Source organism: Nocardioides sp. Iso805N (genome assembly GCF_000364605.1).
GTDB lineage: Bacteria > Actinomycetota > Actinomycetes > Propionibacteriales > Nocardioidaceae > Nocardioides.
Map to the genome: position 1 here is coordinate 504,379 of NZ_KB822575.1, position 57,671 is coordinate 562,049.

Annotated in this window: 49 protein-coding genes (2 of these 49 only partly in view); 11 read left to right on the forward strand and 38 right to left on the reverse strand. The window is 70.5% G+C overall.

The features are described 5' to 3' along the window. On the reverse strand, positions 1-273 hold the 5' portion of the coding sequence (locus H036_RS0102410; RefSeq protein WP_017933177.1) for an acetoin utilization protein AcuC. 909 nt of this gene lie to the left of the window's left edge; 273 of the gene's 1,182 nt are visible here — the first part of the coding sequence; the start codon lies at positions 271-273; its stop codon lies off the left edge, out of view. Positions 274-456: 183 nt separating this feature from the next. Here H036_RS0102410 and trpS point away from each other — a divergent pair, with 183 nt between their 5' ends. Further along, on the forward strand, positions 457-1,410 hold the full coding sequence (trpS, locus tag H036_RS0102415; RefSeq protein WP_017933178.1) for a tryptophan--tRNA ligase: 954 nt from the start codon (positions 457-459) through the stop codon (positions 1,408-1,410). A gap of 75 nt (positions 1,411-1,485) precedes the next feature. Here trpS and proC read toward each other — a convergent pair whose 3' ends face one another. Genes proC through H036_RS0102430 form a run of 3 tightly spaced genes read right to left on the reverse strand, consistent with a single transcriptional unit; the run spans position 1,486 to position 4,076 of the window. Beyond that, positions 1,486-2,298: a pyrroline-5-carboxylate reductase gene (gene proC, locus H036_RS0102420; RefSeq protein WP_017933179.1), complete on the reverse strand. Its 813-nt coding sequence runs from the start codon at positions 2,296-2,298 to the stop codon at positions 1,486-1,488. Between the two features lie 35 nt (positions 2,299-2,333). Then, positions 2,334-3,110, reverse strand: coding sequence for a sugar phosphate isomerase/epimerase family protein (locus H036_RS0102425; protein WP_017933180.1), 777 nt, complete (start codon positions 3,108-3,110; stop codon positions 2,334-2,336). A 21-nt stretch (positions 3,111-3,131) separates the two neighbouring features. Next, positions 3,132-4,076: a Ppx/GppA phosphatase family protein gene (locus H036_RS0102430; protein WP_017933181.1), complete on the reverse strand. Its 945-nt coding sequence runs from the start codon at positions 4,074-4,076 to the stop codon at positions 3,132-3,134. A gap of 131 nt (positions 4,077-4,207) precedes the next feature. On the opposite strand from H036_RS0102430, the gene H036_RS0102435 reads away from it, so the two are divergent. The 3 genes from H036_RS0102435 to H036_RS0102445 all read left to right on the forward strand — a co-directional run bounded on the left by H036_RS0102435 (position 4,208) and on the right by H036_RS0102445 (position 6,473). After that, positions 4,208-4,972 (forward strand): hypothetical protein, encoded by a 765-nt coding sequence (locus tag H036_RS0102435; protein WP_017933182.1) that lies wholly within the window; start codon positions 4,208-4,210, stop codon positions 4,970-4,972. A 135-nt stretch (positions 4,973-5,107) separates the two neighbouring features. Beyond that, positions 5,108-5,764 carry a VOC family protein gene (locus H036_RS0102440; RefSeq protein WP_017933183.1) on the forward strand — a complete coding sequence of 219 codons (657 nt, stop codon included), beginning with the start codon at positions 5,108-5,110 and terminating at the stop codon, positions 5,762-5,764. Between the two features lie 10 nt (positions 5,765-5,774). Continuing rightward, the gene (locus H036_RS0102445; RefSeq protein ID WP_017933184.1) at positions 5,775-6,473 is read left to right on the forward strand and encodes a class I SAM-dependent methyltransferase; all 699 of its coding nucleotides are present in this window, start codon (positions 5,775-5,777) and stop codon (positions 6,471-6,473) included. A 6-nt stretch (positions 6,474-6,479) separates the two neighbouring features. On the opposite strand, the gene H036_RS21570 is transcribed toward H036_RS0102445, so the two are convergent. The 7 genes from H036_RS21570 to H036_RS0102485 form a co-directional block, all read right to left on the reverse strand. After that, complete coding sequence (locus tag H036_RS21570) at positions 6,480-6,854, reverse strand: hypothetical protein (RefSeq protein ID WP_157416945.1); 375 nt, start codon at positions 6,852-6,854, stop codon at positions 6,480-6,482. Between the two features lie 129 nt (positions 6,855-6,983). Further along, entirely contained in the window at positions 6,984-7,862 is an 879-nt protein-coding gene (locus tag H036_RS0102460; protein ID WP_017933186.1) for a carbohydrate ABC transporter permease, read from the reverse strand. Next, positions 7,859-8,878, reverse strand: a complete 1,020-nt coding sequence (locus H036_RS0102465; RefSeq protein ID WP_017933187.1) for a carbohydrate ABC transporter permease — start codon at positions 8,876-8,878, stop codon at positions 7,859-7,861. Before H036_RS0102465 ends, H036_RS0102460 begins: the two co-directional genes overlap by 4 nt. 1 nt (position 8,879) lies before the next feature. Further along, on the reverse strand, positions 8,880-10,262 hold the full coding sequence (locus H036_RS0102470) for an ABC transporter substrate-binding protein (protein ID WP_017933188.1): 1,383 nt from the start codon (positions 10,260-10,262) through the stop codon (positions 8,880-8,882). Between the two features lie 42 nt (positions 10,263-10,304). Next, complete coding sequence (locus tag H036_RS0102475; RefSeq protein WP_198289891.1) at positions 10,305-11,969, reverse strand: glycoside hydrolase family 13 protein; 1,665 nt, start codon at positions 11,967-11,969, stop codon at positions 10,305-10,307. A 125-nt stretch (positions 11,970-12,094) separates the two neighbouring features. Next, on the reverse strand, positions 12,095-13,108 hold the full coding sequence (locus tag H036_RS0102480) for a LacI family DNA-binding transcriptional regulator (protein ID WP_017933190.1): 1,014 nt from the start codon (positions 13,106-13,108) through the stop codon (positions 12,095-12,097). A 47-nt stretch (positions 13,109-13,155) separates the two neighbouring features. Further along, entirely contained in the window at positions 13,156-14,187 is a 1,032-nt protein-coding gene (locus tag H036_RS0102485; RefSeq protein WP_017933191.1) for a LacI family DNA-binding transcriptional regulator, read from the reverse strand. Positions 14,188-14,315: 128 nt separating this feature from the next. On the opposite strand from H036_RS0102485, the gene radA reads away from it, so the two are divergent. Together radA and disA are read left to right on the forward strand one after the other, a co-directional pair. Beyond that, the gene (radA, locus tag H036_RS0102490) at positions 14,316-15,725 is read left to right on the forward strand and encodes a DNA repair protein RadA (RefSeq protein ID WP_017933192.1); all 1,410 of its coding nucleotides are present in this window, start codon (positions 14,316-14,318) and stop codon (positions 15,723-15,725) included. Between the two features lie 52 nt (positions 15,726-15,777). Continuing rightward, positions 15,778-16,860, forward strand: coding sequence for a DNA integrity scanning diadenylate cyclase DisA (gene disA / locus H036_RS0102495; RefSeq protein WP_017933193.1), 1,083 nt, complete (start codon positions 15,778-15,780; stop codon positions 16,858-16,860). Between the two features lie 71 nt (positions 16,861-16,931). On the opposite strand, the gene H036_RS24160 is transcribed toward disA, so the two are convergent. Further along, positions 16,932-17,798 carry a hypothetical protein gene (locus tag H036_RS24160; protein WP_017933194.1) on the reverse strand — a complete coding sequence of 289 codons (867 nt, stop codon included), beginning with the start codon at positions 17,796-17,798 and terminating at the stop codon, positions 16,932-16,934. 79 nt (positions 17,799-17,877) lie between these two features. Here H036_RS24160 and H036_RS0102505 point away from each other — a divergent pair, with 79 nt between their 5' ends. Then, positions 17,878-18,771: an A/G-specific adenine glycosylase gene (locus tag H036_RS0102505; RefSeq protein ID WP_017933195.1), complete on the forward strand. Its 894-nt coding sequence runs from the start codon at positions 17,878-17,880 to the stop codon at positions 18,769-18,771. Positions 18,772-18,846: 75 nt separating this feature from the next. Here H036_RS0102505 and H036_RS0102510 read toward each other — a convergent pair whose 3' ends face one another. Together H036_RS0102510 and H036_RS21580 are read right to left on the reverse strand one after the other, a co-directional pair. Next, positions 18,847-21,405 (reverse strand): ATP-dependent Clp protease ATP-binding subunit, encoded by a 2,559-nt coding sequence (locus H036_RS0102510; RefSeq protein WP_017933196.1) that lies wholly within the window; start codon positions 21,403-21,405, stop codon positions 18,847-18,849. Between the two features lie 81 nt (positions 21,406-21,486). Further along, complete coding sequence (locus H036_RS21580) at positions 21,487-22,908, reverse strand: hypothetical protein (RefSeq protein WP_017933197.1); 1,422 nt, start codon at positions 22,906-22,908, stop codon at positions 21,487-21,489. A gap of 75 nt (positions 22,909-22,983) precedes the next feature. Between H036_RS21580 and H036_RS0102520 the strand changes: the two genes are divergently transcribed. Next, entirely contained in the window at positions 22,984-23,412 is a 429-nt protein-coding gene (locus tag H036_RS0102520) for a MarR family winged helix-turn-helix transcriptional regulator (protein WP_017933198.1), read from the forward strand. Positions 23,413-23,474: 62 nt separating this feature from the next. Here H036_RS0102520 and H036_RS0102525 read toward each other — a convergent pair whose 3' ends face one another. The 8 genes from H036_RS0102525 to H036_RS0102560 form a co-directional block, all read right to left on the reverse strand. Then, entirely contained in the window at positions 23,475-23,804 is a 330-nt protein-coding gene (locus H036_RS0102525; RefSeq protein ID WP_017933199.1) for a histone-like nucleoid-structuring protein Lsr2, read from the reverse strand. 94 nt (positions 23,805-23,898) lie between these two features. Next, positions 23,899-24,678: a type III pantothenate kinase gene (locus tag H036_RS0102530; protein WP_017933200.1), complete on the reverse strand. Its 780-nt coding sequence runs from the start codon at positions 24,676-24,678 to the stop codon at positions 23,899-23,901. Between the two features lie 2 nt (positions 24,679-24,680). Beyond that, positions 24,681-25,625, reverse strand: coding sequence for a carboxylating nicotinate-nucleotide diphosphorylase (gene nadC, locus H036_RS0102535; protein ID WP_017933201.1), 945 nt, complete (start codon positions 25,623-25,625; stop codon positions 24,681-24,683). Beyond that, entirely contained in the window at positions 25,622-27,277 is a 1,656-nt protein-coding gene (locus tag H036_RS0102540) for an L-aspartate oxidase (protein WP_017933202.1), read from the reverse strand. Before H036_RS0102540 ends, nadC begins: the two co-directional genes overlap by 4 nt. A gap of 22 nt (positions 27,278-27,299) precedes the next feature. After that, on the reverse strand, positions 27,300-27,722 hold the full coding sequence (gene panD / locus H036_RS0102545) for an aspartate 1-decarboxylase (protein ID WP_017933203.1): 423 nt from the start codon (positions 27,720-27,722) through the stop codon (positions 27,300-27,302). Beyond that, on the reverse strand, positions 27,719-28,627 hold the full coding sequence (panC, locus tag H036_RS21585) for a pantoate--beta-alanine ligase (protein WP_017933204.1): 909 nt from the start codon (positions 28,625-28,627) through the stop codon (positions 27,719-27,721). Before panC ends, panD begins: the two co-directional genes overlap by 4 nt. Then, on the reverse strand, positions 28,624-29,649 hold the full coding sequence (locus H036_RS0102555; protein WP_017933205.1) for a Rossmann-like and DUF2520 domain-containing protein: 1,026 nt from the start codon (positions 29,647-29,649) through the stop codon (positions 28,624-28,626). The genes panC and H036_RS0102555 overlap by 4 nt, the downstream gene beginning before the upstream one ends. 177 nt (positions 29,650-29,826) lie before the next feature. After that, complete coding sequence (locus tag H036_RS0102560) at positions 29,827-31,059, reverse strand: hypothetical protein (protein ID WP_017933206.1); 1,233 nt, start codon at positions 31,057-31,059, stop codon at positions 29,827-29,829. Positions 31,060-31,161: 102 nt separating this feature from the next. Between H036_RS0102560 and H036_RS21590 the strand changes: the two genes are divergently transcribed. Beyond that, entirely contained in the window at positions 31,162-32,592 is a 1,431-nt protein-coding gene (locus H036_RS21590) for a bifunctional cytidylyltransferase/SDR family oxidoreductase (protein ID WP_017933207.1), read from the forward strand. A gap of 87 nt (positions 32,593-32,679) precedes the next feature. Here the strand turns inward: H036_RS21590 and H036_RS0102570 are convergent, their stop codons facing one another. Beyond that, complete coding sequence (locus H036_RS0102570) at positions 32,680-36,237, reverse strand: bifunctional glycosyltransferase/CDP-glycerol:glycerophosphate glycerophosphotransferase (RefSeq protein ID WP_157416946.1); 3,558 nt, start codon at positions 36,235-36,237, stop codon at positions 32,680-32,682. A gap of 158 nt (positions 36,238-36,395) precedes the next feature. Here H036_RS0102570 and H036_RS24165 point away from each other — a divergent pair, with 158 nt between their 5' ends. Then, positions 36,396-39,500: a bifunctional glycosyltransferase/CDP-glycerol:glycerophosphate glycerophosphotransferase gene (locus H036_RS24165; protein WP_198289873.1), complete on the forward strand. Its 3,105-nt coding sequence runs from the start codon at positions 36,396-36,398 to the stop codon at positions 39,498-39,500. Positions 39,501-39,602: 102 nt separating this feature from the next. Here H036_RS24165 and H036_RS0102580 read toward each other — a convergent pair whose 3' ends face one another. The 9 genes from H036_RS0102580 to folP form a co-directional block, all read right to left on the reverse strand. After that, a complete protein-coding gene (locus H036_RS0102580) occupies positions 39,603-42,158 on the reverse strand; it encodes a bifunctional glycosyltransferase/CDP-glycerol:glycerophosphate glycerophosphotransferase (protein WP_017933209.1) in 2,556 nt (851 codons plus the stop codon). Between the two features lie 27 nt (positions 42,159-42,185). Beyond that, the gene (locus H036_RS21600; RefSeq protein WP_017933210.1) at positions 42,186-44,231 is read right to left on the reverse strand and encodes an acyltransferase family protein; all 2,046 of its coding nucleotides are present in this window, start codon (positions 44,229-44,231) and stop codon (positions 42,186-42,188) included. A gap of 27 nt (positions 44,232-44,258) precedes the next feature. Then, positions 44,259-45,227, reverse strand: a complete 969-nt coding sequence (locus H036_RS21605; RefSeq protein WP_017933211.1) for a hypothetical protein — start codon at positions 45,225-45,227, stop codon at positions 44,259-44,261. Positions 45,228-45,296: 69 nt separating this feature from the next. Next, positions 45,297-46,274, reverse strand: coding sequence for a hypothetical protein (locus H036_RS0102595; RefSeq protein ID WP_081615407.1), 978 nt, complete (start codon positions 46,272-46,274; stop codon positions 45,297-45,299). A gap of 130 nt (positions 46,275-46,404) precedes the next feature. Next, complete coding sequence (locus tag H036_RS0102600) at positions 46,405-47,013, reverse strand: hypothetical protein (RefSeq protein ID WP_026145728.1); 609 nt, start codon at positions 47,011-47,013, stop codon at positions 46,405-46,407. Between the two features lie 10 nt (positions 47,014-47,023). Beyond that, positions 47,024-47,494: a DUF3180 domain-containing protein gene (locus H036_RS0102605; RefSeq protein ID WP_017933214.1), complete on the reverse strand. Its 471-nt coding sequence runs from the start codon at positions 47,492-47,494 to the stop codon at positions 47,024-47,026. After that, positions 47,491-48,060: a 2-amino-4-hydroxy-6-hydroxymethyldihydropteridine diphosphokinase gene (folK, locus tag H036_RS0102610; RefSeq protein WP_017933215.1), complete on the reverse strand. Its 570-nt coding sequence runs from the start codon at positions 48,058-48,060 to the stop codon at positions 47,491-47,493. Before folK ends, H036_RS0102605 begins: the two co-directional genes overlap by 4 nt. Next, a complete protein-coding gene (gene folB, locus H036_RS0102615) occupies positions 48,057-48,422 on the reverse strand; it encodes a dihydroneopterin aldolase (protein ID WP_017933216.1) in 366 nt (121 codons plus the stop codon). Before folB ends, folK begins: the two co-directional genes overlap by 4 nt. Next, a complete protein-coding gene (gene folP, locus H036_RS0102620) occupies positions 48,419-49,264 on the reverse strand; it encodes a dihydropteroate synthase (protein WP_017933217.1) in 846 nt (281 codons plus the stop codon). The genes folB and folP overlap by 4 nt, the downstream gene beginning before the upstream one ends. Positions 49,265-49,408: 144 nt before the next feature. Here folP and H036_RS24170 point away from each other — a divergent pair, with 144 nt between their 5' ends. Further along, positions 49,409-51,571, forward strand: a complete 2,163-nt coding sequence (locus H036_RS24170; protein ID WP_017933218.1) for a methyl-accepting chemotaxis protein — start codon at positions 49,409-49,411, stop codon at positions 51,569-51,571. Between the two features lie 79 nt (positions 51,572-51,650). Here the strand turns inward: H036_RS24170 and folE are convergent, their stop codons facing one another. From folE to dacB, 6 genes are all read right to left on the reverse strand, one after another. Continuing rightward, positions 51,651-52,235: a GTP cyclohydrolase I FolE gene (folE, locus tag H036_RS0102630; protein ID WP_017933219.1), complete on the reverse strand. Its 585-nt coding sequence runs from the start codon at positions 52,233-52,235 to the stop codon at positions 51,651-51,653. Next, a complete protein-coding gene (gene ftsH, locus H036_RS0102635) occupies positions 52,232-54,295 on the reverse strand; it encodes an ATP-dependent zinc metalloprotease FtsH (protein ID WP_017933220.1) in 2,064 nt (687 codons plus the stop codon). The genes folE and ftsH overlap by 4 nt, the downstream gene beginning before the upstream one ends. Positions 54,296-54,417: 122 nt before the next feature. Beyond that, on the reverse strand, positions 54,418-54,969 hold the full coding sequence (hpt, locus tag H036_RS0102640) for a hypoxanthine phosphoribosyltransferase (RefSeq protein WP_017933221.1): 552 nt from the start codon (positions 54,967-54,969) through the stop codon (positions 54,418-54,420). A 10-nt stretch (positions 54,970-54,979) separates the two neighbouring features. Then, positions 54,980-56,059 (reverse strand): tRNA lysidine(34) synthetase TilS, encoded by a 1,080-nt coding sequence (gene tilS / locus H036_RS0102645; RefSeq protein WP_157416948.1) that lies wholly within the window; start codon positions 56,057-56,059, stop codon positions 54,980-54,982. A gap of 25 nt (positions 56,060-56,084) precedes the next feature. Then, the gene (locus tag H036_RS0102650; protein ID WP_017933223.1) at positions 56,085-57,146 is read right to left on the reverse strand and encodes a zinc-dependent metalloprotease; all 1,062 of its coding nucleotides are present in this window, start codon (positions 57,144-57,146) and stop codon (positions 56,085-56,087) included. A gap of 9 nt (positions 57,147-57,155) precedes the next feature. After that, positions 57,156-57,671, reverse strand: partial view of a D-alanyl-D-alanine carboxypeptidase/D-alanyl-D-alanine endopeptidase gene (gene dacB / locus H036_RS21620; RefSeq protein ID WP_017933224.1) — the final stretch only. It continues 825 nt past the right edge of the window; 516 of the gene's 1,341 nt are visible here — the last part of the coding sequence; its start codon lies beyond the right edge, outside the window — the gene reads right to left on this strand; its stop codon occupies positions 57,156-57,158.

Here is a 57,671-nt window from a genome sequence, read left to right on the forward strand (position 1 = left end):
GTCGGTGCCCAGCCCGTGGTCGAGGTCGGGGCGCATCGAGGCACCGGCCTTCTCGACCGCCTCGATGAACGCCGGGTCGTGCACCGTGACCAGCTGGTCGAGGGAGGCCATCGGGGCAGGGACCACATCCAGCCGATCGAGTACGCCGAGGTCTCCGGCCAGCCGCATCGTCAGCGACACCCGCAGCGGGGCCATCGGGTGATTGGGCCCGAAGTCGTACTCGCCCAGGCTGGAGTCATAGACGACCGCCGACCGCCCGGAGCACGCATCCATGGCCCTGACGGTACCGGGCCGGTGTGCCAGACTGTGGCTGTGCTCACGATCAAGACCCAGCAGTGGTGGCCCGCCTGATTCGGCGGCCCCACTGATCGAGCGCACCACCCCATCGGCCGCCCACGGGCGGCCGATCGTGTTCTGCACGGCACTCCTGTGGGCCCACCCCTCAGGAGGACCTTCATGAACACCCTCTCGCTGATCACCCCCTCCGGCCGGCTCACGCTGGGCAACCTGCTCGGCGCCCTCCGTCCGATGGCGGCCGCCGCGGGGCCCTCGTCGTACTTCGGCGTCGCCGACCTGCACGCGCTGACCACCCCGCACTCTCCCGCCCTGCTGCGCTCGCGGGTGGCGGAGATGAGCACGCTGCTGCTCGCGTGCGGCCTGGATGCCGCGACGCTCTTCGTGCAGTCACAGGTGCCCTCGCACCGCTCGCTCGCCTACCTGCTGGAGTGCGTGGCGAGCACCGGCGAGCTCAACCGGATGATCCAGTTCAAGGAGAAGGGCGCCGTCTCCTCGCGGGCCTCGCTCTACACCTACCCCGCACTGATGGCCGCGGACATCCTGCTCTACCGCACCGCCGAGGTCCCGGTCGGCGACGACCAGCGGCAGCACGTCGAGCTGACCCGCGACCTGGCGCTGAGGTTCAACCGGGAGTACGGCGAGGTCTTCACCGTGCCGCGGGCGGTGCACCCACCACGCGGCGCCCGGGTGATGGACCTGGCCGCGCCCGAGCGGAAGATGTCCAAGTCGGCCGGCGACGACCACAGCGGCTCGATCTTCCTCCTGGACCCGCCCGAGGTGATCCGGCGCAAGGTGATGCGCGCGGTCACCGACTCCGATGTCGGCGCCTCGGCCGTGCGATCCGATCGAGCGCAGAAGCCGGGCGTCACCAACCTGCTCGACATCCTGCAGGCGTGCGGCGGGTCGGCTGCGGGGATCTCGACGTACGGGGCGTTGAAGAAGGCCGTGGCAGACGCTGTCGTCGCCGAGCTGGAGCCGCTGCAGAAGCGTTACCGGGAGCTCGCCGCGGACCCGGCCCACGTGACGGCTGTCTATGCGGCCGGTGCGGCGGTGTGCCGGGAGGTCACCGCGCCGGTGCTGGCGGCGGCTGAGGCTGCGGTGGGGGTGGGCTGAGGCGCCGGGAGTGGCACGAAGTGGGTGGTGGCAGCAGCCTGTCCAGACGGGCTGCGACTCCCCCTGAACATCGTGTTACCCCTCGCCGCGCGCGATCTCCCGCGACCTGTCGCGGTTGGCCCGGGTGGCCTCGAGCAGCGTGCCGCGCAGCGCGGCGTTCTCGAAGACGCGGAGGGCGGCGGCGGTGGTGCCACCGGGCGACGTGACGTTCTCCCGGAGCACTGCGGGGTGCTCGCCGCTCTCCCGCAGCATCATCGCCGACCCGACGAGGGTCTGGTTGACCAGCTGCGCCGAGACCGCACGGCTGAGCCCGAGGTGCACACCGGCCTCGATCATCGCCTCGGCGATGTAGAAGACGTAGGCGGGGCCCGAGCCGCTGAGGGCCGCGGCCGCATCGATCTGCGCCTCCGGCACCACCGCCACCGCTCCGATGGCGCCGAGCAGCTCCTCGGTCAGGCTCACCTGCTCGGAGGTGGCAGTCGTGCCAGCGGAGATCGCGGACATCCCCTCGCCGATGGCCGAGGGCGTGTTGGGCATGACCCGTACGACGCCGACGCCGGCGGGGACGGCCGCCTCGATCGACGCGGTGGTCAGACCGGCGGCCAGCGAGACCACCAGCTGGCCGGGGCGCAGCGAGAGGCCGCTCAGCAGGTCGACGACCTGGTAGGGCTTCACCCCCAGCACCAGTACATCGGCGCGGGCGGCCGCGTCGGCCGGGTCGACAGCGTCCACGCCATAGGTCTCGGCGAGCTCGGTCGCCCGCTCGCGTCGGCGTACTCCGGCAATGACCGCCTCGGGTGCGTGACCCGCCTTGAGCAGACCGGCCAGCACGGCCTCGCCCATGTTGCCGACGCCGATGATGGCGGTGATGGACTGCGCAGTGTTCACGGGGGAAGGCTACGGCGTACGCCGGCGCCGCGTGCTCACGCCCGGAAGTGCTCGCGCGCGAACTCCAGCGACTCGCGCAGGTCCGCCTCCCGATCGGTCTTGGAGGCGGCCTTGCGGGTGTTGATCTCCAGCACGATCTCGCCGTCGAACCCGGTCGTGGCGAGGTGTCGCAGGAAGGCGGCGGCATGCATGTCTCCCCGACCCGGGACCAGGTGCTGGTCCTTGGCGCCGTCGGTGCCGTCGGTGAGGTGGATGTGCCGCAACCGGCCGCCGAGCCGGTCGGCCATCGCGATCACGTCGTCCTGCGCGATGGCGGCGTGGGAGAGGTCGATGGTGGTGTTGGCATAGTCCTCGGTCGAGGGGTCCCAGTGCGGCAGGTACATCTGCATCGAGCGCTTCGAGGCCCGCCAGGGATACATGTTCTCCACGGCGAAGAACAGGCCGGTGTTGGCCTCCAGCTTGGCGATCCCCTCGACGAAGCCCGCGGCGTAGTCCTTCTGCCAGCGGAACGGCGGGTGCACCACCACCGTGCCGGCACCGACCGCGTGCGCCATCTCGGCAGAACGCTCGAGCTTGCCCCACGGGTCCGTGCCCCAGACCCGCTGGGTGAACAGCAGGCACGGCGCGTGCACCGCCGAGATCGGTATGTCGTGGTGCTCGCTGAGCTGCTGCACCGCCGAGGTCTGCTGGGACAGCGCATCGACGCCGACCATCACCTCGACAGCGTCGTAGCCGACCGACTTCGCGTAGCCGAACGCGTGCGCGGTCGACTCGGGGTAGACCGAGACGGTGGAAAGGCCGATGCGGGTCATCGTCGAGTCCTCATGGTGTCCTCATCGGATCCGGACGCTCATCTGGTCGAGCCGCTCGAGGATCACGCCCTCGCGCAGCGCCCACGGGCAGATCTCGAGCTCCGGCAGGTCGAAGATGTCCATGCAGGCCTCGGCCACGAACGCGCCGGGCACGATCTGGTGGGCGCGGTCTGCGCTGACGCCGGGCAGTCCGGAGAGCTCACGGCGCGACATCCCCACCAGCTTGGGCACCCAGCGGCTCAGCTCCTCCAGCGGCAGCGTCCGGCGTACGAGCGGGCCGTCTCCGCTGGGGGCGGCGCCGCAGATCCGGGCCAGGCTGCGGAAGGTCTTCGAGGTCGCCACCGCCTTGTCGCACGCGCCGGCGCGGATCAGGTGGCCGGCATCCTGCGCGATCGAGGCACGGATCCGCTTGCGCAGGTCCCTGATGACGTCCTCGCCGGGGGCGTGGTCAGCGTCGGTGAAGTAGGTGCTGGCGAGTCGGGCCGCGCCCAGCGGCAGCGACCAGGCCACGTCGGGGCCCTCGTCGGTGCCGCCGGCCAGCTCCAGCGAGCCGCCGCCGATGTCGAACACCGCGAGCCGTCCCGCCGACCAACCGAACCAGCGACGCACCGCCAGGAAGGTCAACCGGGCCTCGTCCTCACCTGCCAGCACGTCGATCGTCACCCCGGTCTGCTCGCGCACGTGCTCCAGCACGGCGTCGGAGTTGACCGCGTCGCGCACCGCCGACGTCGCGAACGAGAGCATCTCGGCGCAGCCCTTGTCCTCGGCGACGCCGAGCGCCGCGGCGGTGAAGGTCGTCAGTGCATCGATCCCGCGCTGGGTGACGGCGCCGTGCTCGTCGAGGTGCTCGGCCAGCCGCAGCGGCTGCTTGTAGGAGTACGCCGGAAGCGGCGCAGCGCCGCCGTGGGCATCCACGACCAGCAGGTGACCGGTGTTGGAGCCGATGTCGAGCACGCCCAGCCGCATGGGCCCCACGCTACCGGGCGATCGTGGCCGGCACATTGCCTGCGCGTGTCGTCGGACGGCGTACGACGCCTCGTCCGGCTGGCGCCAGGCGCGGCACGACGAGTGCTGGCCCACGCCGTACGCTTCGGCTCATGCCCGAAGTACCCCTCGACTTCCCCCGCGCCTGGGTGGAGTTCGTCAATCCCGACGACGCCGAGGAGGTGCTGCGCTGCGACCTGACCTGGTTGACGTCGAGCTACAGCTGCATCTTCGGGCAGGGCTGCGCCGGCATCTACGCCTCGGCCCCCGATGTCGGCTGTTGCACCCTCGGGGCGCACTTCTCGGACGAGGACGACGAGGAGCGCGTCGCGGCGTACGTCGATCAGCTCACCCCCGAGCTGTGGCAGCTCAGGCCCGCCGGGCGCAAGGTCAAACGCAGCGACTGGGTCGCGAAGGACGACGAGGGTGAGCGCAAGACCCTGGCCGTCGAGGTCGACGGGCAGCAGGCGTGCGTCTTCCACAACCGCCCGGGATTCGAGGGCGGCGCCGGATGCGCGCTGCACATCCTCGCGCTGCAGCAGGGCCGCAACCCGCTGGAGACCAAGCCCGACGTCTGCTGGCAGCTGCCGCTGCGGCGTACGTTCCGTGACGTGGAGCGCCAGGACGGCACCACCTACACCGAGGTCAGCATCGGGGAGTACGACCGCCGCGGCTGGGGACCGGGTGGACATGACCTGGACTGGTACTGCACCGGCAATCCGGTCGCCCACGTCGCCGCGGAGCCGCTCTACCTGACCAGCCGCGCCGAGCTGGTCGCGCTGATGGGCGAGGCTGCCTATGCCGAGCTGGCCCATCACTGCGAGGCGCACCTGCGCTCGCGATCGCTGTTGGCGATCCATCCCGCCGATCCGCACTGAGGGTCGCCCCAGGCAGTTGTTCGCCAGTCGTTCGACCGTCCCTCGGCGGTCGGCGGGGGTGTCTTCACTGTCTCGATATCAAGACACCTCGACCCCCATGTTGGTGTGGAGCCAGGGTGTGTTCAGAATCAAGGCATGCGCCTGGACCATCTTTCCTACGCCGCCGGCCCTGACGGCCTGATCAGCACCGCGAAGCGGATCGGCGAGCTGCTCGGCCAGGACTTCGTCGACGGGGGCGTGCACCCTCGCTTCGGCACGCGCAACATGACGCTGCCGCTGCGCGGTGGGATCTACCTGGAGGTCGTCGAGGCGCTCGATCACCCGGCCTCCGACAAGGCGCCGTTCGGCCAGGCCGTCAAGGCCCGCTCCGCTCTCGGCGGCGGCTGGATGGGCTGGGTCGTCTCGGTCGAGGACATGGCGCCGGTCGAGGAACGGCTCGGCCGCCCGTGGGTCGACGGCAACCGCCACCTGCCCGACGGCACCGCGCTGCGGTGGAAGCAGATCGGCATCAACGGCCTGATCGCCGACCCGCAGCTGCCCTACTTCATCCACTGGCTCACCCCGGAGCTCCACCCGGGCAACGCCGGCTCGGACGTCACCTTGACCTGCATCGAGATCTCGGGCGAGAAGCAGCGCGTCAAGGACTACCTCGCCGACGAGTTCAAGGAGCGCACCGACCCCTACACCGGCCGGCCGGCCGAGGACGTCGCGATGCACTGGGTCGCCGAGCACGGCACCCCGGGCCTGCTCGCCGCGCAGTTCACCACGCCCAACGGCGACGTGCGGATCTGAGGCCAGGCCCTTGACCGGGCCGGCCGCGGGAGCGGTGCCGAGCCCGAACATCTGGCACCACACGGCGACCTACGAGCTGGAGAACCTCGCCGCCGACCCCGACGGGCGACTCTGGTCCACGCTGCAGTCGATCACCTCCTGGCAGGGCCGTGACGTGCTCGACCTCGGCTGTGGCAGTGGCTTCCACCTGCCCCGCTTCGCTGAGACGGCGCGCTCGGTCGTCGGAGTCGAGCCGCATCCCGATCTGGTCGCGCTCGCGCGCCGGCGTACCCGGCGTCTGGGCAACGTCTCTGTCCAACAAGGGGTGGCCCAGGCGATCCCGCTGCCGGACGCGTCGGTGGACGTGGTGCACGTGCGATGGGCCTACTTCTTCGGCCCCGGGGGCGAGCCCGGCCTCGCGGAGCTCGATCGCGTCGTACGCCGCGGCGGCACGGCGTTGGTGATCGACAACGACGCCACCCGCTCGACGTTCGGCCGGTGGTTCCAGCAGGGCTATCCCGGCATCGACGCGGCCGCGGTGGAGCGGTTCTGGTCGCTGCACGGCTGGGCGCGGAGCAGCGTCGACATGGGCTGGCGGTTCTCCTCCCGCGATGACCTGGAGGCGGTGGTCAGGATCGAGTTCGCCCGCGAGGTGGCCGACGCCGTGCTCGCAGAGCACCAGGGGCTCGAGGTCGACTACGCGGTCAACGTCTGGTCCAAGCGCTTCTGAGGCGACCTAGTCCGCGCGCTTCTGCTCCCATGGCGGCCGCATGCCGGCGGCGAGCCCGTAGATCCTGTCGTCGAGTCGAGCGATATCGGTCTTCAGATCGGTCCGCAGCTCCGCCATGTCCTGCTTCAGCTCGGTCCGCAGCTCCGCCATGTCCTGCTTCAGCTCAGTCCGCAGCTCCACCATGTCCTGCTTCAGCTCAGTCCGAGTGTCGGCGATCTCCTGCTTCAGCTCGGTCCGCAGCTCAGCGATGTCCTGCTTCAACTCCACCCGCAGCGAGCCCGTCTCACCCTTGATGTCGCGACGCAACGCGGCATACAGGCTGGCGGCGGCAGTGACCACCACGGCGAGCGAGACCCACGTGTCGAGCGACAAGGAGATCACCATCCCAGTGTGAGGGAGTCCGGAGGAATTGACCAGCACGCTAGCCACCCGAACGGGCGGCCGCGGCCAGAGACGGCCAGCCTGTGGAGGGTCCGCCCCGCCTGGCTCCCTGTGGAGGAATCCGACCTCTCAGCCCTTCACGGCGCCCTCGAGACCCTCGCTTCGCAGGAAGAAGCGCTGGAAGAACAAGAAGAACACGATCGGCAGCGCCGTCGAGATCAGCAGCGCGGCCAGGAAGGTGTCGATCGGCGTCACCGGGGCCAGCGACGGCAGCCGCACCGAGATCGGCTGCTTCTCCGGGTCGGGCAGCACGATCAACGGCCAGATGAAGTCCTTCCAGGCGGCGAGGAGCGCGAAGACCGACACCACACCGAGAACCGGCCGCGACATCGGCAGCACGATGGAGGTGAAGAGCCGCACCGGGCCCGCTCCATCCACCCGGGCGGCCTCCAGGATCTCGCGCGGGAGGTTGTCGAAGAAGCGCTTCATCAGGGCCACGTTGAACGCGCTCGCGCCGGCCGGCAGGAATGCTCCCCAGTAGGTGTTGACCAGGGAGGTGTGGATCAGCGGCAGCTTGAGCACGGTGAGGTAGAGCGGCACCAGCAGCACCACCGTGGGCACGAACATGGTGGCGAGGACGGCGCCGTACAGGAAGCGGCCGTAGGAGGGCCGCAGCACCGAGAGCGCGTAGCCCGCGGTGGTCGCGACCAGCATCTGCACCGCCCAGGAACCGGCCGCGATGATCAGCGTGTTCACCATGTAGTGGCCGAGGTGGAGGCCGTTCCAGGCGTCGCCGAGGATCGACCAGTCCGGCCCGTTCGGCCAGATCGCCATCGGCTTGCGCAGGGTGTCCTGAGCCGGTGTGACCGCCGACTTGGCCAGCCACAACAGCGGTCCGAGGGCGACCACCACCAACAGCAGCAGGATGACCACGTTGAGGATCCGCCGTGCCCAGCGGACGCCGGTACGTCGCAGGTCGGTCGTGGAGACGAAGCTGTTCTCGCTCATGAGTCGCTCCAGGAACGGGTGAGACGGAAGTAGATCCAGGACAGCAGCGCCAGGGCGAGCGCCAGCAGCAGACTCAGTGCGGTGGCATCCCCGTAGTCGCCGCCTCCGGTGGTGCTGCCGAAGGCGTAGTTGTAGATCAGGAGCAGCACCGTGAGCGAGGCGTTGTCCGGTCCGCCGTCGGTGAACAGATACGGCTCGAGAAACACCTGTGCGGTGCCGATGATCTGCAGGATCAGGGTGACCAGCATGATCGCGCGCAGGTGCGGCAGGGTGATGTGGAAGAGCTTGCGCCAGATTCCGGCACCATCGACCTCGGCGGCGTCGTACAGCTCCTTGGGGACCGACGTCAGCGCGGCCAGGTAGATGATCACCGTGCCACCGGCCGCTGCCCAGGTCGCCTCCATCACCAGCGAGGGCAGCACCCAGTGCGCGGAGACCAGCCATGGCACCGGACCGATCCCGAACCAGCCGAGCACGGTGTTGAACACGCCGTCGCCGCTCGCGTCGTAGAAGAACTGCCACAGCAGCACCGCGACGGCTGGTGGGACCACCACCGGAAGATAGGCCAGTACGGCGTACAGGCCACGGGCCCGGCGCAGGTCGCTCATCGCGATCGCCAGCAGCAGCGGAATGGGATAGCCGATCACGAACGCGAGGCCGGCGAAGACGACGGTGTTGCGTAGCGCGGTGGGCAGCAGTGGATCGCTCAGCACGCGGTGGAAGTTGGCGAAGCCGACCCAGTGCGCCGGCTCGACCAGGTTGGTCTGCTGGAAGGCCATCACCACCGTGCGGGCGATCGGCCACCAGGAGAACAGCCCGAAGACGAGCAGCATCGGCAGCAGGAACAGCACCGTGACGGGTCCCCCGCCGCGCCACCAGCCCGACACCCGGGCCAGCGCCCGCGCCGCCCGGCCGGTGTGGGGGCCGTGGGGATCGGACCCTGGCGAGGCGGGGGTCGTGTACGTCGGGCGGCGCCGGCCGGGCTGCTGCCCGGCCGGCGCCTGGATCTGCGTCATATCAGCCCTGGTCGATGATCTGCTGAGCCTTCTGGTTCGCCTGTTGGAGCAGGCTGGGGATGTCAGCGCCCTTGTCGCTGAGCACCTTCTGCACGACGGGGTCGAGGGCGCCGTACACACCCTGGGTCTGGACCGCCGGCTCGGCGACCAGCTTGAGGGCGAACATGGAGTCGGTGTAGCCCTGCATCTGGCCCAGCGGCACGTTGACGTAGTCCTTGATCCAGGTCTGGTAGTTCGTGTAGGAGGCCTGGTCGAAGATCGGGAACGTCGGCGTACCGACCGGCTGCTTGCTGGCGGTCTGCGCCTTCGCGTCGGCGACGGCGGCGTCCTGGTCGGTGTACTTCTTCACGCGGAAGAAGTCGGCCCACTCCACGGCGGCCTTGGCCTCGGTGGGGCTCGCCTTGGCGCTGACGACGTTGACCGAGCCACCACCGAGGGCGCCGGCGTCGGAGGAGTCGGTCAGCGGGATCGCCGTCAGGCCGTAGTCGTCGGGGTTGATCTTGTCGGTGGTCACCAGCGCGTTGTAGACGTCGGAGCCCGAGACGAACATGCCGATCTTGCCGGCGGCGAACGCCTGGTTGACGCCGGCCCAGTCGTAGGAGTTGTTCGGCGAGATCGAGCCGTCCTCCCAACGCATGTCGTGCAGCATCTGCAGCGCCTGCTCGGTGCCCGGGTTGTCGAGGGTCGCGGTCTTGCCGTCCTCGCTCTCGACCCGCCCGCCCATCGCGTAGGTGAGGGTCGTCAGGATCCAGCCGCCGGTGTTGGACTTGGTCATCTCACCGAAGCCGGCCTGGCCGGTCTTGTCGTGGATGGCCTTGGCGTCGGCGCGGACCTCGTCCCAGGTCGTCGGCGGCTTGTCCGGGTCGAGGCCGGCCTGCTTGAACAAGGTGCGGTTGTAGTGCAGCCCGTTGGCGTAGACGTCGCTGGGCAGACCGTAGACCTTGCCGTCGGTGCCCTCGGCCGCGGCCAGCACGTTCTTGTTGAGGGTGTCGAAGTACGGCAGTGCCCGGATGTCCTGGTCGACGTCGGCAACCTGGTGCCGCGCGACCAGGCCCTTGGTGTCGGTGAAGGGCACCCGGAAGGAGACCGGGAGGGTCCCGCCGGCGAGCTGCGCCGGGAAGGTGGCGGCGTTCCACTGCCACTCCTTGGGCACGATGGTGATGTCGGGGTGCAGCTTGTGGAAGGCCGCGGCCTGCTGCTTCACGTAGTCGATCGTGGCCTGCTGGTCACCAGGGCGCCAGCCTTCGACGCTGATGGTGACCGAGCCCTTGCTGGCGCTGGCGCCGTCGCTGTTGTTGGACGAGCCGCAGCCGGCGAGTGTTGCCGAGCCGAGCGCCACGGCGGTGATGCTGAGCGCCACGGCGCGCAGTCGGGTTGTCTTCATGGTGCCTACTCCTGGTCAGAACGGTGGTGGGGTGGAGCCTGGTTATGCCGAGGGGCGCAGCCAGGCCGTGGCGTTGGCCGGAAGACGTCCTCCTTCCAGGGGCGCACTGGTGAGCCAGATGCGCTCGTGGGAGGGCAGCTCACAGGGGTCGGTGTCGAGGTTGGTGATGTTGATGAAGCTGTCGCCGCGCTGGAAGGCGAGCACGCCTGGGGCGGAGGGGATCCACTTCATCGAGCCGTCGCCGAGATCGGGGTGGGTGCGTCGCACCATCAGCGCCATCCGGTACAGCGAGAGCATCGAGCCCGGATCGGCCGACTGCGCCTCCGCTGTCATCGAGGCCCAGTCGTCGGGCTGGGGCAGCCAGGTGTCGACGTCGCCTGAGCTGAACCCGTACGGCGGCTTCTCGCCGTCCCAGGGCAGCGGTACCCGGCAACCGTCGCGACCGGGGTCCACTCCCCCGCTGCGGAAGTGCATCGGGTCCTGGATCCGCTCCCGCGGCACCTCCACCTCGTCCAGGCCGAGCTCCTCGCCCTGGAAGAGGTAGTAGGCGCCGGGCAGCGCCATCGCCAGCATCGCCGCCGCTCGGGCACGTCGCTCGCCGAGCACCCGGTCGGACGGCGTGCCGTACCGCTTGCGGTCGAAGGCGAAGCCGGTGTCTGCCCGCCCGTACCTGGTGACCGGTCGGGTGATGTCGTGGTTGGAGAGCACCCACGTCGCCGGCGCACCGACACGGCCGTGCATCATCAGCGTCGTGTCGATCGAGGTGCGCAGCACCTCGGCGTCCCACGGCGCGGTGAGGAAGTCGAAGTTGAACGCCGCATGCAGTACGTCGGAGCGCAGGTAGCGCACGAACCGGTCCGGGTTGGGCAGCCAGATCTCACCGATCAGGGCGCGATCGCCGTCGTACTCCTCAGCGATCCGGCGCCAGCTCCGGTAGATCTCCTGAAGGTCATCCCGGTCGACGTAGGGGTGCTCGCCGGGAAGCGGCTGGATGGGGAGGTCCGGCAGCGCCGGGTCCTTGGCCAGCAGCGCCGCCGAGTCGATCCGGATCCCGGCGACGCCGCGGTCGAACCAGAACCGCAGCACGTCCTCGTGCTCGCGCCGCACGTCCGGGTGGCCCCAGTTGAGGTCGGGCTGACCGGCGGCGAACAGGTGGAGGTACCACTGCTCGGGAGTGCCGTCGGGGGCGGTGAGGCGGGACCAGGCGCGGCCACCGAACTCCGAGGTCCAACCGTTGGGCGGCTCCTCGCCGTTCGGCCCGCGGCCCTCGCGGAACCAGAACCGCTCCCGTTCCGGTGAGCCGGGTCCCGCCGCGATGGCCTGCTGGAACCAGACGTGCTGGTCCGAGACGTGGTTGGGGACCACGTCGATGATGGTGCGGATCCCGTAGCCGAGGGCATCCGAGATCAGCGCCTCGGCCTCCGCCAGATCGCCGAAGAGGGGGTCGATCGCCCGGTAGTCGGCGACGTCGTACCCGCCGTCGGCCATCGGCGACTGGTACCACGGCGTGAACCACATCGCGTCGATGCCGAGGTCGCGGAGGTAGGGAAGACGTGCACGTACGCCGGCGAGGTCGCCGGTGCCGTCGCCGTTGGCGTCGGCGAAGCTGCGCGGATAGATCTCGTAGATGGCGGCACCGCGCCACCAGTCACGATCCGCCGCCGAGTGCTGGCCGCTGCTCGCCTGCGACGGGCCGGCCCCTGGGATCTCGTCCACTTTGCTCCGATCGCGTGTGACGCCCGCCACACGGCGGGCGAAACCGGACGCTACGCAGCGGGACCAGATCGATGCAAGAACTTGACGCTATGTAATTAATTTCGTGACTTTGCGTTTCACAGACGCGACTTTGCAGTCCCGGTGGACCGTCTGACCACCAGTTCGGGCTCAAAAAGCAGTTCGTCGACCGGCCCCATCGTGTCGTCGATCTGGCTCATCAAGAAGTCCACCGCGGCCCGCGCCATCGCCTCGATGGGCTGTCGGATCGTGGTCAGCGGCGGGTCGGCGACGGCCATGAAGGCTGAATCGTCGTACCCGATCACCGAGACGTCCTCGGGGGTCGAGAGGCGCGCGCGGCGGACGGCTCGGACGGCGCCGAGCGCGAGCGGATCGCTCGCGCAGACGATGCCGGTGACGCCGTGCTCGAGCAGGCGGGCGGCCGAGGCCTGTCCGCTCTGCAGCGAGTAGAGACTGCGCACCACCAGCTCCTCGTCGAGCGGGTGCCCGGCCGCTGCGGCGACCTGGCGTGCTGCCGCGAGCTTCCGCTCCGAGGGGACGTGGTCGCGCGGGCCGAGCACGAGGCCGATCCGCTCGTGGCCCAGCGCGAGCAGATGCTCCATGGACTGTTCCATCGCGCTGGCGTCGTCACAGACCACCCGCGGAAACGGCAGCCGCTCGATGGCCGCGTTGATCAGCACCACGGGCAGCTTGCGGTGGATCAGCCGGTCGTAGTGGCGGTGGTCGGCGTCGCCCTGGTTGTAATTGCCGCCGGCGAAGACGACGCCCGCGACGTGCTGCTCGAGGAGGAGGTCGATGTACTCCGGCTCCTGCACGCCCCCGGCGGTCTGGGTGCAGAGCACGGGCGTGAGGCCGTGCTGCGCGAGGTTGGCGCCGAGCGCCTCGGCGAACGCCGGGAAGATGGGGTTCTGCAGCTCGGGCAGCACCAGGCCGACCAGGCGGGCACGCTCACCACGCAGCTTGGTGGGGCGCTCGTAGCCCAGCACGTCCAACGCGGTCAGCACCCGCGACCTGGTGGCCTCCGAGACCCCCGGCTTGCGGTTGAGCACGCGGCTCACCGTGGCTTCACTGACGCCGGCGCGCGCGGCGACCTCGGCAAGTCGATGACTCATGCCGCAAGACTAGGACTATTTCTTGCAAGAAGTATGCAAGAAATAGGTCAGGAACTGCCGCGGACCACGAGCCGTGGCTGCAGCATCACGCCATCAGCCAGGTACGGCGGGTTCCCCAGCAGCCCCTCGAGCGCCTTGACCACCGCGACGGCGGCGTCCTCCAACGGCTGCCGCACGGAGGTCAGACCCGGCGGCACCGTCTGCGCGACCTGGGAGTCGTCGAAGCCGGTGACCGCGATGTCCTCCCCCGGCCGCAGCCCGCGTGCGTAGAGCTCGTGCAGGACGCCCATGGCGAGCGTGTCAGACGCGCACACGAAGGCGGTCGGGCTGGCTTCGTCGAGCAGCGCGACGGTGGCCGCGCGGCCCGAGGCGATGGTGTCCTCGACGCGCGAGGCCAGGCCCGTGGTGGCCAGGCCGTGCTCGCGCATGGTGCGCGTCCAGCCCGAGCGGCGCTCCTCGCCGAGGACGGAGTCCTTCCTCCAGCCGATCCACGCGATCCGGGTGTGACCACGCTCGATCAGATGCCCGGTGGCCATCGCGGCGCCTGCGGCGCTGTCGATCTCGACCCAGGGATGGACCGAGTCGTGCTCGTCGTCCCAGGGCCGACCGAACGCGACGAAGGGCGCTCGGCGCGACCGCAGCCACGCCGCGGCCGGGTTGCCCATGAACGTGTCCGTCACGATGAACGCGTCGACGGCGGTCGACCGAAGCAGGTCGTCGTACCCGGCCACCGGGTCCTCGGCGTCGCCGGTGAACAGCAGGATGTGGTAGCCGGCCTCCCGCGAGGTGTCGACCAGTGCGTGCACGAACCGGTCCATCAGCGCGTTGGCGTTGCCCTCCTGCGCCGGTGCGATTCGCAGTCCGATCAGGCGCGAGGATCGGGTGCGCAGGCTGCGGGCGGCGCGGTTGGGCTGGTAGCCGAGCTGCTCGATCGCGGCCTGCACCCGCGCGAGGGTGTCCTCGCGGAGGAGGTCGGGGTTGTTGACCGCGTTGGAGACGGTCTGCCGGGAGACGCCGGCGAGCTCGGCGACGTCGGCGAGGGTCGGGGGCGCCGACAGCCGACCGATGACACGGTTCACCCGGTGCACCTCCTAGGCTCTGGATCGATCCAAGGATCGATCCCGGACAGCATATCGGCGAGGCCGGACCGTTGTGCGAGCAGAGTGTCCGCCGAGAACTGTCGGACCTCTCGCCTAGCGTTGCCGCCATGCCTGCCCGGACCGCCACCAAGCCACCCCGTCCTGCCTATCGCTGCAGCGAATGCGGCTGGGAGGCCGCCAAGTGGGTGGGCCGCTGCGGGGAGTGCCAGGCCTGGGGGTCGGTCGCGGAGGCAGCAGCCCCCACCGGGCGTACGCCGGCCGCACCCGTCTCGGCCGCCGCGGTCCCGATCGGCAAGGTGTCCACCACCGAGTCCGGCTTCCGCGCCAGCGGCGTGCCCGAGCTCGACCGGGTGCTCGGCGGCGGCCTGGTGCCCGGTGCGGTGATCCTGCTCGCCGGGGAGCCCGGCGTCGGCAAGTCCACCCTGCTGCTCGAGGTCGCCGCCCAGACCGCCAAGGGCCGGCGCCGCACGCTCTACATCACCGGCGAGGAGTCCGCCTCCCAGGTTCGACTGCGCGCCGACCGCACCGGGGCTATCCAGGACGAGCTCTACCTCGCCGCCGAGACCGATCTGGGCGCGGTGCTGACCCACATCGAGGAGGTCCGGCCCGAGCTGCTCGTCGTCGACTCGGTGCAGACCATCGGCGCAGCCGACACCGACGGCGTGCCCGGCGGGGTGACCCAGGTCAAGGAGGTCGCGGCCGCGCTGGTGCGGATGGCCAAGACCCGCAACATCACCACGGTGCTCGTCGGTCACGTGACCAAGGACGGCTCGATCGCCGGCCCGCGGGTGCTCGAGCACCTGGTCGACGTGGTGCTGCACTTCGAGGGCGAGCGCGACTCCCGCTTCCGGATGGTCCGGGCGATGAAGAACCGCTACGGCCCTGTCGACGAGGTCGGCTGCTTCGACCTGTCGGCCGAGGGCATCGTCGCCGTCACCGACCCGACCGGGCTGTTCATCGAGACCCAGCACGTCTCGGTCCCCGGCACGTGCGTGGCGGTGACCCTGGAGGGCCGTCGGCCGCTGCTCGCCGAGGTGCAGGCGCTGGTGGCGCCGATGATCGCCGAACGGCCGCGGCGTACGACCTCGGGAGTGGACGGCTCCCGGCTGGCGATGATCCTCGCGGTGCTGCAGCGGCATGCTCGGATGCGCCTGCACCAGCGCGACATCTTCGTCTCCACGGTCGGTGGGGCGAAGTTGATGGATCCCGCGAGCGACCTGGCGATCGCCGTCGCCATCGCCTCCGCGGCCTGCGGCCGGCCGAGCCCGCGCGGGGTGGTGGCGATGGGCGAGATCGGCCTGGCCGGCGAGCTGCGCCGGGTCCGCGGGTTGGAGGCCCGGCTGGCCGAAGCGGCTCGGCTCGGCTTCGAGGTGGCGGTGGTGCCGCCTGCCGAGCGGACCCAGCCCGGTGGCTGGATCAGACCCAGCGAGCGCATGGTGGATGGGATGAAGGTCTATGAGGTGCACGACCTCGCCACCAGCATCGCGATCCTTCGTCTCACCGGAACAGAGACCTGAGGAGCCTCTCCACCGATAGACTCTGTCCCTGTTCGCCGATGAAAGGATCGCCGTGGCCAACGAGCGCCCAGAGGAGTCGCTGCGTCTGCGCGAGACTCTGGCCCTGATCGCCCCCGGGGCTCCGCTTCGCGACGGGCTCGATCGGATCCTGCGCGGCCGCACCGGTGCCCTCATCGTGCTCGGCTACGACAAGACCGTGGAGGAGATCGCCACCGGCGGCTTCGAGCTCGGTGTGCCGTTCACCTCCACCGGCCTGCGCGAGCTCGCCAAGATGGACGGCGCAATCATCATCGACGGCGGCATCAGCAAGATCATGAAGGCAGCGGTCCACCTCATGCCGGACCACAGCATCCCCTCGACCGAGACCGGCACCCGGCACCGCACGGCGGACCGTGTCGCCAAGCAGACCGGCTTCCCGGTCATCTCGGTGTCGCAGTCGATGCAGATCATCGCCGCCTACGTCGGCGCGACCCGGCACGTGCTCGAGGACTCCGGCCAGATCCTCTCGCGCGCCAATCAGGCGCTGGCGACCCTCGAGCGCTACAAGATGCGACTCGACGAGGTCGCCTCGACGCTGTCCGCGCTGGAGATCGAGGACCTGGTGACCGTCCGCGACGTCGCCGTGGTGGCGCAGCGCCTCGAGATGGTCACTCGCATCGCCCGCGAGATCGAGGACTACATCGTCGAGCTCGGCACCGATGGCCGCCTGCTCGCCCTCCAGCTCGAAGAGCTGATCACCGGCGTCGACGCCGAGCGCGAGCTGGTCATCCGCGACTACCTGCCCCGCGGCCGCCGCGCCCGCAGCCCCGAGGAGCTGCTCGCCCAGCTCGAGGCACTCTCCTCCACCGAGCTGGTCGACCCGGCCGCGGCCGCTCGCGTCCTCGGGCTGTCCAGCGGCGATGCGCTCGACGGAGCCGTCACCCCCCGCGGCTACCGGCTGCTTGCCAAGGTGCCGCGGCTTCCCGGTGCCGTCGTCGACCGACTGGTCGACCACTTCGGCACCCTGCAGAAGCTGCTCTCGGCGTCGATCGACGACCTGCAGGCCGTCGAGGGCGTCGGGGAGCTGCGCGCCCGCTCGGTTCGCGAGGGTCTCTCCCGCCTGGCCGAGTCCACGATCCTCGAGCGCTACGTCTGATCCCGTGCACACCTGACGGTTGCGCAAGGGCCTCGCCGAGCAGCGAGACCAAGGGCCTCCGGTAGATGCGGTCAGTCCTGGATCTGCTTCTTGTGCTTCTTCTTGGCAGTGGCGGTGCCGCTGCTGCTCGGGGTTGGTGAGGTGGTGACCGCCTTACCCGTCGGTGTGCTGCTCGGGGTGCTGCTCGGCGTACTGCTCGGGCTCGCACCCGGCGTCGCGCTCGTGCTCGTGCCGCTGGTCGGCTGCGCGACCGGCGGAGCGGCAACGTGGGGGCCGAGGGTGAAGGTGGCCTGGTCCGGTACGCCGCCGAGCGCGACGCCCGTCACGCTGTAGCTGCCCGGGTTGGACCACCGGGTGTGCGTGGAGCACTCCGCGTCCGAAGGACGGGCCGACCAGGTCACACTCACCTGGGTCGGGACGTCCTTGTAGACCACCACATCGCTGTTCGCGATCGCGGCCGGGCACTGCACCGTCGACCACACGTCGGCACCTCCGGCGGTGCTGACCTTGACCTGCATCGTCTTGTGGCCGACGTGCCACGTGCAGGCCGGGGTCGAGAACGTCTGCAACCTCAGCACGATCGCGACGTTGGCACCGGCGGCGGCGCCGGTGACCGAGGGCGTCACCGAGAGGTCGCTGGGCGCGCAGACGCCGGTAGGGGTGGGCAGCACCGTCGGGGTCGGCGTGGGCGTCTCGCTCACGCTGGGTGTCGTCGACACGCTCGGCGTGGGCGTGGTGGCCTCGGCCGAGGTGCTCGGCTGAGGGCTCGACGTCGTCGATGAGCCGGTCAGGTCGGCAGCGGCCGACGGCTTCTTGTCACCGCCACCACCGAAGACGTGCAGCGCGCCCCAGAGCAGCAGCAGTGCCACCGTGAGGAGGATCAGGCGCCGTCGCCAGTAGACCGACGGCGGGAGCGGTCCCCGAGTCAACGCTGGCATGCGCACACCGTAATCAGTCACCGCCGCCGGATCCGGGTGCCACTCCGCACCACGGCAAGCACTCAGGGACAATCGTCGGGTGAGCGACATCTCGGCGGGCTCGACGCATCGGCTGCACGAGCCCCTCCTGCGCTGGTACGACGCGAACGCGCGCGAGCTGCCCTGGCGCACGGAGTCGGCGACCCCGTGGTCGGTGCTGGTCAGCGAGTTCATGCTGCAGCAGACGCCGGTCGCTCGGGTGCTGCCCGTGCACGAGGCCTGGTTGCGGCGCTGGCCGACCCCAGCCGCGCTCGCCGCGGAGCCTCCTGGCGAGGCGGTCCGGGCTTGGGGACGTCTGGGCTACCCGCGCCGCGCGCTGCGGCTGCACGCCGCAGCGACAGCGATCGTGGAGCAGCACGACGGCGAGGTACCCGCCGCGCACGCCGACCTGCTCGCACTGCCGGGCGTAGGCGACTACACCGCCTCGGCGGTGGCGGCCTTCGCCTTCGGCCAGCGCCAGGTCGTGCTCGACACCAACGTGCGGCGGGTCTTCGCCCGCGCCGTCACGGGGGTGGAGTTCCCCGGCACCTCGGTGAGCCGGGCCGAGCGCGACCTCGGTGCCGCGCTGCTGCCCGACGACGAACCCACCGCCGCCACCTGGTCGGTCGCGGTGATGGAGCTGGGCGCGCTGGTCTGCACGGCCGCCACACCGGCGTGCCCGACCTGCCCGATCGCTACAGCGTGCGCCTGGTCAGCGGCCGGGCGGCCCGCCTACGCCGGACCGCCGAGGAAGGTCCAGACCTGGGCCGGGACGGACCGGCAGTGTCGGGGACGGCTGCTCGCCGTACTGCGGGACGCCGACGGGCCCGTGCACCGCAGCGCCCTCGAGGCTGTCTGGGCGGATGTCGCCCAGCGCGAGCGCTCCCTGGCCGGCCTGCTCACCGACGGACTGGCCGCTCAGGTCGGGCCGGACACGTTCGCCCTGCCGGGATAGTCCTGGACGAAACGGCGGCGAAATGAGAAGCGCCCCGGCCCACTCACGTGGACCGGGGCGCCTATCTTCAGTGCGTCACTCGGCGGGAGCCGCGTCGCCCGGCTCCTCGCCGGTCGAGACATCGCTCTCGCCGACGCCAGCCGCCTCGAACGGCGGCACGTCGGGCAGCGACTCGACCTTCTGGCCCTTGAACGTGAACGACGCGCTCGGGCCCTCGCCCTCGACGTCGACCAGCACGATCTGACCCGGGCCGACCTCGCCGTAGAGCATCTTCTCCGCGAGGACGTCCTCGATCTCCCGCTGGACCGTACGACGCAGCGGACGTGCGCCGAGGACCGGGTCGAAGCCCCGCTGGGCGAGCAGCGCCTTGGCGGCGACGGTGAGCTCGATGCCCATGTCCCGGTCCTTGAGGCGCTTCTCCACCGCGGCAACCATGTTATCGACCATCGAGATGATCTGCTCCTGCGACAGCGGCGGGAACACGATGATCTCGTCGACACGGTTGAGGAACTCAGGCCGGAAGTGCTGCTTGAGCTCGTCGGAGACCTTCGCCTTCATCCGGTCGTAGGAGCCGGCTGCGTCACCGGAGTTGAACCCGATGCCGACCGACTTGCCGATATCGCGCGAGCCGAGGTTGGTCGTCATGATGATGACGGTGTTCTTGAAGTCCACGACCCGGCCCTGGGAGTCGGTCAGGCGACCTTCCTCCAGGATCTGCAGCAGGCTGTTGAAGATATCCGGGTGGGCCTTCTCGACCTCGTCGAAGAGGACGACCGAGAACGGCTTGCGGCGCACCTTCTCGGTGAGCTGGCCGCCCTCCTCGTAGCCGACGTATCCCGGCGGCGAGCCGAAGAGCCGCGAGACTGTGTGCTTCTCGCCGAACTCCGACATGTCGAGCTGGATGAGCGCGTCCTCGTCGCCGAAGAGGAACTCGGCCAGCGTCTTGGACAGCCACGTCTTACCGACACCGGACGGACCGGCGAAGATGAACGAGCCGCCCGGACGCTTCGGGTCCTTCAGACCCGCACGAGTACGCCGGATGGCACGGGAGAGTGCCTTGACGGCCTCGTCCTGCCCGATGACGCGCTTGTGCAGCTCGTCCTCCATCTTGAGCAGTCGGGTGGACTCCTCCTCGGAGAGCTTCACGATCGGGATGCCCGTGGCGACCGCCAGCACCTCGGCGATCAGCTCTTCGTCGACCTCGGCGACCTCGTCCATGTCGCCGGAGCGCCATGCCTTCTCCCGCTCGGCCTTCTTGAGCTGGAGCTGCTTCTCCTCGTCGCGCAGGCGCGCGGCCGCCTCGAAGTCCTGGCCGTCGATGGCGGCCTCCTTGCGCTGGCGCACCTCGGCGATCTTCTCGTCGTACTCGCGCAGGTCGGCCGGGGCCGTCATCCGACGGATCCGCAGGCGCGAGCCGGCCTCGTCGATGAGGTCGATCGCCTTGTCCGGCAGGAACCGGTCGGAGATGTAACGGTCGGCCAGCGTCGCCGCGGAGACCAGCGCCTCGTCGGTGATGGTGACCCGGTGGTGCGCCTCGTAACGGTCGCGCAGACCCTTGAGCATCTCGATCGTCTCGGCGATCGAGGGCTCGGGGACCTGGATCGGCTGGAAGCGACGCTCCAGCGCGGCGTCCTTCTCGAGGTACTTGCGGTACTCGTCGAGCGTGGTCGCACCGATGGTCTGCAGCTCACCACGAGCCAGCATCGGCTTGAGGATCGAGGCCGCGTCGATCGCGCCCTCGGCCGCACCGGCGCCGACGAGGGTGTGGATCTCGTCGATGAACAGCACGATGTCGCCGCGGGTCTTGATCTCCTTGAGCACCTTCTTCAGGCGCTCCTCGAAGTCACCGCGGTAGCGGCTGCCGGCCACCAGGGCGCCCAGGTCGAGCGTGTAGATCTGCTTGTCCTTGAGCGTCTCGGGCACGTTGCCCTTGACGATGTCCTGGGCCAGGCCCTCGACGATGGACGTCTTGCCGACGCCGGGCTCGCCGATCAGCACCGGGTTGTTCTTGGTACGGCGGGAGAGCACCTGCATGACCCGCTCGATCTGTGGCGCTCGTCCGATGATCGGATCGAGCTTGCCCTCTCTCGCGTCCTGGGTGAGGTTGCGGCCGAACTGGTCGAGGACCAGCGACGAGGACGGTGCCTCGCTGCTGCCGCCGGCGGTCGCCGCAGCGGCCTGGCCCGACTCCTTGCCCTGGAAGCCCGAGAGCAGCTGGATGACCTGCTGGCGGACCCGGTTGAGGTCGGCGCCTAGCTTCTGCAGCACCTGGGCGGCAACGCCCTCGCCCTCGCGGATCAGGCCGAGCAGGATGTGCTCGGTGCCGATGTAGGAGTGGCCGAGCTGCAGCGCCTCGCGCAGGGACAGCTCGAGCACCTTCTTGGCGCGCGGGGTGAAGGGGATGTGACCCGACGGCGCCTGCTGGCCCTGGCCGATGATCTCCTCGACCTGGGCACGCACGGCCTCCAGGGAGATGTCGAGCGACTCCAGCGCCTTGGCGGCGACGCCCTCACCCTCGTGGATGAGACCGAGCAGGATGTGCTCGGTGCCGATGTAGTTGTGGGAGAGCATGCGGGCCTCTTCCTGGGCCAGCACGACCACCCGGCGGGCTCGGTCAGTGAACCGCTCGAACATGCGCATCGCTCCTCTTGCTTGGCTGTGGACCTGGCCGCCAGAGCGGGAAGGTCCGTCGAGGTCTACAACCTCGCTGACAGCCTACGCGTTCCGGCCCGAGGCAGGTTTCCCGTGCGCTGAGAGCGAACACGCCCGATCCAGGCTCAGGATCGGGCAGCCGAGCGCGCACCCGCGCCGACCGGCTCGACCCAGTCGACCAGGACGACGTCGTGCCGCACCCGCGGCTGTCGACGATGGACCACGACGGTGGCGATCTCGGGCTCGGCGTGCGGCGCCACCACCGCCACGTGCAGCGCACCGGACGGCACCTCCTCGATCGTGTACCGACCCGTCGGTGCCGCTGCTCGCACTGGCCACCCGTGCTCCCGAGCCGTCCACGGCGATGACCGTCGCGCCTGCCAGCGGCGTACCGCTCGTGCTCACGATCGTGCCGGAGAGCACGTGGCCGCGCTCGGGTCCGGCTCCCGCCTCCGCTGTCGCGGCCGCCGCCTCGCGGGCGTGGCCGGCGGCGAGCACGCGCTGCTGCGCGACGCCGCGGCGGCGGTGCATCGCCAGCATCAGGGCCGCGCCCAGGAGCAGCCAGCCGAGCAGGATGAGGAGCGGGCGCAGCGTGCCGTGCCCGTCGAAGTACGCCGCGGCCCGCGCCAACGACACGGTCTGGGCCAACGGCATGAACGCGTTGAGCCACCGAGTCGGCCCCGGCAACAGGTCGCCCACGACGGTCCCACCGGCCGAGGGCACGCCGAGCGCGAGCACGAAGGTCATCGCCACCGCCACGAAGTACTGCTTCACGAAGGGCGTCATGCCGGTCGCGATCCAGCCGATCGCCTGGGTGAGCATGAAGCCGTAGACCAGCAGCAACGGCTGTGCCGGGAGCACGCTGGTGGCCACGGCGATAGCCCAGACGAGCACGCTCGACACAGATCCGATAACGGCGATCGAGGCCGCCTTGCGCCAGGCCGGCCAGACCGCGAACTGCAGCAGCAGGATCGCCGTGACCATGCCGACCACCATCAACGGCAGCGCCCAGAAGAAGACGGCGTTGCCGGTCTGGTCCCGCGCGCGCAGCGGGACCACGTCGCGCACGGTGAGCGCCGATCTCCAGCCCTCCTCGGTGAGCACGCTCGGCAGGGCCTTGACCAGGTAGCTCACCCTCGTCGCTCCGCCAGCGCTGGCGACCACCAGCTCGGGGCGGTCGCCGAGCACCACGGCCGCCGAGACCGCCTGGGTGCGCACCGCCGTCGCCGCCTGCTCGGAGGTCGCGTACGGCGTGGTGCGGAACCCGGCCGGATGGTCGCGGTCGAGCCGACCCGCGAGCGCATCGACCTGCGCCTGCGATCCCACGACACCGAGCCTGAGCTGGTGGGCCGCAGGGTGGGTGAAGGCGCCGAGCGCCAACGCTGCGAACAGTGCCGCGAACACGATCGGGAACCACAGCACCGACGCCGCGCGGCCGAACGTCGGCTGCGAGCTGGGCGAGGCGGGCGAGCTGGAGCGGGTCATGTCGTCCTCTGAGTTGATGTGTCAACCCAGAGTCGTCGCATTGTGTTGATGTGTCAATTCAGTGAGACTTGCCGCATGGACCCACACCTCCTGCCCCGCGCGGACCGCGAGCTCTGGCGTGGCTTCCTGACCTGGTCCGGCGATGTCACCGCCGCGGTCGGCCGCGACCTGGCCACCCACTCCCGCCTCTCGGTGCAGGACATGGAGATCCTCGGTCGGCTCTGGGAACGCGACGGGCGACTGGACCAGCAGGAGCTGCAGTCGTGGCTGCGATGGTCCGCGTCGCGGCTCTCCCACCAGCTGACCCGGATGAGTGAGCGGGGCCTGCTGAGGCGCGAGACGGCGGGCAGCGGGCGGCGGATGGTCGTGAGCCTCACGCCGGCCGGGCTCGAGCAGACGACCGCGGCGATCCCCCACCTCGCCGACGCCGTACGCCGTCATTTCCTTGCCGACCTCAGCGAGGCGCAGAAGGCACTCCTACGCGCATTGGTCGCTCCGGAATAGCACAACGGCGGGCATGTCACACCATGACATGCCCGCCGTTATCTCTTGACTAGCGCGCTACTTCAGCGCGCGGCGTCGAACGCATTGCGGACCTCGGCCGGAATGCGGCCGCGCTCGGGCACCGTGAAGCCGTTGGAACGTGCCCACTCACGGACCTCCTTCGCGCTCACGCCACCGGCGTTCGCCACAACGGATCGACGTCCGCGACGCTGTCCGCCACTGAGCTTGCGGGCGTGACCGAGGAAGGGCGCAAACGCGTCGCGCAGCTTCTCGGCGTTGGCGTCGTTCAGATCGATCTCATAACTCGTGCCATCGAGCGCGAACGTGACCGTCTGCGTGGCCTCACCGCCGTCGATGTCGTCCTCGAGAACGATCTGCACCTTCTGCGCCATACGAATTTCCCTCCACGGAATCAAAACTCACCTGAAATGGCGCGACCATCAAACCACGCTCGTATGTGGAAATCCACGACCACCCCAACGGTAGTCAGGAATTACGGAGGAAAACCAGCTCCAGACCGAGGAGGGTGAGCCAGGGCGAGTTGTCGGTGAAACAACCGCATTCGCCGGTGACGATATCCGCGAGATAACCGGTGGAGATGACCCGCACCTCGGTCTCTTCGACCCCGAGGGCGGCGATCATCCGCGCCACGATCCCCTCGACCTGGGCGGCCATTCCGAAGACCATTCCGGACTGGACGGCCTCGACGGTGTTCTTCGCGATCACCGACCGCGGCCGGGCCAGCTCGACCTTGCGCAGCTGCGCACCGCGCCGTCCGAGTGCCTCCAGGGAGATCTGCAGGCCGGGCGCGATCGCGCCACCGACGTACTGACCCTGGGGTGAGACCACCTCGAAGGTGGTCGCGGTGCCCCCGAAATCGACCACGATCGCCGGCCCGCCGTAGATGGTCACCGCGGCCAGGGCGTTGGCGATCCGGTCGGTGCCGACCTCACGGGGGTTGTCCATCAGGATCGGTACGCCGGTGCGCACCCCCGGCTCGACCACGACCGAGCGCACGTCGGCGAAGTGGCGGCCGAGCATCTCGCGCCATTCGTGCAGCACCGCCGGGACCGTCGCACAGACGGCGATCCCGTCCACCTCCTCGAGCCGATCGCCGAGCAGCCCGCGCAGCAGCACCGGCCACTCGTCCGCGGTCCGACGCTCATCCGTCGCCACCCGCCACACCTGGAGCACCTCGCCCGCGCGGACCAGCCCCAGGGTGGTGTGCGAGTTGCCGATGCGGGCGCAGAGCAGCAGGTCGGTCATCGCTACCCCTCGACAGGCTCGGGGGACGCCTCGACAGGCTCGGGGGACGAGCTGCGCAGGTCCAGGCCGATGTCGAAGACGTGGACCGAGTGCGTCAGCGCTCCGACCGAGATCCAGTCCACGCCGGTCTCCGCGACCGCGCGGGCCCGTTCGAGCGTCAGCCCTCCGGACGCCTCCAGCACGGCCCGTCCGGCGGTCAGCACGACCGCCTCGCGCAGCGTCTCGGGGGCCATGTTGTCCAGCAGGATCCGGTCGCAGCCGAACTCCAGCAGCTCCCGCAGCTGGTCCAGCGAGTCGACCTCGACCTCGACCGGAAGGTCCGGGTACGCCGCGCGCACCGCCTGGTAGGCCGGCACCACTCCTCCGGCCGCCACCACGTGGTTGTCCTTGATCAGCGCCATGTCGGCCAGCGAGAACCGGTGGTTGTGCCCGCCACCGCAGCGAACGGCGTACTTCTGCAGCGCCCGGTAGGTCGGCAGCGTCTTACGCGTGTCGAGCACCTTGGCGCCGGTGCCCTCCAGCGCGTCGACCCAGCGCGCGGTGGCGGTGGCGATGCCGGACAGGTGGGTGGCGTAGTTGAGTGCCGTGCGCTCCGCTGTCAGCAGGCCCCTCGTCGGGCCGGCGACCGTCATGACCACGTCACCCGGCCGCACGCGAGTGCCGTCGTGGCTGCGATCGCGGACCACCACGTCGTCACCGAGGACGGCCCGGAAGACCAGCTCGGCGATGCCGAGGCCGGCCATGACGCCCTCCTCCCGAGCCGCGAAGACGCCGAGCCCGCGCGCGTCCGCAGCGATGGTCGCCGCCGAGGTGACGTCCACGTCGTGGGGCTCCGGCAGGTCCTCGTGCAGTGCGCGGATCACCTCGCGGTAGAGGTGCCACGGGTCGAGGCCGCTCGAGCGCAGCTCCTGGAGGAGCCCGGCGGGAAGGTCGTCGTACGGGGTCATCGGGGTCCGTCCGTCGCAGGTGAGGGTAGGAAGTCGAGGTCCACGGCGCCGTCGATTACGGCCGCGTCGCAATGTCCGGCCCACCGCGCATCGTCGCGGTCGGGGAAGTCCTCACGCCAGTGCGATCCGCGAGTCTCCTCGCGCAACAGCGCCGATCCACTCAGGGCGGCGGCGATGGTGACCAGGTTGGTCACCTCCCAGGCGTCGGGGCCGACCTCCTCGGTGGTGACCCCGGCGAGCTTGTCGAGCAGCTCGACCGCCTCGGCCAACCCGCTGGCCGAGCGGAGTACGCCGACGCGCGAGCTCATCGTCTCCTGCAGCTCCTTGCGGACACTGCCGCAGATCGCGCCCACCGGGCGACGATCCGGGGCCGGTGCGGCCAGCGGCCGCAGCTCGCCCGGCAGCACCTCAGCGATCCGGCGGGAGAAGACCAGACCCTCGAGAAGGGAGTTCGAGGCGAGCCGGTTGGCACCGTGCACGCCGCTGCAGGCGACCTCACCGGTGGCATACAGACCCGGGATGGATGAGCGGCCCCACAGGTCGGTCCGCACCCCGCCGGAGGCGTAGTGGCACGCCGGGGCGACCGGGATCAGGTCGGTCGCCGGATCGATGCCGTAGCGCTCACAGGAGGCCAGGATGTTGGGGAAGCGCCGCTCCCAGAACGCTCGGCCGAGGTGCCGTGCGTCGAGCCACATGTTCGGGTGGCCGGTCTCCAGCATCCGCTTCATGATCGCCTTGGAGACCACGTCGCGGGGCGCGAGGTCGGCGAGCTCGTGCACGCCCTCCATGAATCGCACACCGTCCCAGTCGACGAGGAACGCGCCCTCACCGCGAACGGCCTCGGAGATCAGCGGCTGCTGGCCGCGGGAGTCGGGCCCGAGATACATCACGGTCGGATGGAACTGGACGAACTCCAGGTCCCGGAGCCGTGCCCCGGCGCGCAGCGCCAGGCCCATCCCGTCGGCGGTCGAGACGGCCGGGTTGGTGGTCTGGGAGAACACCTGCCCCAGGCCACCGCTGGCCAGGATCACCGCCCGGGCGTGCACCAGGCCGACCCCGTCGCGCTCGCCCTCCCCCACCACGTGCACCGTCAGGCCGGCGACAGCGCCGTCCTCGGCCAGCAGCAGGTCGAGGACCATCGTGTGCTCGTAGACGATGATCTCGGGCGCGCGCCGTACGGCTTCGTTGAGAGCCCGCTGGATCTCGGCACCGGTGGCGTCGCCGTGGGCATGGGCGATCCGGTCCCGGTGGTGGCCGCCCTCGCGGGTCAGCGACAGGTTGCCGTCGGGGTCGTGGTCGAACTCGGTGCCCCATGCGATCAGCTCGCGGACCGCCCCGGCCCCCTCTCCCACGAGCACGCGTACGGCGTCGAGGTCGCACACGCCCGCGCCCGCCACCAGGGTGTCGTGCTCGTGCTGCTCGGGGGTGTCGCCCGGACCGAGGGCCGCGGCGATCCCGCCCTGGGCCCACTGGGTGGAGCCGTTGCCGACGATGTCCTTGGTGACGACCAGGATCCGGCCCACGCCGCCGTCACCACCGCGCAGCCGCAGCGCAGCGGTCAAGCCGGCGATGCCCGAGCCGACGATGACGACGTCGACCGTCTCGGACCAGCCGGGCTCGCCGGCGCTGAGCCGACCCGGGAGCGCATGCATGGGCCGCACGCTATACCGACCGTCAGCGACCGGGAGTGGCCAGGTCGCCACGCCTCTGGTCGGTGCCGGGGACCGGCTCGGCCGCGTCGTCGCCGAGCGCGACGATCCGGTTCGCTGCGTCGACGTGGACGACATGTGGACGCAGCGCGCGGGCCGCCTCGGTGGTCATCTGCTGGTAGGCGATCAGGATGGCCAGATCGCCGGGGTGGACCAGGTGCGCTGCGGCTCCGTTGATACCGAGCACGCCGGAGCCGCGCTCACCCGCGATGGTGTAGGTCTCCAGCCGGGCGCCGTTGGTGATGTCGACGATGGCCACCAGCTCACCCGGGAGGATGTCGGCGGCCTCGAGGAGGTCCTCGTCGACGGTCACCGAGCCGACGTAGTGCAGGTCGGCCTGGGTCACCGTGGCGCGGTGGATCTTGCCGGTCATCATCGTGCGCATCATGAGTCGGATCCCGATCCTGTCGTCGAGCCGATCGTCAGGCTCATGTTGTCGATCAGCCGAGTGCTGCCCACGCGGGCGGCGACCAGGATCCGGGCCTCGGTGCCCGCCGGGGGCGCCTCGGGCAGCTCACCGAGGTCGACCGCCGTGACGACCAGGTAGTCGATGTCCACGGACGTGGCGCGGCGCACCTCGGCGTGGGCGGCATCGAGGGCGGCACCCGCGCCGTACGCCGCTGCGTCCTGGGCGGCGAACAGCGCACGGGAGAGGTGCACTGCCTCCAGCCGCTCCTCGGGGCCGAGGTAGCGGTTGCGGCTGGAGAGGGCGAGCCCGTCGCGCTCGCGCCGGGTGGGAGCGCCGACGACATCGATCCCCAGGCACAGGTCCTCGACCATCCGCCGGATCAGGGCGAGCTGCTGGTAGTCCTTCTCGCCGAAGACGGCGACGTCGGGGCCGACGAGGCCGAAGAGCTTGGCCACCACGATCAGCATCCCGGCGAAGTGACCGGGACGGGTGCTGCCTTCGAGGATCGCGCCCAGCGGACCGGGATCGAGCGTGACCTGCGGCTGTCCCGATCCCTGCGCCCAGCCCGGGTAGACCTCCTCGACCGAGGGCGCGAAGACGATGTCGACATCCTCCTGCGCGGTGATCGCGAGGTCGGCCTCGAGAGTGCGCGGGTAGCGGTCGAGATCCTCGCCGGCACCGAACTGCAGCGGGTTGACGAAGATCGAGACGACCACCTTGCCGTCCGCGCCGACCTGCTCGCGGGCCATCCGCATCAGCGAGGCGTGGCCCTCGTGCAGCGCCCCCATCGTCGGGACGAGGCCGATCCGCTGCCCGGCTCGGCGCGCGTCGGAGAGCAGGGCCGCGAGCTCGGAGCGAGTCGAGGCCAGGACGGGTGCGGTCATCGGCGCAGCCCTGGCAGGCTGCCGGTGATCGCCCGGGTTGCGGGATGCGCTGCGGGCTCGGCAGGCTGGGCGGACTGGGCAGGCTGGGCGGCCTGGGCGACGGGTGCGGGCGGGGTGGCAGCAGAGCCGGGCGCCGTGGTCGCGACCGCGGGGTCGTAGCGGTCGAGCAACCGGCCGATCTTCTGCGCCCGCAGCGGCACCAGTCGACCGTCAGCGACCGCTCGGGCGAGGGTGGCGCGGGCCAGTGCGACGTAGGAGCCGAGCGTCTGCGGGGCGTTGGCGTCGATGTCGGCCAGGTGCGCGGCCACCGTGCCCGCGTCACCGCGCACGATCGGGCCGGTCAGTGCGGCGTCGCCCTGCTCCAGGGCATTGTCGAGGGCGGCGGTCAGCAGGGGGCGCAGCGTGCCGGCCGGGTCGGCCGCACCGGCGGCGGCGAGGATCTCCATCGCCTCGGTGACCAGGGTGACCAGGTGGTTCGCGCCGTGCGCGAGCCCGGCGTGGTAGAGCGTGCGCATCTCTTCGGGCACCCACATCGGGTGGCCGCCGAGGTCGAGCGCGAGTGCTTCGGCGACGGCGCGGTCGGGGCCGGTCGCGGTCAGCCCGAAGACACAGCCGGAGAGGCGGTCGAGGTCGACGGCGGTCCCGGTGAACGTCATTGCCGGATGCAGAGCGATCGGATGCGCGCCGACGGCCACGGCGGGCTCGAGGACCTCGAGACCATGGCGACCCGAGGTGTGCACGACGTACTGGACCTCGTGCAGCGCGCCCGCGTCGGCCAGCGTCCGGACGACGTTGCCGAGCATGTCGTCGGGCACGGTCAGCAGCAGGACGTCGCACGCGCGGGCGACGGCGGTCGGCTTCGCCACCGGCACGTCGGGAAGCAGGGCGGCGATCCGGCCGCGAGAGGCGTCCGACTCGCCTGCGACGGCCACGATCTCGTGACCGGCTGCGCGGAGGGCGGCTGCCAGGACGGCGCCGACGCGTCCAGCGCCGACGACGCCCACCCGGTAAGGGTGGAACATGCGGTGACCTTTCGTTCCAGTCCCGCCGACCACCTCCCACGCGGGAGGCCGGAACGGGTACCAGACGGTGTGTTCACAACAGAAGCACTGCCAACCGTACGTCGGCCTCCCGGGGCGGCGGAATGGCTTCGCCTATGGCCTGGCTCACACTGGTCCGGCGTGCCCGACGACGCCAGGTCAGTCCTTGACGCGCGTACGACGAGCCCGCTGACCGACCCGCTTGCGCAACTCGGCGGTCAGCTCGCGCCAGCTGAGTCCCTCGAGCACCTCGGCGCGGCTCGGGCCCGGGGCAGGAGCAGGAGCAGGCTTCGGCTCGCCGAAGTTCCAGGACCGGCGGCTGGCCTGGGAGAGCACGCCGGCGATCGCCTGCGCGGCGGCCTCGATCGGCACGTCGGTGACCTCGGTGTGCGCAGGCTCGTCCTCCCCGCGCAGTCGCGGCGTACGGGCGAGCATGTCCAGGTCGCCCACGACCCGGACACCACTGCCGGCGATCTCGCGGACATGCCGGGCCATGTCGTCGACCACCGTCTCCAGCGCCCAGGCAGGCAGCGCGAGTCGCTGCTCGTCCGCCGCCGGCTTGCGGGCCTGCAGCATCCGCAACGCGGCGCCGTTGGCGAGATAGCGCTGGTAGTTCGGCCAGGCCACGTCGTGCTCGCGCAGCACCATGTTGGTCTGACGCAGCATCTCCAGCTCCGGGACGGAGAGGCTGCGGTTGGAGCGGGACAGACCGCCTGACTCGAGGAAGCCGACGGGCAGGCCGAGCATCCGCTCGAAGACCTCGAACACGAAGCCGTGGTCGGCCGGGTCGAGCACCACCACCGTGACGTTCTCCGGGCCTGCGGCCTCGGCCCATCGGCGAACGAGCATGCCCTGGTCGTGCCGGACATGCACCCGGTCGACAACCTCCTGCGGGCGCGGACGCTGGAGCACGCGTTGCAGCCACTCGTCGAAGACCCCGACGTTGCCCGCCTTGTTGTACTCCTGCCAGATCGAGGGCAGCATCGAGCCGTAGTCGCGCAGCGTGATCACCACGTGGGTCCGCTCCCCGATCGCATCCACGAAGCGCTTGGCCATCGCATCGTCGGATCCTGCGGCGTACTCGTGCCCCATCAGGATCCGGCGTTCGTGGTCCGCCTCGACCTCCGCCATCAGCGCGTCCCACTTCGCGCGGTCCGGCGCGGGGTTGGACCCTGGAGCGCCTACCCAACCGATCGGGCGGCCGACGAAGGAGGCGACCTCGTGCCGGTGCGCACGCCGGGGACCGGGATAGCGCACGCCGTGCGCCAGCAGCTGCTCGCGGTGGTCGGCGGCAGCGGCTTGAAGGGTCGTGGAGGCGGTCTTGGGCGGCCCGATGTGGAACAGGCGAGCCCGCGACGGCAGCAACAGGTTGTCAGAGAGATTGCGGCTCATCGGGGTCGACCCTAGCCATGATTCCTGTGAAGTGCCCGCGAAGGCCTGTGTGGGAAACTTGCCCGCGGTCTCGGACGACGGGGCCCGACCATGAGGAGTGAGATGTCGAAGCTGCGCAACGTGGCCGTGCTGCTGGCCGGAGGTGTCGGCACCCGCGTCGGCCTCGACCTGCCCAAGCAGCTGATCAAGGTCGCGGGCATGCCGATCATGGAGCACACCCTCGGCATCCTGGACGCACACCCCGAGGTCGACGAGATCATCATCATGATGGCGCCGGGCCACCTCGACGCGGTGCACGCGATGACGCGCAGCGGCCGCTACCCCAAGGTCACCAAGATCCTCGAGGGCGCCGGAACCCGCAACGACACCACCCAGGCCGCGCTCGCGGCGCTGGGACCGATCTCCGGGGGGGAGGAGGACTGTAACGTCCTGCTCCACGACGCGGTCCGCCCGCTGCTGAGCAACCGGATCGTCAGCGACTGCTTCCAGGCACTGGAGACCTACCAGGCCGTCGACGTGGCCATCCCGAGCGCCGACACGATCATCGAGCTCGCCGACGACAACACCATCGCCGAGATCCCGGACCGCTCCCGGCTGCGCCGCGGCCAGACGCCGCAGGCCTTCCTCGCCTCGGTGCTCAAGGCGGCCTACGACAACGCCAACCAGGACCCCGACTTCAAGGCCACCGACGACTGCTCGGTGGTGCTGCGCTACCTGCCCGGCGTCAAGATCTGGGTCGTCCCCGGCGACGAGCAGAACATGAAGGTCACCGAGCCGATCGACGTCTACCTCGCCGACAAGCTGTTCCAGCTCAACGCGCACCAGCCGCTGCCGGACAACACCGAGGACGACTACCGCGCCGCACTGGCCGGCAAGACGATCGTCATCTTCGGCGGCTCCTACGGCATCGGCGCCGACATCGCCCGGCTCGCGCAGGAGTACGGCGCGAACGTCGCCTCCTACTCCCGCTCGGCGACGGGGACCGACGTCGCCCGTCGCGCCGACATCGCGGCAGCGGCCGCCGACGCCCTGGAACGCTTCGGCCGGATCGACTTCGTGGTCAACACCGCCGGCGTGCTGCCGATCGCCGACCTGGTGGACACCTCGGAGGAGACGATCTGGTCGGCGACCGAGATCAACTACATCGCCCCGATCCTGATCGCCCAGGAGTTCCACCCGCACCTCAAGGCGACCCAGGGCTCACTGCTTCTGTTCACGTCCTCGTCCTACACCCGCGGACGCAAGGGCTACAGCCTCTACTCCTCGGCCAAGGCCGGGACGGTCAACCTGACCCAGGCGCTGGCCGACGAGTGGGCCGAGGACGGCGTCCGGATCAACGTGGTCAACCCGGAGCGGACCGGCACCCCGATGCGCACCAAGGCCTTCGGCGACGAGCCGGCCGACTCACTGCTGCAGTCCGAGGCAGTCGCGCTGGCCTCCCTGGACACGCTGATCGGCAAGGGCACCGGCCACGTGGTGGACCTGCGCCGGCTCGACCCGATCGCCGCAGCGCTGGCCAGCGGGCTCGAATAGGGGATTTTGCAGGCTCGAATCGGGACTTTCGCAGCCCTCACGGCCGCAAAGATCACGACTCGAGCCTGCAAAAGGCACGACTCGACGTCAGTCGGTGAAGAAAGCCTCCACGACGCGCGCGGCGGCCCGCCCATCGGCCTTGTAGTTGTACTTCGCGTTGAAGGCGGCGATCCGAGGAGTCCACTCGCGGGCCAGCGCGTCGAGGTCGGCGAGCGCGTGGATCACCTGGTCGGCGGTGTCGAGCAGCGGGCCGGGGGCGGTGTCACGGTAGTCGTAGAGGAAGCCGCGGATGCCGCCCGTGTAGTCGGCCAGGTCGGGCACGAGGAACACCATCGGGCGGCCGGTCAGGGCGAAGTCGAAGCGCAGCGAGCTGTAGTCGAGGACGGCCGCGTCGGAGGCGACGATCAGGTCGTTGATCTCCGGGTAGCTCGTGACATCGATCAGGCGAGCGCCCTCGGAGCGCTTCAGCACCGCCGCGTGGAAGCGGTGGCCGCGCATCAGCACCACATAGTCATCGCCCAGCCGCCGCGAGGCCTCCGCGACGTCGAGGTGGTGCACCGCCTCGGCCTCACGCCAGTTCGTGGCCTGGTCGTCGCGCCACGTCGGCGCGTAGAGGATCACCTTCTGGTCGGGCCGGATGCCGAGCCGTTCGCGTGTCGCCTGCCGCCGGAGAGCAGCACCAGCGTCGACGATCGCGTCGTCGCGTGGATAGCCGTCGGAGTGGATCGGGCCGTCGTAGCGGTACTCGGTGCGGTAGTGCACGTCCATCTCCGGGGCCGGCGTGAGGATCAGCGTCCAGTCCCGCGAGGTGCGGTCGAGCTCGAGCTGGATGCGGCGCTCGGTGAAGCCCTTCGCCGTCCACATCCGCACCCCCATCGACTTGGCCGGATAGCCGTGGAACGTCTGCAGCATCTTCTGCCCCGGCCGCGCCCTGAACCAGCGGTCGGGGTCGACATTCATGCACAGGTACTTCGCGGTGGTCATCGCCCGGTAGTACGCACGCGAGAACAACACCACCGGGACGCCACCCTCCGGCACCCACGACGAGGAGTCGAAGACGCCCCAGTAGATGGTCAGCTCGGGCCGGGTACGGCGCAGCTCCTCGTGCAGCGCGAGCTGGGAGTCGGTGGCCGAGGCCCCGGCGTAGGCCTGGAAGTAGACGGCGTTCTCGTCGAGGGGACCGGGCCCGTCGGCGCCCACCCCGGCCGCCCAGTCCTGGAGGCGACCCTGGTTGAACGGCCCACGCTCGTCAGCGCCGAGCGGGCGGATCAGCCAGATCCCGGGCTCCCCGGAGCGGACGCTGGTCAGGTAGCGGAAGCCGCCCCACACGCCCTGCTGGTCGAAGACGGCGATGAGACGCTCGCCGTACACGACGTGGCCGGCGCCACCGTCGACCGTCGCCTCGAGGGTGTAGTAGCCCTGCGGGATCGCGCGCTCGCCCAGCCGCCACTCATCCCACCGCGTACTGATCCGGGCGGTGACCTCGCTGGCATCGCCCTCGAGCAGAGCGCTGGGGCTGACCCGCTCGCCGGCCAGCGTGATCGTGGCTGCCGTAGGAGTCGCCCCGAGCCAGCGGCCGCGCACGGCGATGGCGCCATCGACGAGCTGCAGCTCGTCGAGCACCACGGTGCGGGCGGCCTCGACCACGTTGACCCCGCCGTCGAAGCTGCGGCCCAGAGCGATCGCGCCCTGCCCCGTCGCCGCCCACTCCTCGGCGGCGGTCCAGGCGATGCCGACCTGTCCGGTGGCGGTCTCGGCGACCAGCTTCCAGCGCAGGTGCTCCTTGCCCTCCCACGGCGCAGGTACGTCGAGGGTGAAGCTCCCGTCGGCCGCCACGTCGGCACGGCCCGAGATGCCACCCATCTCGACGCGGACGCCCTTGGCCGGCGCACCCGCGAGCAGGCCGGAGACCCGGCGCCCGGATACCTCGGCTGCCACCAGCCGGACGACGTACTCGGGCCTGGCGACCACCGCGAAGAGGCTGGCGTCACGGCCGACCACGCCGATGCGGGCGGTGCCGTGCCTGCCGGCCACCTGGCGCAGCGGGAGGTGCGGGGTGCCGACCAGGTCGGCGATGTCGCGGTCGTCGATCCGGGTCACCGGGCCGACGCGCGTCAGCCCCTGGGTCTCGAGCGACACCTCGAGGGTCCAGGAGACGCCGCCCTCCTCGGTGCCCCGATCGGCCAGGTCCGCGGCGTCGACGCTCACCGTGAAGGTGCCGAGCGAGACGTCCTGGTAGCGACGGCCGTCGAGCCGGCTGTCGACCGAGCGGTCCTGGTACTGCCGGACCGGCAGCTCGATACGCCCACGCGCGCTGCTCAGCTCGACGCTCACCTGCGGGGGCTCGGGCAGGTCGACGAAGTCGGGGTAGGCGAGCAGGTCGATCTCGATCGTGGCCGGGTCGGCCCAACGGGCCGCGCGCACCTCCACGACCAAGGGCGTCTCCGTGTCGGGCATGACGTAGCAGTCGTCGGGGACGCCGATCTCGGGGTCGCCGCGGTAGGGCAGGTCCGCGACCACGACCCCGTCGGTGACGCTGGTACGCCGCTCGCCGCGCTGGAAGAGCCGGCCCACCACCATCTGCTCCAGCTCGGGGCGCAGTCCCTGCCGGACCAGCCAGAGCTTGACCTTGGACTCGGCCTGGAGGGTCTGCCACATCGCGTCGCCGGCGAGGTCGAGGAGCAGGTCGACGTTGTCGCGCAGTCGCGCCCACTGCTCGTCGGTGGCGCGCTCGGCGTCATCGACGAACGGGATGATCGCGGTGTCCAGCACGCCCCACAGCCAGGCGTCGGTGACCGCCTGGCGCCCGAGGCGCTCCAGCTGCTCCTGGGTGGCACGGTGCTCGGTGAGCCAAGACTCGAGGGTGCCGAGGATGTCGAGCGCGCTGCCGACGGCGATGCCGTCGCGCCGATCGGTCGGGATGTAGACGTCCTCCGCCATCAGGTCGAAGGTGCCGGCTGCATAGGAGGCCAGAGCGACGTCGGTACCGGAGGGACGGCGCGGGTCGAAGCGGATGCCGCTGGACTCCCAGAAGCTCCGGCGCCACATCCGGTTGCCCAGGCCGAGGTCGGTCGCGGCAATCGGCGCATCGGCGAGCGTCACCGCCGTACGGTGCACCTGGTGCGCGGCGCCGAAGGGCGAGTCGACCACCGGCAGCGGTGTCTGCGGGGTGCGCATCCGCCCCACCGCAAGGCCCGAGCCGCTCGACTCCAGGCACCGGACCAGCCGGGCGAGGCCGTGCGGCGGCACGTTGTCGCCGCCCTTGGGGAAGATCACGTAGTCGCCCTTGGCCGCGGACGCGCCTCGGTTGCGCGCGCTGGAGGCATCGGCGGAGACGGTGCGCGAGAGAATGATCCGCCAGTCGGCGTCGGCGTGCTCGGCGGCGACGGCCCCGACCGCCTCATGCCTGCCCCACGGCTGCAACCGGACCTCGAGATTGCGGTGGGACTGGTTGCGCAGGTCCCACAGCATCGGGCCGATCTTGGTGGTGTCCTCGTCGCTGATCGCGAGCACCACCGTGACCAGGGGTCCCCGGAAGCCACCGCGGAACCGCCGGGAGGCTCGGCCGATCGGTCCCTTGATGCTGCGCGGAGAGGCCTTTCCGGCGTCGCGCAGGGCTTGGATCACTCGCTGCCGCGAACGCACGTGCAAGGACTCCTTCGTCGTGGCCAAGAACGTGGCCGATGCTACCTGCGGCCGCCCTCTAAGATCGCCTCGTGGCCCGGCTGAAGAATCGACTCGGTGCACTCGGAGCTCGACTGAGCGATCGCCTGGGAGGCAACCGCACTCCTCCCGAGCCCGTCTTGTCGATCGTCGTCCCCGTCTACAACGTGGCGGCGTTCCTGCCCGCGTGCCTAGACTCCCTGCTCGGCCAGTCCCTGGCCGAGGTTGAGGTGATCTGCGTCGACGACGGGTCGACCGACGACTCGCTCCGGATCCTGCAGGAGTACGCCGCCCGCGACCCACGGGTGCAGGTGCTGCAGCAGGCCAATGCCGGCCAGGGCGCCGCCCGCAACACCGCGATGCCGCTGGTGCGCGGGGAGTTCCTGACCTTCGCGGACAGCGATGACGAGGTGCCGTCCGACGCCTACCAGGTGATGGTCGAGACGCTGCGGCGGACCGGGTCGGACTGGGTGCTGGGCGGCGCGCAGCGCTACACCCACGGGCAGATGCTGGAGGTGGTGCGCGGCGCGGCGGTGCACGATCGCGACCGGCTCGGGGTCCGGCTCGACGACTTCCCCATCGCGATCCAGGACATCATCCCGGGCAACCGGCTGTTCCGGACGGCGTTCTACCGAGAGCAGGTGCCGGCGTACCGGACCGACGTGAAGTACGAGGACCAGGTGCCCTGCCTGGCGGCGTTCGTCCGCGGTCGCTTCGACGTGCTGGAGCGGGTGACGTATCTGTGGCGCATCCGCGAGGACGCCAGCTCGACCACCCAGCAGAAGACCACGCTGCGCAACCTGCTCGACCAGGTCGCGGTGATGCGGGAGGCACGCGAGCTGATGCGCGCCGACGCCTCGCCCATCGGCTACGACGCCTGGGTCGGTCGGATGATCGGGGTCGACCTCAACGGCTTCGTGCAGCCGGCGCTGGGCGCCGACGAGGAGTTCCGCGACGTGCTGCGTGCGGCATACCGGGAGGTGCTGCCGGAGGCGACGCCCCACGCGCTCGCTCACGCGAGCGTCTCCTCGAAGGTACGTGCCGCCCTGATCGGTGCTGACGAGGCCGACTGGGACGGCGTGCGCTCGTTCGAGGAGTACGCCCAGGTGCACGGCCGGGTGCCGCCCACCCGGGTGGTCGACGGACGCGTCCTGGCCGACCCGGGCCGCGAGGAGCCCTGGCCGCGTGTCCCGGAGTCGATGTGGGAGCTCGGGGCCTACGAGACGCCGCTGCGCGCTGCCGTGCACGACGTCGCCGTCTCCGGTCAGGATCTGGTCGTGCGCGGGTACGCCGGAACGGGCGCGATCGACTCGCTCACCTATCCGCCTCTCGTCCATGCATGGCTCGGCGACGTGGCGCTCACCGTCGACCTCCGCCGGGACGCGAACGCGGACCTGTGGGCGAAGGACCTCAACGCGAGCTTCGCGAACGGGGCCTTCGCCGCACGGGTGCCACTGGCTTCCCTGGCGCCCGGCACGTCGGTGCTGCGGCTGCGGGTCGAGCAGGCCGGACTGGTCCGCGAAGGCACCGTGCATGAGGTCGCGGAGCACTCCGGGGCCGCACAGCTCACGCCGCTCGGTGCCGGCGGACGGGTGGTGACACCGGTACTCGGGGACCACGGGTTCGCGGTCTCCGTCGCCCCAGGCGACGCGCCGGGACCCGCGGGTGGCGCGCAGCTGTGGATCACCTCGCTGGCCGTGCGGGACCGAGTGCCGGATGCCGTCACCGGCACCATCGAGATCGGGGTGCGGTTCTCCGGACTCACGACCGAGGAGGTCACCCGCGCCGAGCTCGGCACGCGCGACGTGGTGGTCGCGCGGGCCACGTCGTTCACCACCGTCGACGAGGGATCCGGCATGCTCCGCTTCCCCACCCGGACCAGCCGCCCCGGCGCGCCTTCGGTCGCGCTGGAGCAGCGCGCCGGCGGACTCTGGGTGCCGCGTGCGGGCCAGTCGCCGGTCGCCGCAAGACCCGCTCCCGAGCTGCAGGCTGACTTGCCGCTGCTCGCCACCGGCGCTGACCTGCGGCTGCACCTTCGCCGCCGGCCGACCGGCCAGGCCCAGCTGGTCCCCCGCGGTCCGCTGCGGCTCGAGGAGGTGACCCGCTTCGGCCGGGGTCGGCTGCGGGCGGCGTACTTGTCGGCGGAGGGGGTCGCCCCCGACGTGCCGTCACCCTCGGTGCTGTTCTGGAGCGACGAGGGCCACCGGGCCGGCGACGCGCTCGCCGCGGTCGACGCCCGGCTCGCGCAGTCCCGGCCCGACGTGGCCCGGCTCTGGGCTGTGCAGGGCCACGACGTTGTCGTCCCGGACGGTGCCGTCCCACTCGTGATCGACTCCCCCGACTGGTACGACGCCCTACGCTCGGTGCCGGTCCTGGTGGCAGACGCGGCGCTGCCGGAGTGGTTCGTCAAGCGTCCGCACCAGCGACTGATCCACGTCGCCCCGGGCTGGCCGGTGGTCTCGATCGGGGCCGCGCACGCTGTGGAGCGCGGCCTTGCGGTCGGACTCGCTGCGCTGCTCTCCGACCAAGTGCAGGCCTGGGACCTCCTGGTCGCACCCGGCAAGGAGGCCGCCGAGACGTACCGGCGCGAGACGGGATACGCGGGTGAGGTGCTGCTGGCCGCCCCCCAGACCGACGCACTGCTCGCCCACCAGGACGGCCTGCGGGCCAAGGTCCGCAGCGAGCTCGGTCTCGCCCCCGATGCTCAGGTGGTGCTCTACGCACCGACCTACCGCGACTCGCGATCAAGCCGGGTCGAGGCCGCCCCGATGTACGACGGCCTGGATCTCGCGGTGCTCGCCGAGAGACTCGGACCCGGCTACACCGTCATGGTGCACGCCCACCGGCACGACGCCCGGGCCGCGGAGAGACGGGCACGGAGCGCATCTGTCATCGACGTCAGCGTCTATCCACGAGCCTCCGAGCTGCTGCTGGCCGCCGACGCCGCGGTGCTCGACTACGGCGCCGAGCGGATCGACTGGGCACTGACCGGCAAGCCGGCCGTCTTCCTGACGCGCGATCGCGACGCCTACTTCGCCGTACGCGCGCCGCTGCTCGACTACGACGCCACCCTGTGCGGCCCGACCGCCGGCTCGACGCAGGAGGTAGCGGAGCTGTTCGCCGACCTGCCCGCACTGGCCCAGACCTGCCGGCCGCTGGCGGCGCGTGTCGTCGAGCGGTTCCACGGCGAGAGCGACGGGCGGGGTGCGGCACAGGTGGTGGCGGGGATCGTGAGCTGGCTCTGACCCCTCGGGGTCGGATCCTTGCACCGCCTCAGCGCCGGTGCCGTGCCCGATCGCCAACGCGACGGAAGTCCGGTGCTGGTGCAGCACGCAGTCCGAGCGGCCTCAGCCGTGGATCGGCGTCACCGCATCGGTGACCGGTCGCGCCGAGGCCAGGATCGCCTGGGTGACCCGCTCGCAGCAGCCGCCGTCTCGGACGGGGAACGTCGCCGCGTTGCGGGCGGCGTACTCCGGCGCGGGGTCGACCCCGGCATCGAGCTGGGCCACTGCCGCCGCCACCGCCTGCTCCGGCGAGACGACGACCGGGCCGAACCCGTCGCGCTCGTAGTCGAAGTACCCACGATCGCCAACATGGTCGCCGGAGAGCACCCGCTCTGCGTCGAACTGGTAGTAGAGCACCGGGCGGTCGATGTAGGCGGCGTTGAACGCCATCGAGGAGTAGTCGGTGACCAGCAGGGCCGAGCGCGCGACCAGGCGCCGCACGTCGGTGCCCTCGAAGCGCAGCGCCTCGACGTGGTCCGGGAGCGAGAGCAGGGGCAGTGCCTGCTGCAGGTTGGGATGCGGCAGGAAGCCGATCCGCAGACCGTGTCGCCGACACGCCGCGGCCAGCTCGGGCGAGCTCAGGAAGTCCGTCCAGCGGCGCACGAACTCCGAGTCCAGGAAGCCCGCCTCGACACCCTCACGACGCTGATGCTCCGTCGCCTGCGGCGGGATCAACCAGAATCGCCAGGTCGGCGCGACCAGCACCAGGTCACGCTGCGCCGTCTCACGCCCGACCGCGAGCAGCCGGTCGAAGCGCGGCAACCCGGTCATGACGGCCTCGAGCGAGGTGTAGGTGTAGCCGGTGTGGTCGCCGACGATCGACTCGTGCTCGGCCGGCGTACTGGTGACGAAGACGTCCAGCGGGCGCCGGTTGAGCCAGCCGGACAGGTCGTCCTTGATGACGCCGTGCTGCAGGAAGGTGGTCCGCCACCCCGGCGCAGCGAAGGCCAGCGTCGGCGGACGCGAGACGGCCGTGTCGGGATGGCTGCTGACCAGGTGCTTCGCGTTGAGCATGAGCAGCTTCCACTCTTCGCTGCCGAAGGCGACCAGCCGGTCCTTGTGGCTACGGCGCAGGCGCTCCCAGTCGGCTGTGCCCTGCTCCAGCACGAACCAGGCATTGATATCCGGATGGTTCGCCCGCAGATGGTGGAACAGGTGCTCCGCGGAGTCGTCGGCGTCGTGGATGCGATCGATGAGGACCCAGGCGTCGGCGTACTTTCGGGCCTTGCGGCCGCGCGCCGCCTCCAGCAGCCGAGCCTCGGCGGGCGTGGCCGCCCGCTCCGGGCCCGGGAGCACCGGCGAGGGCGTCGGCTCGAGCATCCGCTGCAGCTGCAGCGGGCGCACCGTCGGGTGGGTACGCCGCCGGGGCTCGGGCAGGATCTGCACGTCCCGCCCCTCGAGCTGGAGCCGCGCCGAGACGTTCGTCGGCACCCACAGGAGTCGCTCGTGGACGCGGACCTGGTCGTGGGAGACGTGGTCGCGGATCTTGGCGTACCGCGGCCGCACCTCGGCGCCGCCGACCAGTAGCCGCTCGCTGGGCGCCGCACCCGTGTAGAGATAGGAGAGCCGCATCAGCTTGCGGTCGCGATCGACCTTGTCGATCACGGCCTCGGTCGCGTGCCATGGCTGATCGTCGTAGCCGTGCAGGAGCAGCGCGCGGTTGTGCGGCTTGAGCTGCCGCCAGGCGAAGCCGTCGATCACGTCGTCGGGGAGCAGGGCCACGATCTGCGCCAGGATCCGATGGAACTCCTCGGCCACCTCGCCCTTGGCAGCGGTGCGGCCGTCGCGGGCGTCGTGCAACGACAGGTACCAGGAGAGCTCGTAGACGATCAGTCCAGCCAGCCAGCGCGGTACGCCGCCGCTCGCCGCTGCGCGCTGCAGCGCGTCGAGGTGGCCGTAGCGCAGCGCGTCGGTGTAGCGACGCGGATCGCGCAGGCTCTTCTGCATCGTCGATGAGCCGTCGTCGCGCTTTCGGTAGAGATAGTGCGCCGAGCGGACGAACCCGACACGCGGCTGCGGCAGGTCGAGCAGGTAGAGCGCGGTGAAGTGGCCGTCCTCGAAGTTGGGCCGGATCCGGGTGTCGAAGCGCAGGCCCAGCTCGTCCAGCCGGGAGCGCCGGAAGAAGCCCGCGTGGGCGCTGCCGAAGAAGTAGTCGCCGAAGACGCTGAGGTCGCGGAGGGTGTCGCCGTCGTTGAACCTGGCGCGCAACGGATGGGTGTTGCTCAGCTCGCTTGTGGCGTCGTTGAGCATCCAGAACGCGGCGGCCGCGACGTCGGTGTCCGGATGCTGCTCGAGGAACGCCGCCATCGTCGCGAAGTAGCGCTCATCGAGGCGGTCATCGGGGTCGGTGAAGGTGACCCAGTCGCCGCTCGCGTGGTCGAGGCCGAGGTTGCGGGCCGAGGCCTGGCCGCCGTTCTCCTTGGCCAGCACCACGACCTCGAAGCTGCCCTCGGCCGCCCAGCGCCGCAATCGGGCCAGCGAGCCGTCCGTCGAGCCGTCGTCGACGGCGACGACCTGGATCCGCTCGTGCGGGTAGGTCTGTGCCTCGAGCGAGTCGATGAACTCCTCGAGATACCGCTCCACGTCGTAGACAGCGGTCACGAGCGAGAAGGTGATCACCGCCGCAGGCTACCGGTGGAGTGCTGCCTAGGCATGCCGGAGGGCGGCGCTGAGTGCAGGCGCCAGATAGGGCGCGAGCGTCTGTGCATAGGTCGCAGTGAGGTGCGAGCCGTCGACGTAGACGAGCACTCCGCCCACCACTGCCTCGCATCGCTTCTCTCCGCAGATGTGATCGTTGAGGTCGAGCACCCGCACGTTGGTCAGGTCGGCTGCGGCCGCCACGACCGGGTCGGTCGGAACCCAAGCCGACCGGTCGGCGCCACAGTGTTTCCACTCGTGCAGGTGAAGGGCCACACAGTTCGGGATCGAGATCCGGCCGCCGTCCTTCGGCGCTGGAGTGTCCCTGAGTGCGACCACTGGAATGCGGTGCCATCGTGCGAGGATCCGGTGCAGCCCTGCGGCATACAGCGGCTGGCTCTCTGCAACGGTATGCCCGACAGCCGGAGACGAGACCCGGTTGGCGAAGACGACGGCGTCCGGCGCATCCGCCTCGACCTTCGCCGCGGTGCTCGTCGCCCATCGCCGACACGCCTCGGCAGCGCCCGCGCCTGGGAACTCCTGAAGCAGATCGGCCATGGAGCAGCCTTCGGCGAGATAGGTCGTGATGTGCCAGCCTCGCTGGCCGGCGAGGCGCTGCAGCGCGGGCAGCCACTGGCCTGCATGCGAGTTGCCGACCAGCGCGACGGTGATGCCGCTGTCTCGACGACCGAAGTCGCATACCCGCATGACGAACGTCGGATAGCTTGCCCAGCAGTCAGATCCCGCCGTCTTCGTGTACGCGTCCTGCTCCTTGGCAGCCAGCGCTGGTGCTGGCACCGGGTCTGCAGAGGACGGCGGGCAGGCGCGACCGGGGTCCAACGCCTGGGCACCGAAGCATCGGTCGTGCCCCGTGAGCGCCGCAGCGAGCCGGGCCGCCTCGACGTCCTGGCGGTGGCCGACCTCAGCGGTCAACGCGGCGGTGAGGGCGACCACCACCGTCATGGCGGCCGCGCCCAGTGCGTAGGTGCGCCGCGTGCGCAAGGTCCACGCCCGCCCTCGGAAGGGATCCTCGACCAGACGTTTGGTCGCCGCGGCCAGAATCAGCGTCAGGATGACGATGACCACGTCGTCGACACGGCCCCGAGCCGCGCCGAGTGCGGCGGGCAGCAGCACGATCAGCGGCCAGTGCCAGAGGTAGACCGCATACGAGACGTCCCCGAGCCAACGCATCGGGCGCAACGCGAGCAGACGCACAGGCGACCACCCCATCAGGTCGGCGTCGGCGGCGATCACGACAACGGTCGCCAGCACCGGCACCGCCGCCCGCCAGCCCGGGAAGGGCGTGGCGGCGTCGAAGGTCGTAGCGACGAGGGCCAGGACCGCAAGGCCGCCGAACACCATGCCTCGGCGCCACCCCATCGGCAACCGGGGCGAAGCGAGTCTGGTCTGACCCAGCGCCAGCAGACCACCGGCACCAAGTTCCCAGACACGGGTGGTGGTGACGAAATACGCCGCCGCGGGGTTCGAGGCAGTCAAGTGGATCGACCAGCCGAACGACGCGGCCACCACGAGCCCAAGGCCGAAAGCGAGCACCGTTCCGGAGCGCCGCACGCGGAGCCCCAGCCAGCCCAGCACCAGAATCAGCACCGGCCAACCGAGGTAGAACTGTTCCTCCAATGACAGCGACCAGAAGTGTTGCACCGGCGAGGCGGCGTTCGCGGCGGCGAGATAGTCGACGGCATCGTGAGCCAATCGCCAGTTCACCGAATAGAGCGCCGCGGCCTTGACCTGTGCGGCAGTGTCGGCCCAGCGTGTCTCGGGCAGAAACAGCCGGGAGGCGACGAGAGTGACTGCCAGCACCAGCAACGACGCGGGCAGAAGACGCCGGATCCGGCGCCCTAAGAACGCGATCAGGTCACCGGTCCGGCGTGGTGGGCGGGCGAGGAGGTGGCTGGTGATGAGGAAGCCCGAGATGACGAAGAAGACGTCGACGCCCACGAATCCACCGCTGAGTCGCTGAGGCAGCAGATGGTAGAGGACCACGATGCCGACAGCGATCGCGCGCAGACCTTGGATGTCGGCACGCGGATTCATCGGTCGATAGTCTGCCAGCAGGGCCCGTTATCCCGCGATCGGCACAGACGCGAGTGCCGCCAGATTCCCAAGCACGCGGGCGCCCGACGCGGCGATCGCGGCGGCGCTCGCGGCCGCCCGCTCGTCGGCCCTAGCCCTCGCCGGCTCGCCCAGGGCGAGCCGGCGGGCGTCGGGGGCCGCGTCGAGCTGCCGCAGCTGATGGCACAGTCGCCAGGCCAGCCGCACGGTGTCGCTGCGACTGGCCCCGGCCCGGGCGGTGATCGTGTGCCACTCCCGCACCAGTTCAAGCTCTGGCACGGTCAAGGAACGGTTGGCCCGGTCGGCGCCCATCCGAGCGGCGAGGGTACCCGCCCGCAGCGCCAGCAGCTGCTCGAAGGATCGGGCCAAGAACTCGGGATCGCGACGGTCGACGACCACCACGGTGAGATTCTCCTGACCGACGAGGGCGCCCCAGCGGCGGACCTGCTCGTCGTGACTGTGCCGCTTCCAGAACATCCTGACGGTGCGGTCGTCGGTGTCGCCTGACAGGACTGCCTCGGCCCATTCCTCGAACGGCATGGCGCACAACCCCCGCTGGACGAACTGGCTGTACTGGCTGGGGATCAGCTCGGCGACCGGACGGGCGCTGACCACCACGTGCAGCCTGGTGCCGTCGGCGGTGAGGTCGCTGACGACCCGGCGGGCACGACCGTCGCCGGCATTGGCGAAGGTCTCCTTGCTGAAGACCCGGCGCGGCACCGAAGCGTCGATCAGGTCGGCGCGGATCGCGGCCCACGCGGCGCGGGCCGCCTCGACTCCGTGCATGAGGTTAAGCCCGAGGGCGTGGCGAGCGCCCTCGGCATCTCCGCTCCCCCGACCGGCCAGCCGGACGCCCTGCTGCAGCAGATCGGTACGCGCGAGCCGCAGCGCGTGCTGAAGAGCCGAGGTGCCGGTCTTGTGCGGGCCGATGTGGAGAACGGCCGAACCGGCGGGAACGGGAGCGACGACACCAAGCACGTCCGGGACGTTAGGAGGCCGCTCTACGACCGGGCTGGCCCTTACCTGGCAGGCCACTGTGACCTGCTGTCAGCGCGGCACCACCGGTACGGCGGAGAGCGCGGCGAGGTCGCCGATCACATGAGCGCCCGAAGCTGCGATCGCATCGGCACTCGAGGCCGCGCGCTCGTTGGCCCGCTCCACCGCCGAGCCCGACAGGGTCAGCCGCGGATCGGACGGCTCGGGGTTCGAGCGACGCAGGTGGTAGCACAACCGCCAGGTGAGCCGCACGACCTTGCCGTGCTCCGCACCGGTCTCGGCGATGATCTCGTGCCACTCGCGGACCAGTTCGATCTCGGCCAGTGTCAAGGATCGATTGGTGCGGTCGTGCTCGATCAGGTCGGCCAGCGTGCCCGGTCGCACGGCAAGCAGCCGTTCGAACGAGCGAGCGAGGAAGAGCGGGTCGGTGCGGTCGGCCACGATCACCGTCACGTTGTCATGTCCGACCAGCTCACCCCAGCGACGCACCTGCTCGTGATGACTGTGGCGCCTCCAGAACATCCGGACGCTGCGGTCCTCGCTGTCACCAGAGAGAACCGCTTCCACCCACTGGTCGAACGGCGCGCGGGTGGTGCCGCGCTGCACGAACTGGCTGTACTGACTCGGGATCAACTCCGCGAGCTGCCGAGCTGAGATCACCACATGCAACGGCCGGGCGGCGTGATCGAGCTCCTCGACCACAGCGCGGGCGCGTTTGTCGGAAGCGCTGGCGAAGGTCTCGCGGCTGAAGACGCGCCTCGGGACGGAGGTGTCAGCCAGGTCGGCCTTGATCCTCTCCCAGACCTGCCGGCCGAACTCCTCGCCGAGGGTGGGCCGCATTCCGAGGGCGTAGCGGACACCGTCACCGTCTCCATCGCCCGTCCCCGGACCGGCGAGCAGGACACCCTGCGCCAGCAGGTCGGCCCGTGCCCGACGCTGCGCAAGCTGGAGCGCAGAGGTCCCCGTCTTGTGAGGGCCTATATGGAGCAGTGTGGAGCCGGCGGCGATCGCTGGGACGGGGTCGGACACGTCCGGAGCCTAGGTACGGCGACTGGGCCGAACCTGTCACCAACCTGTCCGCAGCCTGTATGCAACCTTTCAGCAACCCAAGGTTGCGTACGGCCGATACGCCCCGTCAGGGGCCTGGCCAGGCGTCCGCTCAGGCGGCGTTGATGGCCTTCTTCGCCGCGGCCTGGGCGGCGGTCAGCTCGGCGCGGACCACGTCGAGCTCCTGCTCCAGCTCGGCCACCCGGACGATCGCGTCCGCGGCCCGGCTCTCGGCGTCGGCGACCCGCTGGCGCAGCGAGGTCGACTCGACCTGGGCCTCGGCTGCCTTGCGGGACTCCTCGGCGCGGGACCGGATCGCCTCGGCGGCGCGCTGGTGCGCGGCGGCCAGGGCGGCCTCGAGCTCAGCGACGGTCTTTGCCCGAGCGGCCCGGTCCTGCTCGACCTTGGCGGTGATGTCCTCGGTGAAGGAGCGGTTCTCGGCGATCCGCTCCTCGGTGAGCGCGGCGTACGCCTTCGCCTGGGTGGCCCGGTCGCGGTTGGCCTCGCGACGGGAGACGAGCACCTCGGTGTGGGTGATCTTGGTGGCGACCGCGCCGAGGACCACCGCCGCGATGCCGGCGACGGCGTCGAGCGGCGCGGAGCCGACAGCAACCGCTGCCACGACCAGCGCGGCCGCTGCGACGAGCAGCACCACGGCAACGGTCAGACGGGCGCTGCGCTGGCGCCGTCGTGTGACGGAAGTTGCTGCTGGGGAAGTCATGGACTTCACGTTACGCGCCTGCGTCGTCGTCGCGGACCCGACACGCGCGCTCGAGCAGAACACCTCCGACACAGATCGCCACCCCGAGCACGGCTGCGATCGCCGAGCGCAGCACGCGCTGCCCCGCGAGCGGATCTTCGGCCATGCCGAGCCAGCTCACCGCGTAGCCGGCGTACCCGCCCGCGAGCAGCGCCCCGACAAGGGCGCAGGCGCGGCCGAGAACGAGCCGGTTGACCGCCCGATGCGGCTCCAGCGGCCGGCTCCGGCCCTGCACCGAGCGCCAGGTGGCCCAGGCCGTCCCGGCGACGATGAGGGCCACGAGCAGCAGCGCCAGCGGTTGCAGCCAGGTGACCACCGGCGCGGTACCTCGCCAGGACTCGGAGACCCGGTGCAGCAGCCACCCGCAGACCAGGCCGACGACAGCCCAGCCGGTGAGGGCCCCGCCCGAGATCGGCCGGAGCCGCTCCCGGGGCTCGCTCACTCGACCTCGAGGACCAGGTCGTCGCGACGCGCGACGCCGACCTCGCCGGTCTTCTCCAGCAGGGCGGTGATGGGGCCGTGGCCGGGGAGTTCGGCACCCGGCTCGATGTCGACCCATGGCCGCAGCACGAAGGCGCGCTCGTGCGCCCGCGGGTGGGGCAGCATCAGGGCCGGGTCCTCGCTGATCCGGTCACCCACGAGGATCACGTCCACGTCGAGGGTGCGCGGTGCGTTCGTGACATCGGAGCGCTCGCGGGCATAGGCGTCCTCGATGGCCAGCGCGCGATCCAGGACACGGACGGCCGAGAGCGTGGTGTCGGCCAGCACGACGGCATTGAGGAACTCCTCGGCGTCATCGGGGCTGTCGACCGGGTCGGTCTCGTAGACGGGCGAGACAGCGGTGACCCACACGTCCGGGGTGTCGACCAGTGCGGCGACGGCACCTTGGAGGTTGGCCAGCCGGTCGCCGAGGTTGGAGCCGATGGAGAGCACGATCCGTCGGATCGGACGCATCTCGCCGGTCAGGGTGTCGGCGTCGACGATGTGGGGGTTGGGTACCTCGGTCACGCATCTGCCCTTCTGGTGATCGTCAGCGCGACGTCCGAGAACGTCGCGTCGATAGGAGCGTCCGGCTTGTGGACCGTGACACGCACCCATTCAACACGGGCATCCAAGAGGCAGACGTCCGCGATCCGCTGGGCGAGGGTCTCGATCAGGTCGACCGGGTCGCGCTCCACCTGTGCTTTGACCTGCGCAACGAGACTCCCGTAGTCCACGGTGTCTTGCAAGTCGTCCGAGGCCGCCGCCGGGGCGGTGTCCAGCCCGAGCGTGAGGTCGATGAGGAACACCTGACCCTCGCGCCGCTCGAACTCGAAGACGCCGTGATGGCCGAAGCACTCGATGCCCGTGATCGCCAGCTCATCGGTCACTGCTGGTCCCGCCTCTCCAGATCGTCCAGTCGCTGCGCCGCCGCGAGGACGTCGCGGGTCGCTCGTACGTCGTGCACCCGCGTGCACCACACCCCTGCCCGGGCCAGGTGAACGGTGATCGCGGCATGCGCGCTCTCCCGCTCGCCGACCGGTCTCGGCCGTCCGTCGCCGTCGGCCAGCAGCAGGCCCAGGAACGCCTTGCGGCTGGCCCCGACCAGGATCGGTCGACCGAGGTCGGCGACCCGGTCCAGCCCGCGCAGCAGCTCCCAGTTCTGGTCCGCCGTCTTGGAGAAGCCGAGCCCCGGGTCCAGAACGATGCGCCCCTCGGGGATGCCGGCCGCCAGGCCCGCGTCGAGGCGGGCCTCCAGCTCTGCACGGACGGACGCGACGACGCCGTCGGCGTACTCGGTGAAGCGCTGCATGGTGGCGCCGTGCGCCCGCCAGTGCATGGCCACGTAGGCGGCCTCGGAATCGGCGACCACCTCGAGGATGCGCGGGTCGGCGAGGCCGCCGGAGACGTCGTTGACGATCCGGGCTCCCGCGGCCACCGCGGCTTCGGCAACCTCGGCGCGCATGGTGTCCACCGAGATCACCGCGCCCGCACCGACCAGCTCCTCGATGACCGGGATGACCCGCGCCAGCTCGTCACCGACCAGCGGCCGGGTTGCCCCGGGTCGGGTCGACTCGCCGCCGATGTCGAGGATGTCGGCGCCGTCGGCGAGGAGCTCGTGGCCGTGCGACACCGCGTCGTCGGTCGCGAGGAAGCGGCCACCGTCGCTGAAGGAGTCGGGGGTGACGTTGACGATCCCCATCACCCGGGGACGCCCGATCGGCGCGAACACGCCCCGAACCTACCGGAGTTCGCTTTGCTCCTCCTCACCGCGAGGAACCGGGGACGCGTTCGCTCCGCGAGCGGCTCTTCGGCGCGCGTCCGCCTGAGCGAACATTCGCGTAAGTTTCGTCACAGATGCGCCGATCGAAGCGCTGTGACTGCGCTGTACGAATCCTCCGCCGTACCCACCGAGGTAGCGGTGCCCGCGCCGCGGCAAGCCGTCGAGCAGACCCCGGACCTCGTGCCCTCCGACGGCCCGCAGGGCGCCCGCCGGGCCCCGTTCTACAAGCGGGTGACCATCCGCCAACGGCTGATCGCGATGGTGGGGATCGGCGTGGTCGCCCTCCTGATCGTGACCGTCGTCGGCGCGCTCAAGGTGGCACAGGTGGTCACGCTGACCCATGCCAACCGCACCACGGCGCAGGTGTCCAGCAAGCTCAACGCGGGCTACGAGGAGTGGCTGCTGCAGCGCACCTTCACCGGCGAGTACGTCGGTGCCGTCATCGGGCACGCTCCCGACCAGGCGACGAACGCGCTCTACCAGACGGCCGAGAGCCACTACCAGACGGCGCTGCAGAAGTATCAGGACGCGCTCGCGCTGCACCCGAACGCGCAGTCGCGTGACTATCTGGACAAGATGGTGAAGGCGACGACGGCATACCACTCCTACCTCGCCGACATCCACGCCGCCGCGCTGCAGAACGACGGGGCCACCACGGCCAGCATCGACAACAAGGCCAACGGCGCTGCCGGGGCTGCCGTCGACGTACTGTTCAACACCTCCGACGACGCCATCGACGCGATCGTCGACCAGCAGGTCCTCGACATCCAGGATGCCGTCTCCTCGCTGCGACTGATCGTCTCGATCGTCTCGGTGATCGGCCTGCTGCTGTTCATCGGCGCCGCCTTCGTGGTGATCCGGTCCATCGTCTTCCCGCTGCGCCGGGTGGTGGACTCGCTGCAGGCGATCGCCGCGGGCGACCGTAGCAAGCGGGTGGAGCACTCGTTGCAGGACGAGGTCGGCAGCATCTCGGTCGCCGTCGACCAGGTCATCGAGGCTCTCGACGCCGGCGACGCAGCGGCCCGTGAGGCGGAGGCCGAGCGGCTGGCCCGTACCGAGGCCGACCGTCGGGCCTCCGAGGAGCGTGCCCGGCTGGAGCGCGAGAACGCTGAGCGCGAGGCACGGCTGGAGCGGGAGCGGATCGAGGCGGAGCAGGCCCAGGCTGCCCGGGAGCAGGAGCGCGAGCGCCAGGTCGCCGAGGAGCGTGCCCGCGTGGAGCGTGAGCAGCTCGACGCTGAGCACGCCCGGCAGCGATCGGCCGCCGAGGCCGACGCAGCCCGGGCCCGCGAGGCCGCCGAGGCCGCCGCCACGACGGCGGAGCGCGTCGAGGTCGTCCGGGACTACCTCGCGACAGTCGCTCGGGGCGACCTGACCCAGGAGCTGGCCCTGGCCGGCGAGGACAACGTGGGCCAGATGGCCGACTCGGTCCGAGCGCTCGTCTCCTCGCTGCGGGCCAGCATGACCCGGATCGGCCAGACCGCGGCGTCGGTGGCGAGCGCGTCGGAGGAGCTCAACGCCGTCAGCGGCGAGATGGGGCGCAGCGTCGACGACGCCGCGGCCCTGGTCGGCAGCGTTTCCTCGGCCGCCGGTCAGGTCTCCGGCAACGTCCACACCGTCGCCAGCGCTGCCGAGCAGATGAGCGCCAGCATCTCCGAGATCGCCCGCAACGCCACCCAGGCCTCCTCGGTCGCGTCCAACGCCGTCGAGCGGGCGCGCTCGGCCAGCGGCACCATCGAGGCCCTCGGCAGCTCCTCGGCGGAGATCGGCCAGGTCATCAAGGTGATCACGTCGATCGCCCAGCAGACCAACCTGCTCGCCCTCAACGCCACCATCGAGGCCGCCCGGGCGGGCGAGGCCGGCAAGGGCTTCGCCGTGGTCGCGAACGAGGTCAAGGAGCTCGCCGGGGAGACCGCCAAGGCCACCGACGAGATCGGGCGCCTGATCGAGGCGATCCAGCGCGACAGCGCGGGTGCGGCCACCGCCATCAGCGAGGTCGGCGAGGTGATCAACTCGATCTATGAGATCCAGGTGACCATCGCCGCCGCTGTCGAGGAGCAGAGCGCCACCACCAGCGAGATCTCCCGCTCGGTCACCGAGGCCGCCACCGGCACCAACGGCATCGCCTCGGATACCGCCTCTGCTGCCGCTTCGGCGGCCGCCGCCCAGTCCGGTGCCGCCGGTACCGCGGAAGCCGCGACCTCGCTCGCCGGCCTGGCGATCGAGCTGGACACCTTGGTGCGGCAGTTCGCCTACTGAAGCCCCTGGGCCTCCCTGGGCCCGAAATGACCTGCGCCCTGGCTGCTCGGCAACCAGGGCGCAGGGCGTTGAAGGACTCTTAGCGCACCGGTCGGTTGATCAGTGCCATCGCTTCGGCGCGGGTGGAGGGATCGGTGCGCATGCTGCCGCGCACGGCGGAGGTGATGGTGCGAGCCCCCGCCTTGCGTACGCCGCGCATCGTCATGCACAGGTGCTCGGCCTCGATCACCACGATCACGCCGCGAGCCTCGAGGATCTCCATCAGGGCATCGGCGACCTGGGTGGTCAGCCGTTCCTGCACCTGCGGACGCTTGGCGTAGACGTCGACCAGCCGGGCCAGCTTGGACAGCCCGGTGATCTTCCCCGTGTCGGCCGGGATGTAGCCGACGTGGGCGACGCCCGTGAAGGGCACCAGGTGGTGCTCGCACATCGACCAGAGCTCGATGTCACGCACCAGCACCAGCTCGTCGTGCCCGATGTCGAAGGTCGTCGTCAGCACGTCCTCGGGCTGCTGCTGCAGCCCCACGGTGAGCTCGGCGTACGCCCTCGCGACCCGCGCCGGGGTGTCCAGCAGGCCCTCTCGATCCGGGTCCTCACCGATGGCGTGCAGCAGTTCGCGAACTGCCGCCTCGGCTCGGGCCTGGTCGAACACGCCGCGCGTCACGCCAGCGGCGGCTGGTTACCGCCAGCCGGCGGGGTGACGCCAGGGTCGCCGTGCACGTCGCCGCCAGCTCCCGGAGGGGTCAGCACCGCGCCACCGTCGCCGTTCGGCGCCGCGTTGACCGCCCGGCCGTTGGCCGCTCGGTCACGGATCTCCTGCGGGATCTCCACGGCAGGGACCGACGACGGCTTCCGGGTCGGGGAGCCGGTCCAGGCGGGACGCTGGGGACGCCGACGCAGCGGCTCGAAGATCGTGGCGATCTCCTGCTTGTTCAGCGTCTCCTTGTCGAGCAGCTCGAGCACCAGCGCGTCCAGCACGTCGCGGTTCTCCTCGAGGATGTCGAACGCCTCCTGGTGGGCGTTGGCGAGCAGCTTCTTGGTCTCCTCGTCGACCACGGCCGCGACGTCCTCGGAGTAGTTGCGCGAGTGGCCGATGTCGCGGCCGAGGAACGGCTCGGAGTTGGAGTCGCCGAGCTTGATCGCACCGAGCCGCTCGGTCATGCCGAACTGGGTGACCATCGCACGGGCCAGGTTGGTGGCCTTCTCGATGTCGTTGCCGGCACCCGTGGTCGGGTCGTGGAAGATCATCTCCTCCGCGGCACGGCCGCCGAGCATGTAGGCCAGCTTGTCCAGCATCTCACTGCGGGTCTGGCTGTACTTGTCCTCGTCGGGCATGACCATCGTGTAGCCCAGCGCACGGCCGCGCGGCAGGATCGTGATCTTGTGCACCGGGTCGTTGTGCGGCAGCGCCGCGGCGACCAGGGCGTGGCCGCCCTCGTGGTAGGCGGTGATGAGCTTCTCGTGGTCACTCATCACGCGGGTCCGCTTCTGCGGGCCCGCCACGACCCGGTCGATCGCCTCGTCGAGGTTGTGGTTGGTGATCAGCTTCTGACTGCTACGGGCCGTCAGCAGCGCGGCCTCGTTGAGCACGTTGGCCAGGTCAGCACCCGAGAAGCCGGGCGTACGCCGAGCGACGGCCATCAGGTCGATGTCCGAGGCCAGCGGCTTGCCCCGCGAGTGCACCTGCAGGATCTGGAAGCGGCCGGTGAGGTCGGGAGCATCGACCTGCACCTGCCGGTCGAAGCGGCCTGGCCGCAGCAGCGCCGGGTCGAGCACGTCGGGACGGTTGGTGGCGGCGATCAGGATGACGCCGCCGCGCACGTCGAAGCCGTCCATCTCGACCAGGAGCTGGTTCAGGGTCTGCTCGCGCTCGTCGTGACCGCCGCCCATGCCGGCGCCGCGGTGGCGACCGACGGCGTCGATCTCGTCGATGAAGACGATGGCCGGCGCGTTCTCCTTGGCCTGCTCGAACAGGTCACGCACACGCGAGGCACCCACGCCGACGAACATCTCGACGAAGTCGGAGCCGGAGATGGAGTAGAACGGGACGCCCGCCTCGCCGGCGACGGCTCGGGCGAGCAGCGTCTTGCCGGTACCGGGCTGGCCGTAGAGGAGGACGCCCTTGGGGATCTTGGCGCCGACGGCCTGGAACTTCGCCGGCTCCTGGAGGAACTCCTTGATCTCCTGGAGCTCCTCGACCGCCTCGTCCACGCCGGCGACGTCGGCGAACGTCGTCTTCGGCATGTCCTTGGTGATCAGCTTCGCCTTCGACTTGGCGAACTGCATCACGCCACGACCGCCGCCGCCTTGGACCTGGTTCATCAAGAACAGGAACAGCAGCACGATGAAGATGAAGGGCAGCAGGAAGCTGAAGATCGAGCCGATCAGGCTCGGCTGGGCGACCTGCGAGTTGTACTCGTCGATCTTGCCGTCGTCGACCTGCTGCTGGACCTTGCTGATCAGCGCCTCCTGGGCACCGTCCACCCAGTGCGTGGAGACCTTGTCCCCGGAGCTCCGCACGCCGTCGTTGAGGGTGGCGCGGATCTGCTGGTCGCCGTCGACGAAGGTGACGTCCTTGACGTCGCCGTGGTCGATGTACTTGACCATCTGGGAGGTGGAGATCTCGTCCCCGCCGCCATGCGGCGCGAGGTACTGCAGGGCGAGCAGCACACCCACCACGGCGACGATGATCCAGAGCCACGGGCTCTTGGCTATGCGCTTCACAAGGCTTCTCTCGGACGCGGACTACGGAGTTGACGAGGACTACAACGAGTCGAAGGGGCGATTCGTGCCGCCCTCGTCGGTCTCATTGTCCCCTACCAAGGAAAACTCCAGGAAAGTGATGCTCAGGAGTAGACGTGCGGGGCGAGCGTGCCGATGTCGCGCAGGTTGCGATAGCGCTCGCGGAAGTCGAGGCCGTAGCCGACGACGAACTCGTTCGGGATGTCCCAGCCGACGTACTTCACCTCGACCGGCATCTGCTGGGCCTCGGGCTTGCGCAGCAGGGTCGCGATCTCGACGGAGGCGGGGTTGCGCGACGCCAGGTTGGAGGTCAGCCAGGACAGGGTCAGCCCGGTGTCGATGATCTCGTCGACGATCAGCACGTGCCGACCGGAGATGTCGGTGTCGAGGTCCTTGAGGATCCGCACCACACCGCTGGACTGGGTGCCCGAGCCGTAGGACGAGACAGCCATCCAGTCCATCTCGACGTCCCGGCTGAAGGATCGCGCCAGGTCGGCCATCACCATCACCGCACCCTTGAGGATGCCGACGATGAGCAGGTCCTTGCCCGCGTAGTCCTGGTCGATCTGGGCCGCCATCTCCTTGAGCCTGGCGTGGATCTGCTCCTCGGTGAAGAGCACCTTGACGAGGTCGTCGCCGACGTGCGCGGAGTCCATGGCCGCAACACTAACCGGCGGTGGCTGAGGGCCCTTCGCCAGTACGCCGAAACGCGAGCACGCTGGTGTCCTGGTAGGCGGTGATGTGTCCCGGCAGCTGGATCTGACGCCGGCCGGCGCCGCTGAGCAGCAGGTCGGCCACCGCGTTGATGTGCACGGCGAAGAGCTCGTCGCCCGGACAGCCGGCCTCGAGCGCCGCCAGGCGCGCCACCCGCGTCCGCATCGACCACCCCATCGGCTCGACGACGTCGATCCGCACGCGAACGCCGAGCCCCCCGGTCGGCTCGTCGTCGATCACCTCACGCGCCTCGCCGAAGAGTCGTACGGCGAAGTCGTCGAGGAACTCCATGTCGGGGCGCAGCTGCTCCGCAGTGCGGGCGAGGGTGGCGGCGACCCCCGGCCCGAGCTCGCGCTCCAGCACCGGCAGCACGTCGTGCCGTACGCGCGCCCGCAGGAAGCGCGGGTCGGCGTTGTGCGGATCGACCCAGAAGTCGATGCCCTCGTGCCGGCACGTCGCCTCGGTCTGCTCCCGTGTCACGTCCAGCAGCGGGCGCAGGAAGACCACGCTGCCCCGGTTGAAGCTGTGCCGCATGCCGGCGATCGAGCGGCCACCGCTCCCCCGCGCGAGCCCGAGCAGCACCGTCTCGGCCTGGTCGTCGCGGGTGTGCCCGAGCAACACGCTGCGGGCACCGAAGTGGGTGGCGAGCTGAGCGAGGGCGGCGTACCGGGCCTCGCGGGCACCCGCCTCGACGCCGATCGCGGTCGAGTCGACGCTGACGCGGATCGATGCGGTCTCGTGGGCGCCCATCGCTGCCATCTGAGCGACGACCCGGGAGGTGTGCTCGGCGGAACCGTCCTGGAGGCCGTGGTCGACGACGACGCCGATCACCCGGGCATCGCTGCGACGCAGCTCGAAGATCGTCGCGGAGAGCAGCGCCAAGGAGTCGGCACCGCCCGAGCATGCGACCAGCACGGCACCGCCTTCGGGGGCGATGTGCGGCGACCAGGTCCGACCGTCACCGGCGGCGAGGATCGGAAGGGCGTCCCGCACGCCACGACGTACGGCCGCGACGGGCGCAGGCAGGCTCACCGCGCCGTCCATGCAGCCGGCACCGTCACAGCACCCTGGCGATCCACCGCTCGGGGTGGTGGATCTCGTCCTTGGAGGGCAGGGTCTCGGGACCGGTGAAGACCGCGTTGAACTGCTCCATGCCGACCTTGTCCACGACGGTGCGGACGAAGACGGCACCGTCGCGGTACTGGGCCATCTTCTGCTCCAGGCCGAGCAGCCGTCGCAGCACCCGGTCGAGCGTGCCGATGCCCTTGCGGCGCTTGTCGAAGGCCGCACGGATGGTCGCCACGCTGGGGATCACGGTCGGCCCGACGTCGTCCATGACCACGTCGGCATGGCCCTCCAGCAGCGACATCACACCGGTCACCCGGTCCATGATCTCGCGCTGCTCGGGCGACGACACGGCCTCGAGCAGGTTGCCGTTGCCCTTGATCGCCTCGATGGCGCGCGAGAGGCCGTCGCCGAGCATGCTCTGCACGTCCATCGTGTCGGCGAGGGCCTTGACCTCGTCGAAGAGGTGGTCGCGCAACCACGGGTTGGCCGTGAACTGCACCCGGTGGGTCTCCTCGTGCAGGCACACCCAGAGCCGGAAGTCGGTCGGGTCGACGCCGAGCTCGCGCTCGACGTGCACGATGTTGGGCGCCACCAGCAGCAACCGGCCGTACGGCTCGTGGAACGGGTCGAACTGACCCAGCACCTTGCCGGACAAGAAGCCCAGCAGGCCGCCCACCTCGGCACCGGTGACCTTCGCTCCCACACTGCGGGCGATGCTGCTCATCGGTCGCTTGTCGACCAGCTTGTCGATGACCGGCGCGATCACATGGGAGAACGCATCGGCGTTCGCCTGCACCCAGCCCGCGCGATCCACCACCAGCACCGGCGCGGTGTCAGCGGGCGCGTCCAGGCCGGTGAACTCCTTGACCAGGCCGGTCGCGCGACCGGCGTCGGCGCGCAGCTCGGCGACGACCGCCGCACCCTCGGCCCGGCTGACCTGGGGCCCCTCCCCGGCGATGCCGGAGCCGATGCGCACGGCGAAGTCCCAGTCCACGATCTGCTGGGCGCCGTTGTCCTCGCCCGCACCCGCGCCGTCCCCCGCTACCGTCATGCCCCGAACCTATCCGCAGCGGCAAGTCGTCAGCGCACTCGCGAGGGCGTCGAGCGCATCACGCGCCTTGATCGTGTCCGGTATGTCGACGTCGTCGGCCAGCACCACGAACACCACCGGGCTGCCCTCGGCGTCCTGGGTGTACCCCGCGAGCGCGTCGACACCGGTGAGCGTGCCGGTCTTGGCCCGGACCACGCCGCGCCCCGCGTCGGCGTGGTCGTCGTACCGCTCGAGGAGGGAGCCGCTGAAGGCGGCGACCGGCAGGGCGCTCACGATCGGCGCCAAGCTGGTCTCGCTGGTCGCCTTCTGCAACACCTGGATCAGGGTGGTGGCCGAGAGCCGGTCGTCGCGGGACAGACCGCTGCCGTCGTGCAGCACCAGGCCCGTGGTGGAGACGCCGAGCTTGGCCAAGGTGGTCTCCACCGCCTGGACGCCGCCGGCGAAGCTGCCGCCGGTACCCGCTGCGATGCCTGCCTGGTGGGCGAGGACCTCGGCGCCCTCGTTGTCACTGGTCTCCAGCACGTG

Excerpts from the sequence above, each read along its gene's own strand:
- trpS (WP_017933178.1), top strand. The coding sequence starts at position 457 with ATGAACACCCTCTCGCTGATCACCCCCTCCGGCCGGCTCACGCTGGGC.
- H036_RS0102425 (WP_017933180.1), bottom strand. The coding sequence starts at position 3,110 with ATGACCCGCATCGGCCTTTCCACCGTCTCGGTCTACCCCGAGTCGACC.
- H036_RS0102430 (WP_017933181.1), bottom strand. The coding sequence starts at position 4,076 with ATGCGGCTGGGCGTGCTCGACATCGGCTCCAACACCGGTCACCTGCTG.
- H036_RS0102435 (WP_017933182.1), top strand. The coding sequence starts at position 4,208 with ATGCCCGAAGTACCCCTCGACTTCCCCCGCGCCTGGGTGGAGTTCGTC.
- H036_RS0102440 (WP_017933183.1), top strand. The coding sequence starts at position 5,108 with ATGCGCCTGGACCATCTTTCCTACGCCGCCGGCCCTGACGGCCTGATC.
- H036_RS0102460 (WP_017933186.1), bottom strand. The coding sequence starts at position 7,862 with ATGAGCGAGAACAGCTTCGTCTCCACGACCGACCTGCGACGTACCGGC.
- H036_RS0102465 (WP_017933187.1), bottom strand. The coding sequence starts at position 8,878 with ATGACGCAGATCCAGGCGCCGGCCGGGCAGCAGCCCGGCCGGCGCCGC.
- H036_RS0102470 (WP_017933188.1), bottom strand. The coding sequence starts at position 10,262 with ATGAAGACAACCCGACTGCGCGCCGTGGCGCTCAGCATCACCGCCGTG.
- H036_RS0102480 (WP_017933190.1), bottom strand. The coding sequence starts at position 13,108 with ATGAGTCATCGACTTGCCGAGGTCGCCGCGCGCGCCGGCGTCAGTGAA.
- radA (WP_017933192.1), top strand. The coding sequence starts at position 14,316 with ATGCCTGCCCGGACCGCCACCAAGCCACCCCGTCCTGCCTATCGCTGC.
- H036_RS24160 (WP_017933194.1), bottom strand. The coding sequence starts at position 17,798 with ATGCCAGCGTTGACTCGGGGACCGCTCCCGCCGTCGGTCTACTGGCGA.
- H036_RS0102510 (WP_017933196.1), bottom strand. The coding sequence starts at position 21,405 with ATGTTCGAGCGGTTCACTGACCGAGCCCGCCGGGTGGTCGTGCTGGCC.
- H036_RS21580 (WP_017933197.1), bottom strand. The coding sequence starts at position 22,908 with ATGACCCGCTCCAGCTCGCCCGCCTCGCCCAGCTCGCAGCCGACGTTC.
- H036_RS0102520 (WP_017933198.1), top strand. The coding sequence starts at position 22,984 with ATGGACCCACACCTCCTGCCCCGCGCGGACCGCGAGCTCTGGCGTGGC.
- H036_RS0102525 (WP_017933199.1), bottom strand. The coding sequence starts at position 23,804 with ATGGCGCAGAAGGTGCAGATCGTTCTCGAGGACGACATCGACGGCGGT.
- H036_RS0102530 (WP_017933200.1), bottom strand. The coding sequence starts at position 24,678 with ATGACCGACCTGCTGCTCTGCGCCCGCATCGGCAACTCGCACACCACC.
- nadC (WP_017933201.1), bottom strand. The coding sequence starts at position 25,625 with ATGACCCCGTACGACGACCTTCCCGCCGGGCTCCTCCAGGAGCTGCGC.
- H036_RS0102540 (WP_017933202.1), bottom strand. The coding sequence starts at position 27,277 with ATGCATGCGCTCCCGGGTCGGCTCAGCGCCGGCGAGCCCGGCTGGTCC.
- panD (WP_017933203.1), bottom strand. The coding sequence starts at position 27,722 with ATGATGCGCACGATGATGACCGGCAAGATCCACCGCGCCACGGTGACC.
- panC (WP_017933204.1), bottom strand. The coding sequence starts at position 28,627 with ATGACCGCACCCGTCCTGGCCTCGACTCGCTCCGAGCTCGCGGCCCTG.
- H036_RS0102555 (WP_017933205.1), bottom strand. The coding sequence starts at position 29,649 with ATGTTCCACCCTTACCGGGTGGGCGTCGTCGGCGCTGGACGCGTCGGC.
- H036_RS0102560 (WP_017933206.1), bottom strand. The coding sequence starts at position 31,059 with ATGAGCCGCAATCTCTCTGACAACCTGTTGCTGCCGTCGCGGGCTCGC.
- H036_RS21590 (WP_017933207.1), top strand. The coding sequence starts at position 31,162 with ATGTCGAAGCTGCGCAACGTGGCCGTGCTGCTGGCCGGAGGTGTCGGC.
- H036_RS21600 (WP_017933210.1), bottom strand. The coding sequence starts at position 44,231 with ATGAATCCGCGTGCCGACATCCAAGGTCTGCGCGCGATCGCTGTCGGC.
- H036_RS0102600 (WP_026145728.1), bottom strand. The coding sequence starts at position 47,013 with ATGACTTCCCCAGCAGCAACTTCCGTCACACGACGGCGCCAGCGCAGC.
- hpt (WP_017933221.1), bottom strand. The coding sequence starts at position 54,969 with ATGGACTCCGCGCACGTCGGCGACGACCTCGTCAAGGTGCTCTTCACC.
- H036_RS0102650 (WP_017933223.1), bottom strand. The coding sequence starts at position 57,146 with ATGACGGTAGCGGGGGACGGCGCGGGTGCGGGCGAGGACAACGGCGCC.